Annotated in this window: 46 protein-coding genes; 25 read left to right on the top strand and 21 right to left on the bottom strand. The window is 72.6% G+C overall.

Features of this window, described 5'->3' with window-relative positions:
• The first annotated feature begins 177 nt into the window (after positions 1–177).
• The gene (locus FZ988_RS17820) at positions 178–621 is read left to right on the top strand and encodes a ScoMcrA-related endonuclease (protein WP_246169611.1); all 444 of its coding nucleotides are present in this window, start codon (positions 178–180) and stop codon (positions 619–621) included.
• Between the two features lie 4 nt (positions 622–625).
• Here FZ988_RS17820 and FZ988_RS17815 read toward each other — a convergent pair whose 3' ends face one another.
• Positions 626–2,680 carry a SpoIIE family protein phosphatase gene (locus tag FZ988_RS17815; protein WP_188079170.1) on the bottom strand — a complete coding sequence of 685 codons (2,055 nt, stop codon included), beginning with the start codon at positions 2,678–2,680 and terminating at the stop codon, positions 626–628.
• Positions 2,681–2,828: 148 nt separating this feature from the next.
• Here FZ988_RS17815 and FZ988_RS17810 point away from each other — a divergent pair, with 148 nt between their 5' ends.
• The 4 genes from FZ988_RS17810 to FZ988_RS17795 all read left to right on the top strand — a co-directional run bounded on the left by FZ988_RS17810 (position 2,829) and on the right by FZ988_RS17795 (position 6,366).
• Entirely contained in the window at positions 2,829–4,802 is a 1,974-nt protein-coding gene (locus tag FZ988_RS17810) for a glycosyltransferase family 2 protein (protein WP_425458009.1), read from the top strand.
• Between the two features lie 3 nt (positions 4,803–4,805).
• Positions 4,806–5,141, top strand: coding sequence for an STAS domain-containing protein (locus FZ988_RS17805; RefSeq protein WP_149205390.1), 336 nt, complete (start codon positions 4,806–4,808; stop codon positions 5,139–5,141).
• Positions 5,131–5,556, top strand: coding sequence for an ATP-binding protein (locus FZ988_RS17800; RefSeq protein ID WP_149205389.1), 426 nt, complete (start codon positions 5,131–5,133; stop codon positions 5,554–5,556). Before FZ988_RS17805 ends, FZ988_RS17800 begins: the two co-directional genes overlap by 11 nt.
• 132 nt (positions 5,557–5,688) lie before the next feature.
• A complete protein-coding gene (locus tag FZ988_RS17795) occupies positions 5,689–6,366 on the top strand; it encodes a Crp/Fnr family transcriptional regulator (protein WP_149205388.1) in 678 nt (225 codons plus the stop codon).
• Here the strand turns inward: FZ988_RS17795 and lepB are convergent.
• Positions 6,323–6,778 carry a signal peptidase I gene (gene lepB / locus FZ988_RS17790; protein ID WP_149205387.1) on the bottom strand — a complete coding sequence of 152 codons (456 nt, stop codon included), beginning with the start codon at positions 6,776–6,778 and terminating at the stop codon, positions 6,323–6,325. The two genes, FZ988_RS17795 and lepB, sit on opposite strands and share 44 nt — an antisense overlap.
• Before the next feature lie 7 nt (positions 6,779–6,785).
• A complete protein-coding gene (locus FZ988_RS17785) occupies positions 6,786–7,412 on the bottom strand; it encodes a DUF6448 family protein (RefSeq protein WP_149205386.1) in 627 nt (208 codons plus the stop codon).
• A 203-nt stretch (positions 7,413–7,615) separates the two neighbouring features.
• Between FZ988_RS17785 and FZ988_RS17780 the strand changes: the two genes are divergently transcribed.
• The 11 genes from FZ988_RS17780 to FZ988_RS17730 all read left to right on the top strand — a co-directional run bounded on the left by FZ988_RS17780 (position 7,616) and on the right by FZ988_RS17730 (position 21,545).
• On the top strand, positions 7,616–8,275 hold the full coding sequence (locus tag FZ988_RS17780) for a TetR/AcrR family transcriptional regulator (protein WP_149205385.1): 660 nt from the start codon (positions 7,616–7,618) through the stop codon (positions 8,273–8,275).
• Positions 8,276–8,614: 339 nt separating this feature from the next.
• Complete coding sequence (locus tag FZ988_RS17775; RefSeq protein WP_188079169.1) at positions 8,615–10,105, top strand: APC family permease; 1,491 nt, start codon at positions 8,615–8,617, stop codon at positions 10,103–10,105.
• A gap of 27 nt (positions 10,106–10,132) precedes the next feature.
• Positions 10,133–11,230, top strand: coding sequence for an agmatine deiminase (aguA, locus tag FZ988_RS17770; RefSeq protein WP_149205383.1), 1,098 nt, complete (start codon positions 10,133–10,135; stop codon positions 11,228–11,230).
• A 172-nt stretch (positions 11,231–11,402) separates the two neighbouring features.
• On the top strand, positions 11,403–12,413 hold the full coding sequence (ptcA, locus tag FZ988_RS17765) for a putrescine carbamoyltransferase (RefSeq protein ID WP_149205382.1): 1,011 nt from the start codon (positions 11,403–11,405) through the stop codon (positions 12,411–12,413).
• Positions 12,414–12,419: 6 nt separating this feature from the next.
• Positions 12,420–13,358, top strand: coding sequence for a carbamate kinase (gene arcC / locus FZ988_RS17760; RefSeq protein ID WP_149205381.1), 939 nt, complete (start codon positions 12,420–12,422; stop codon positions 13,356–13,358).
• A 304-nt stretch (positions 13,359–13,662) separates the two neighbouring features.
• Complete coding sequence (locus tag FZ988_RS17755) at positions 13,663–16,917, top strand: NAD(P)-binding protein (RefSeq protein WP_149205380.1); 3,255 nt, start codon at positions 13,663–13,665, stop codon at positions 16,915–16,917.
• 4 nt (positions 16,918–16,921) lie between these two features.
• Positions 16,922–17,971 (top strand): ABC transporter substrate-binding protein, encoded by a 1,050-nt coding sequence (locus FZ988_RS17750; protein WP_149205379.1) that lies wholly within the window; start codon positions 16,922–16,924, stop codon positions 17,969–17,971.
• A gap of 199 nt (positions 17,972–18,170) precedes the next feature.
• Entirely contained in the window at positions 18,171–18,905 is a 735-nt protein-coding gene (locus FZ988_RS17745) for an ABC transporter permease (protein ID WP_246169610.1), read from the top strand.
• Positions 18,902–19,489 carry an ATP-binding cassette domain-containing protein gene (locus FZ988_RS17740; RefSeq protein ID WP_149205377.1) on the top strand — a complete coding sequence of 196 codons (588 nt, stop codon included), beginning with the start codon at positions 18,902–18,904 and terminating at the stop codon, positions 19,487–19,489. Before FZ988_RS17745 ends, FZ988_RS17740 begins: the two co-directional genes overlap by 4 nt.
• A gap of 166 nt (positions 19,490–19,655) precedes the next feature.
• Positions 19,656–20,084, top strand: a complete 429-nt coding sequence (locus tag FZ988_RS17735; protein ID WP_149205376.1) for a MerR family transcriptional regulator — start codon at positions 19,656–19,658, stop codon at positions 20,082–20,084.
• 249 nt (positions 20,085–20,333) lie between these two features.
• Positions 20,334–21,545, top strand: coding sequence for an aldo/keto reductase (locus FZ988_RS17730; RefSeq protein WP_149205375.1), 1,212 nt, complete (start codon positions 20,334–20,336; stop codon positions 21,543–21,545).
• A 273-nt stretch (positions 21,546–21,818) separates the two neighbouring features.
• Here FZ988_RS17730 and FZ988_RS17725 read toward each other — a convergent pair whose 3' ends face one another.
• The 7 genes from FZ988_RS17725 to FZ988_RS17695 form a co-directional block, all read right to left on the bottom strand.
• The gene (locus tag FZ988_RS17725) at positions 21,819–22,547 is read right to left on the bottom strand and encodes a glycerophosphodiester phosphodiesterase (RefSeq protein ID WP_149205374.1); all 729 of its coding nucleotides are present in this window, start codon (positions 22,545–22,547) and stop codon (positions 21,819–21,821) included.
• Positions 22,544–23,914 carry an ABC transporter substrate-binding protein gene (locus FZ988_RS17720; RefSeq protein ID WP_149205373.1) on the bottom strand — a complete coding sequence of 457 codons (1,371 nt, stop codon included), beginning with the start codon at positions 23,912–23,914 and terminating at the stop codon, positions 22,544–22,546. Before FZ988_RS17720 ends, FZ988_RS17725 begins: the two co-directional genes overlap by 4 nt.
• 146 nt (positions 23,915–24,060) lie before the next feature.
• Complete coding sequence (locus FZ988_RS17715; protein WP_149205372.1) at positions 24,061–24,957, bottom strand: carbohydrate ABC transporter permease; 897 nt, start codon at positions 24,955–24,957, stop codon at positions 24,061–24,063.
• Positions 24,954–25,925: a carbohydrate ABC transporter permease gene (locus tag FZ988_RS17710; protein ID WP_149205371.1), complete on the bottom strand. Its 972-nt coding sequence runs from the start codon at positions 25,923–25,925 to the stop codon at positions 24,954–24,956. Before FZ988_RS17710 ends, FZ988_RS17715 begins: the two co-directional genes overlap by 4 nt.
• A 160-nt stretch (positions 25,926–26,085) precedes the next feature.
• Positions 26,086–26,913, bottom strand: coding sequence for a sulfurtransferase (locus tag FZ988_RS17705; RefSeq protein WP_149205370.1), 828 nt, complete (start codon positions 26,911–26,913; stop codon positions 26,086–26,088).
• Between the two features lie 31 nt (positions 26,914–26,944).
• Positions 26,945–28,150, bottom strand: a complete 1,206-nt coding sequence (locus FZ988_RS17700) for an ABC transporter permease (RefSeq protein ID WP_149205369.1) — start codon at positions 28,148–28,150, stop codon at positions 26,945–26,947.
• A complete protein-coding gene (locus FZ988_RS17695) occupies positions 28,147–29,247 on the bottom strand; it encodes an ABC transporter ATP-binding protein (RefSeq protein ID WP_149205368.1) in 1,101 nt (366 codons plus the stop codon). Before FZ988_RS17695 ends, FZ988_RS17700 begins: the two co-directional genes overlap by 4 nt.
• Before the next feature lie 223 nt (positions 29,248–29,470).
• Here FZ988_RS17695 and FZ988_RS17690 point away from each other — a divergent pair, with 223 nt between their 5' ends.
• Entirely contained in the window at positions 29,471–30,349 is an 879-nt protein-coding gene (locus tag FZ988_RS17690; protein WP_188079168.1) for a formate/nitrite transporter family protein, read from the top strand.
• A gap of 4 nt (positions 30,350–30,353) precedes the next feature.
• Here the strand turns inward: FZ988_RS17690 and FZ988_RS17685 are convergent, their stop codons facing one another.
• The 3 genes from FZ988_RS17685 to FZ988_RS17675 all read right to left on the bottom strand — a co-directional run bounded on the left by FZ988_RS17685 (position 30,354) and on the right by FZ988_RS17675 (position 33,375).
• Positions 30,354–31,460, bottom strand: coding sequence for an AAA family ATPase (locus tag FZ988_RS17685; RefSeq protein ID WP_149205366.1), 1,107 nt, complete (start codon positions 31,458–31,460; stop codon positions 30,354–30,356).
• Positions 31,461–31,636: 176 nt separating this feature from the next.
• Positions 31,637–32,371 (bottom strand): ABC transporter permease, encoded by a 735-nt coding sequence (locus tag FZ988_RS17680; RefSeq protein WP_149205365.1) that lies wholly within the window; start codon positions 32,369–32,371, stop codon positions 31,637–31,639.
• Positions 32,368–33,375 (bottom strand): ABC transporter ATP-binding protein, encoded by a 1,008-nt coding sequence (locus FZ988_RS17675; RefSeq protein ID WP_246169609.1) that lies wholly within the window; start codon positions 33,373–33,375, stop codon positions 32,368–32,370. The genes FZ988_RS17680 and FZ988_RS17675 overlap by 4 nt, the downstream gene beginning before the upstream one ends.
• A gap of 130 nt (positions 33,376–33,505) precedes the next feature.
• Here FZ988_RS17675 and FZ988_RS17670 point away from each other — a divergent pair, with 130 nt between their 5' ends.
• Positions 33,506–34,288: a TetR/AcrR family transcriptional regulator gene (locus tag FZ988_RS17670; RefSeq protein ID WP_149205363.1), complete on the top strand. Its 783-nt coding sequence runs from the start codon at positions 33,506–33,508 to the stop codon at positions 34,286–34,288.
• Between the two features lie 13 nt (positions 34,289–34,301).
• On the opposite strand, the gene FZ988_RS17665 is transcribed toward FZ988_RS17670, so the two are convergent.
• From FZ988_RS17665 to FZ988_RS17650, 4 genes are all read right to left on the bottom strand, one after another.
• Positions 34,302–36,068 carry a glycoside hydrolase family 35 protein gene (locus tag FZ988_RS17665; RefSeq protein ID WP_149205362.1) on the bottom strand — a complete coding sequence of 589 codons (1,767 nt, stop codon included), beginning with the start codon at positions 36,066–36,068 and terminating at the stop codon, positions 34,302–34,304.
• Positions 36,069–36,238: 170 nt separating this feature from the next.
• Positions 36,239–37,582, bottom strand: a complete 1,344-nt coding sequence (locus FZ988_RS17660) for an ABC transporter substrate-binding protein (protein ID WP_149205361.1) — start codon at positions 37,580–37,582, stop codon at positions 36,239–36,241.
• Between the two features lie 56 nt (positions 37,583–37,638).
• Entirely contained in the window at positions 37,639–38,589 is a 951-nt protein-coding gene (locus FZ988_RS17655; protein ID WP_149205360.1) for a carbohydrate ABC transporter permease, read from the bottom strand.
• Between the two features lies 1 nt (position 38,590).
• Positions 38,591–39,508, bottom strand: a complete 918-nt coding sequence (locus FZ988_RS17650) for a carbohydrate ABC transporter permease (RefSeq protein ID WP_149205396.1) — start codon at positions 39,506–39,508, stop codon at positions 38,591–38,593.
• 178 nt (positions 39,509–39,686) lie between these two features.
• Here FZ988_RS17650 and FZ988_RS17645 point away from each other — a divergent pair, with 178 nt between their 5' ends.
• Positions 39,687–40,775: a LacI family DNA-binding transcriptional regulator gene (locus tag FZ988_RS17645; RefSeq protein WP_425458008.1), complete on the top strand. Its 1,089-nt coding sequence runs from the start codon at positions 39,687–39,689 to the stop codon at positions 40,773–40,775.
• Between the two features lie 25 nt (positions 40,776–40,800).
• Here the strand turns inward: FZ988_RS17645 and FZ988_RS17640 are convergent, their stop codons facing one another.
• Positions 40,801–41,496, bottom strand: coding sequence for a hypothetical protein (locus FZ988_RS17640; protein WP_223145186.1), 696 nt, complete (start codon positions 41,494–41,496; stop codon positions 40,801–40,803).
• Positions 41,497–41,514: 18 nt separating this feature from the next.
• On the opposite strand from FZ988_RS17640, the gene FZ988_RS17635 reads away from it, so the two are divergent.
• Complete coding sequence (locus FZ988_RS17635) at positions 41,515–41,715, top strand: hypothetical protein (protein WP_149205359.1); 201 nt, start codon at positions 41,515–41,517, stop codon at positions 41,713–41,715.
• 40 nt (positions 41,716–41,755) lie between these two features.
• The gene (locus tag FZ988_RS17630; protein WP_149205358.1) at positions 41,756–42,655 is read left to right on the top strand and encodes a Gfo/Idh/MocA family protein; all 900 of its coding nucleotides are present in this window, start codon (positions 41,756–41,758) and stop codon (positions 42,653–42,655) included.
• A gap of 69 nt (positions 42,656–42,724) precedes the next feature.
• Here FZ988_RS17630 and FZ988_RS17625 read toward each other — a convergent pair whose 3' ends face one another.
• Together FZ988_RS17625 and FZ988_RS17620 are read right to left on the bottom strand one after the other, a co-directional pair.
• A complete protein-coding gene (locus FZ988_RS17625; protein WP_149205357.1) occupies positions 42,725–42,982 on the bottom strand; it encodes a hypothetical protein in 258 nt (85 codons plus the stop codon).
• A gap of 142 nt (positions 42,983–43,124) precedes the next feature.
• On the bottom strand, positions 43,125–44,063 hold the full coding sequence (locus FZ988_RS17620) for an SDR family NAD(P)-dependent oxidoreductase (protein ID WP_149205356.1): 939 nt from the start codon (positions 44,061–44,063) through the stop codon (positions 43,125–43,127).
• 86 nt (positions 44,064–44,149) lie between these two features.
• On the opposite strand from FZ988_RS17620, the gene FZ988_RS17615 reads away from it, so the two are divergent.
• Genes FZ988_RS17615 through FZ988_RS17600 form a run of 4 tightly spaced genes read left to right on the top strand, consistent with a single transcriptional unit; the run spans position 44,150 to position 47,882 of the window.
• On the top strand, positions 44,150–44,710 hold the full coding sequence (locus FZ988_RS17615; protein ID WP_149205355.1) for a TetR/AcrR family transcriptional regulator: 561 nt from the start codon (positions 44,150–44,152) through the stop codon (positions 44,708–44,710).
• A 24-nt stretch (positions 44,711–44,734) separates the two neighbouring features.
• A complete protein-coding gene (locus FZ988_RS17610) occupies positions 44,735–45,274 on the top strand; it encodes a PadR family transcriptional regulator (RefSeq protein WP_149205354.1) in 540 nt (179 codons plus the stop codon).
• Positions 45,271–45,948: an ABC transporter ATP-binding protein gene (locus FZ988_RS17605; protein WP_149205353.1), complete on the top strand. Its 678-nt coding sequence runs from the start codon at positions 45,271–45,273 to the stop codon at positions 45,946–45,948. The genes FZ988_RS17610 and FZ988_RS17605 overlap by 4 nt, the downstream gene beginning before the upstream one ends.
• Complete coding sequence (locus FZ988_RS17600) at positions 45,945–47,882, top strand: ABC transporter permease (protein WP_149205352.1); 1,938 nt, start codon at positions 45,945–45,947, stop codon at positions 47,880–47,882. Before FZ988_RS17605 ends, FZ988_RS17600 begins: the two co-directional genes overlap by 4 nt.
• Before the next feature lie 173 nt (positions 47,883–48,055).
• Here the strand turns inward: FZ988_RS17600 and FZ988_RS17595 are convergent.
• A protein-coding gene (locus FZ988_RS17595; RefSeq protein WP_425458006.1) for an IS3 family transposase occupies positions 48,056–49,284 on the bottom strand; the annotation gives its coding sequence in 2 pieces (ribosomal slippage) (positions 48,056–48,975 and positions 48,975–49,284; 1,230 coding nt in all).
• Positions 49,285–49,376 lie beyond the last annotated feature (92 nt).

Genomic DNA, 49,376 nt, shown 5'->3' with positions numbered 1-49,376 from the left:
GGAGGCCCTCCTCGCGCCAGCACTCAGATCAGCGCGTCACACCCACTCGACCAACGTCCCGGGTCAGTACATCTAGCAGCCCACGATCGCGGCCCTCAAACCCTTTCCGCCCGACCCGCCCGCGTCGCCCCAGGCCCACGCCCCGTACGATCACTGGTCGTGGCGACGTTCTCCTCCGTGACCAGACAGCACATCCTCCAGGCCGTGGCGGAGCACGACACCCGCGGCGCCGACGCGTTCCTCGACGTCTACGGCTTCGAGCCCGTGCCCGAGTACGCGCTGCTCCACGAGGGCCACAGCTACGACGCGCGGGCGGTCCTCGGCGTCGCGCACAGGTTCGCGACCGGCCGCCTCGCGACGCCCGACGACTTCCACGGGGGCATGCAGGACGCCGTCGCGATCCTGCGCCGGCGCGGGTTCGAGGTGTCGGAGCCCGTGTCGGCCGTGCGGGCCCCCGCCGCGGCGAAGACGCGCGCACCACGCGCCGCTCGCGCCCCCCGAGCCGCCGCGGGACCCGCCAGCGCCGCACGCGCCGCGGCCGCACGCGAGGTCGCACCCAAGGTGTGCCCGACGTGCTCGATGGCCCTGCCCGCGACAGGGGTCTGCGACACCTGCAGCTGAACCGTCAGGCACCCGCACCCGTCCGGCGCACCACCACGACGGTGAGGTCGTCGGTCGGGTCCTGGGCGGCGAGGACGAGGTCGAGCACCGCGTCGGCCGCATACGCCGCGGTCGCGCCGCTGCGCACCGCCCCCTCCACGAGGGCGAGGCCCTCGAGCACGCCGCCCACACCGTCGAGGATGCCGTCACTGAAGGTGACCAGGGTGTCGCCGGCATCCAGCCGCGCGAGCCCGTCCACGCGATCTGCTGCGACGTCGAGGCCCAGGGGCGGCCCGTTGGCGCCGAGCCGCTGCGACGTCCCGTCGGCCCGGACGATCAGGCTCAGCCCGTGGCCCGCGTCGGAGTACTCGAGCTCACCGCTCGCGAGCTCGAGTCGCGCCGTGAACACCGTGACGAACGCACCGGCCGCGAGGAGGTCGGCCTCCATCCGTCGCTCCGCGTGGGAGAGGCGCTCGCCCGCGCCGACCTGGTCCGACGGCGAGCGCAGGACCGACCTCGACGTCGCCGCGAGGATCGCCGCGCCGAGACCCTTGCCCATGACGTCGGCGACCGTCAGCACGACGCCGCCCGGCACCCCGAACCAGTCGTAGAAGTCGCCACCGACGGACCCGACGGGGACCACCCGCGCCGCCAGGTCGTACCCCGGGGCCACCGGGTGGACCGTCGGCAGCAGGCTCTCCTGGACGCGCGCGGCGCGGTGCAGCTCCTCACGCTCGGACGTGACATCACGCACCATCGTGACGACCCCTGCGCCCGCGTGGCCGGGCAGGCGCGTCGAGTTGAAGCTCACGATGCGTTCGCGGCCCACACCCGAGGAACGGATGAGCAGGTCCAGGTCGCGCACGCGCCGGCCCGCGAGCGCGAGCCGGTAGGGGCGTTCCTCCTCGGGGAGCGGCGAGCCGTCGAGGCGGTGCATGCCGTACGACGCCGTGGTCCGGACAGCCCCGGTCGGGCTCGCGACGCCGCCGAGGAGCTCGACCGCACGGGGGTTCTGGAGCACCACGCCGCCGTCGGGGGCGATGACCACGACGCCCTCGGCCATGGTGTCGACGATGGTCGCGAGCAGGGTCGCCTGGTCCTCGGCCGTGTCCCGGGCGGTTCGGACGTCCTCCAGCAGCGCCGCACGCTCGTCCCGCGCGACCGCGAGCGCAAGGCCGATGACGGTGACCAGGCCGACGTACACGTGGGCGACGACCACCTGGGTGGTCGGGTCGCCGATCTGCGCGAAGGGCCCCACACCCGCCAGCGTGAACCAGATCGCGGCGAACCCCAGCCCCGTGGCGTGCAGGACGACGAGCGAGGTCCGCAGCTGCGTGCCGACCCAGACGGTGATCGCGATCAGCGGGAACGCGAGCGGCAGGTGGTCCAGGGCGATGAACCACGCCGCGTAGAGCGCGGGTGCGACCACGAGCACGGCGACGTACTGGGCGACCGCGACGAGCGAGACGGCGCCGGTACGCACCGGCCGGTCCGTCCGTGGCGCGGACGGGAGGCGGGCGCCGATCGCCAGGCCGAGCGTGCCGACGACGAGCACGCTCGTGGTGTTGCGGACGACCCAGACGAGGGCGATCGCCCAGTCCCAGGCGCCCGAGCCGACGAGCGCGGCCAGGAGCGCCAAGGGGGCGGCGACGACGGCGCCGGCGACCGCGGCGGACGTGAAGCCCCAGAGCTCGTTGACCGTCTCGACGCCGACACGCCCACGGCCCGCCATGATCCGCGGCGCCCACCGGGCCAGGAACCACGAGAACACCCCGGCCTGGAAGGCGGCCGCGGCACCGAAGATCACCGCCGCGACGGGTCCCCCACCGGTGACGACGTTCGCCAGGACGGTCAGGCCCCCGACCGCGAGGAGGTCCGCCCAGGGCCGGGCGGCGCCACGCGCGACGAACCACAGCGCTGCGACGCCCGCGGCGGGCCACACGAGGCTGACCGAGCCGTCGTCCAGCACCGTGCGGCGCCCGAGGACGGCGGCGACGACGTACAGGGTCGCGAACGCGAGGACGGCGGGCACGACGCGACGCAGGGGCGCCGGGCCGGTCACCTCTCGCCCCGTGTCCACCCGTCGATGCTGGCACCTCCGGGCGGCGCGTGCAGGGCGGCGCCCCGAGCGCGACGGGCCTCCGGTCCCACGGGCACGACCACAGGTCTGCCAGTACCGTCGTCCCATGGGGGCCGACGACGCACGGACCGGGAGCCGGAGGAGCGCCGTGGCGCCGCCACCCGTGCCCTCCCCCGCGGGCACGCTCACCGGTCGCCTGCTCGCCCTGCGGGCCCTCGCGACCCTCACCGTCGCCATCGGCCTCAACTACATCGTGTGGCGGTGGCTCGAGTCGGTGAACTGGGCGGCGTGGTGGATCGCCGTGCCCCTCGTCCTGGCCGAGACGTACAGCTTCATCGACGTGACGCTCTTCAGCGTGACGATGTGGCGGGCACGGGATCGCCCCGCGCCGGGGCCCCCGCCGCAGGACGCGACCGTCGACGTCTTCATCACGACCTACGACGAGCCGGTCGAGCTCGTGGCAGCCACGGCGCGCGCCGCCGCGCAGATCACCTACCCCCACGCGACCTGGGTGCTCGACGACGGCGAACGTCCCGAGATGCGGGCCGCCGCGCAGGCCCTCGGCGTCGGGTACATCGTCCGAGCCGCGCAGTGGGCGGACCGACCGCGGCACGCGAAGGCGGGCAACCTCAACAACGCGCTGTTCGCGACGCACGGCGACTTCGTCCTCGTGCTCGACGCGGACCAGGTCCCCGAGCCGCAGATCCTCACCCGCACCCTGGGCCACTTCCGGGACGAGCGCGTGGCCCTCGTCCAGACCCCCCAGTACTTCACGAACGTCGCCGAGGCGGACCCGCTCGGGAGCCAGGCGCCCCTGTTCTACGGACCCATCCAGCAGGGCAAGGACGGCTGGAACGCCGCGTTCTTCTGCGGGTCCAACGCGATCCTGCGACGGGACGCCCTCATGCAGCTCGGGCTCGTCGGGTACGTGCGCGCGACGGAGCAGGCCGTTCGCTCGGCGTTGCGCGCGTCGGGCACCGTCCTCGGCAAGGCGCGGCGGACGGCCACCGACCCCCGCACGGCGGAGGCGATCACGGCGCTTCAGGCAGCCGTTCGGGACGCGACCCGGGGCATCGACGCCGGCGAGGCCGTCGCGGACGTCACGTACCGGTTCCAGCGGCAGGTGGACACGATCTCCGCGACGCTCGTCGCGGACGACGTCGCACGCATGCGCGCCGACCTCGAGGCGATCGCCGCCCTGCCCCGACCGGCCGACGACGACGCGCACGAGCTCGTCATCGAGGAGTCCGCGCTCGACCGGCTGGCGGCCCGCGACTGGACGCCGCTCGGCGCGATCGAGTCGGTGCGCTCGCTGCTGGGCGCGGTCGACGTGGACCGCTCGGACGAGGCGCAGCCGATCATGCCGATCTCCACGGTCTCGGTCACCGAGGACATGTCGACGGCCATGCGCCTGCACGCCCTCGGGTGGCGCACGGTCTACCACCACGAGCGCCTGGCGCACGGGCTGGCACCCGAGGACCTCGGCACGATGCTGACGCAGCGCCTGCGCTGGGCGCAGGGCACGCTCCAGGTGATGCTGCGGGAGAACCCGCTGGTCATGCGCGGCCTCGCAGCCGGTCAGCGCCTCATGTACCTCGCGACCATGTGGAGCTACCTCTCGGGCTTCGCGGCAGTGGTCTACCTCGCCGCGCCGGTTATCTTCCTGTGCTTCGGCGTCCTCCCGGTGACGGCGTGGAGCGCCGACTTCTTCGCCCGGTTCGTGCCGTTCCAGCTCGCGAGCCAGGCGCTGTTCCTCGTCGCCGCGCACGGGCTGCGCACGTGGCGCGGTCAGCAGTACGCCCTCGCACTCTTCCCCGTGTGGATCCGCGCGACCGTGACGGCCGCCGCCAACGTGTGGTGGGGCCGGCCCCTGACGTTCGCGGTGACGTCCAAGGTGCGCCGGGCCGACCCCCAGGCCTGGCGCCTCGTGCTCCCCCAGCTCGTCGCCGCGGGGACGCTCGTGGCGGCCGCCATCATCGGGCTCGTCCGGTTCTCCCTCGGGTACGCCCCGTGGCTGGGCACGCTCGTCAACCTCGGCTGGGTCGCGTACGACCTCCTCGTGCTCAGCGTGCTCGTCCAGGCGTTGCGGTACCGGGGCCACGCCACCCTCGGAAAGGAGTAGGTCATGGAGGTCCGGACCCGTACGGAGCCCGGCGGCGAGAGCGTCCTGAGCCTGAGCGGACGGCTCACGATGGTCGCGGGCAACGCCCTGCAGACAGCCGTCGACGCCGCGAGCGCGGGGGGTGCGCGGCTCGTCGTCGTCGACCTCCACGACGTCGAGTTCATGGACTCGTCGGGTCTCGGGGCGCTGGTCGGCGGGCTGCGCAGCATGCGGGCCGTGGGTGGCGACCTACGGATCGCCCGACCCGGCGCGCAGGTCCGCACGGTCCTCGAGCTGACGACGATGGACCGCGTGCTGCGGCCCCACGAGACCGTCGAGGACGCGCTCGGTGCCTCCTGACCTGCGCGCCCGTGCGCACGTCGAGCACTGCGTCACACCCGCGTGCCTCGAGCGGCTGCACGCGGCGTTCGCCGACCTGTGGCGGCGCGCGCCCGAGGTGCCCGACGAGGACAGGCTGCTCTTCGAGACCGCCGTGGTCGAGATCGCCGCGAACGTCATCGAGCACACCGAGCGCCGGGAGTCCTTCGACGCCGACGTGCGGCTCCGCGTGTCGCCGGGCCTCCTGGAGGCCGACGTCGTCGACTCCGGCGCCTTCGTGCCGCTGGACCTCGACGGTGACCTGCCGGCCGACGACCTCGCGACAGCCGGCCGTGGGCTGCCCCTGGCCCGCCGCGCGGTCCACGAGCTCCGCCACCACCACGACGGCGAGCACAACCACTGGTACCTCATGCGTCGGTGGTCGACCGTCCCCTGACCCGGCACGGGCGCACACAACGGGTGCTCACGCAGGACGTCAGGCGGTGCCCTCCTCGCGTGCCCGGACGTCGAGCCGCGTGATCCGGCGGCCGCGCATGGCGCGGACGACGAGGCTTCCTAGGCTGACGGCATGGCAGACACCTGCGTCGCGCGCGTCCCGGTCTTCGCGCACCTCTCGGCCGATGACCAGCAGCGGGTCGCCGGTCTGGCGCGCCCCACGCACCTCGCGCCGGGGGACCGCGCGTACGGGGCCGACGACGAGCGGTCGCAGCTCATGGTGCTGCACACCGGGCGCCTCAAGGTGTACCGGCTCTCCCCGGACGGGTCCGAGCGCATCGTCCGGGTGCTCGGACCCGGCGACTTCACCGGTGAGACGTCGGTGTTCACCGGCGGGCGGCCCGACGACTACGCCAGCGCACTCGAGGAGTCCCGGCTGTGCGTGTTCCGGCACGAGGACCTCGAGGCACTGATCCGCGCGCACCCTGACATCGGGCTGCGGATGCTCGCGGCCCTGAGCGGGCGGCTCGCCGACACCGAGCACCGTCTCGACGCGCTGACGTCGCGCGATGTCGAGAGCCGACTGGCCGGCTACCTCCTCGGCCTGCCTGGCGACTGGAGCGGGACCACCCTCACCGTGACCCTGCCGCTCGCGAAGAAGGACATCGCCTCCCTGCTCGACACCTCACCGGAGAGCCTCAGCCGCGCACTGACGCGCCTCGCCGCCCAGGGCGTGATCGCACACGACGGCGGACGGGTGGTCACGATCACGCAGACCGACCGGCTCCAGCGGCTCGCCGACGACGCGTGAGCCGGCCCGCTCGACCCGGCCACAGCCGTCCTGCGACGACCGCCTCCACGTCCGTGACCTGGACGTAGGGGACGGCCCACACACGCGAGTCCGTCGACGCCGCGCGGTTGTCACCCACGACGAAGCAGCTCCCCGCGGGCACGCGCCACGTCTGCGTGTACGCACCCGGGAGACGACGCCGTCCGTCGAGAGGGTCCCCGTCGACGAGCAGGCGACCGGCCTCGAGCTCGACCACGTCTCCCGGCAGGCCGACGACCCGCTTGACGATCCGCACCCCGAGGTGGCGCACCACCACGACGTCACCCCGTCGCACATGGGCACCCGCACGTCCGGCCCGCCGCGTGAGCAGCAGGTCGGACGGGCGGTAGGTCGGCGCCATCGACTCGCCGGCAACCTTGACGACACGGAGCATGACGCGCCTAGCGGGCGTGGCTCAGGTCATGGTCGTGGGCGTGGACCGCATCGGGGTGGGCGACGCCGTGCGCGTGACCGTCCGAGCCGTGGTGGTCGTGCTCCTCCCCCTCCGCGTACGTGAAGAAGTCGACGTACGCCGCGAGGTAGCGACGGCCCGCCACGACGTCGTCCACGTCGAAGTCCTGGAGCGCGAGCGCCGCCCGGAAGCGACGGTCGAGCTCCGCGCGGCGCTCCTGCGGGACGAGGGGCAGGAGGTCGTCGTCCGACCCGCGTGCGATGGCCTCGTCGGCGGCCCGCACGACGGGCTCGACGTGGGCTCCCGCGGGCTGGATCCCGGTGAAGCCCACACCTTCGCCGGCCCGGTGGACGCGGACCAGGGTCTCGAGGAACAGGCGGTCGGCCAGGTGTGCGGCCTCGGCGCCGAGCCCGCGGACCCGCAGGGCGCTCGTGAAGACCTCGCGCACCTCGGCCTCGCCGTCGGCGGGGACCCACGCGAGGGCGTGGTTGATGTTGCCCGTCTCCAGGGCGCGGTGCCCGGCGGCGACGGCCGGACCTTCGGCGGTGTCGCAGTGAGCCTGCACCACCGCGGGACGGAGCGCGGCGATCGCGGTGACGATGCGGTTGATGAGCATGGGGTTCTCTCCCTGGCCTCGGTCGATCTCGGTGGACCCGACGCTAGGGCGGAGGAGGTCGGCAGTCCTTGACGCAGGTCAAGCCCGGGTGCCGGTAGCGTGCGGCGGGGGCGCCGACGGACGTGCGGGCCCCGCGCGTCGACGGCCTGACCCCGGCGCCGCACGAGGAGCGTGACGCCCGGTCGTCGGGCGAGAGGAGCACCATGCCCGGGCCTCAGCAGCCGGCCGCGCGCAAGCCACGCGAACGCGCGATCACGTCGAGCGGTCAGCGCAAGCGGGAGCAGATCCTCGACGCCGCGGTGCGGGTGTTCGGCACCGGCGGCTCCGTCGGGGTCACGCACCGGGCCGTGGCCGAGGCGGCGAAGGTGCCCCTCGGGTCCACGACGTACTACTTCACGGACCGTGACGACCTGCTGCTCCAGACGATGGGCCATGCGCGGGCCGCGGAGACCGAGCGGCTCACGGCGATCGTCGACGCCGTCGAGGGCGAGCTGGACGTCGACCGGTCGGTCGCGCTGCTGACCGAGATGTTCTTCGACAAGACGACGGCCGACCCGCTGTACGACCTCGCGCTCTTCGAGATGTTCATGGAGGCGACGCGGACGGACGCGCTGCGGCCGGTGACCCGCGCGTGGTCGACGATGATCGGCGACCTCGTGGACAAGGTGCTGCCGCCCAGCGACCCGGCGATCCCACGCGACCAGGTGACCCAGATCGTGGCGTGCCTCGTGGACGGCCTCATGCTCGAGGCGGTGTCCAACGGTGAGCTCGACGTCGCGGACCTCGCCGAGCGCCTCCACGTCGTCGTCGCGCGCCTGTGCCCGCCGACGCAAGGCCCCCCCGCCCCCTCGGCCAGCACCTGACCCCCACCCGCCACTCCTCCGGCCCGCCCCTCCGCCCCGCCACCCGCCGAGATCGCACATCCCCAGCGAGTTCCCACATGCGCGAGCGCGGTTTCGGTGCGGATGTGCGACCTCGGCATCAGGAACGGTGAGCAGGAGGGGGGCCCGCCGGCTGGGCCTGGAAGTCACCCGGCCGGCGTCGGGCCGGGGGACGTTGGTCCCTACGCCACCGACACCGAGGTTTGTACGTTCGTACATATCGAAGTTGTACGTTTGTACACACGAACGCAGATCGCGTCCGATGCCCAACGCCTCTTCGAGTGCATCGACATCAGCGGCACACCACGCAAAGGAGCCCCCATGGCCGCGCAGACCGATCGCCCCCCGGCGGAGGTAGGCACCCCCAGCCGACCCGCCTTCCGCATGTTCGACATGGTCCTGTTCTCCGTCGCCGCGATGCTGCTGCTCTCGCAGCTCACCGTGACCGCCGCCGTCGGGCCGACGGCCATCTTCTGGACCGTCCTGATCATCGCCGCGTTCTTCGTCCCCTACGGCCTCGTCACGGCTGAGCTCGGCTCCGCCTACCCCGACGCCGGCGGCATCTACGCCTGGGTCGTCCGGGCCTTCGGCAACCGCTGGGGCAGCCGCGTCTCCTGGTGGTACTGGGTCAACGTGGGCCTGTGGGTCCCGAGCGTCTACCTCATGTTCTCGGGCGCCATCTCCTCGATGTTCTTCGACGGCGAGCTCAACTTCTGGGTCCAGATCGCCATCACGGTGACCCTCATCTGGATCAACTACTGGGTCAACGCCCGCAGCCTCGAGACCGGCACCTGGGTGTCGAACGTCGGCGCCGGCATCACCATCGCCGTCATCGTCGCGCTCGCCGTCGCCGGAGGCATCTACGCCTCCAGCAACGGCTCGGCCACCGAGTGGACCGTGAGCTCCGTGCTGCCGACGGATGCGCTGCCCGCATTCATCGGGGCGCTGCCCATCGTCATCTACAACTTCCTCGGCTTCGAGCTCATGTCCTCCGCCTCGACCCAGATGGAGAACCCGAAGCGTGACGTGCCCCGCACCATCGCGATCGCGGGCGTCCTCATCGGCGGCTTCTACCTCATCGCGACCGTCGGCATGCAGCTCATCGTCCCCGCGGACGAGATCTCGGAGACCACGGGGCTCATCGACGCCCTCCAGCGCGGCCTCGGTGACTCGGCGATCGCCCACGTGGTCGTCAACGCCCTGGGCATCGGCGCACTGTTCTGCTTCTTCGCGTGCCTCGTGCCGTGGACCATCGGCGCCAACCTCGCGGCCGCCGAGTCGGCCCAGCAGGGCGACCTGCCCAAGGTCTTCGCCCGCAAGCACCCGACACGCGGCACGCCCGTCGGTGCGGCGATGCTCTGCTCCGTCGTCGGCACCGTCTTCACGGTCGGCTACGCGGCGCTCTTCTCGCTCACCGACGGCGCGATCGACGACGTGTTCTGGAACCTGTTCGCGTTCTCGTCGGTGATCTTCCTGCTCCCGTACATCGTGATGATGCTCGCGTTCCGCAAGCTGCGTCGCATCGACCCCGAGCGTCCGCGGCCCTACCGGGTGCCCGGTGGCGCGGCGATGACCTGGGTCATCACCTGGGTGCCGACCCTCCTCCTGGGCGCGGCCGCCGTGTTCTTCGTCTGGAACCCGTACGACTACTCGCTCGCCGTGACCGGCTCGATCCTCCTCGGGCTCGGCGTGACCGTCGCGGTGCAGGAGTACTTCTGCGCCAAGTCGCCGCAGTGGACGCGTGAGCGTGCCCTCGAGCGCGGCGAGGACCCGGACACCGCGCGCCAGTTCGCCGACGCACCCCTCAGCTGAACCCCTGACCAGGAAGGTCGTGACCCCATGACACGCACGATCGACTCGACCCCCGCGGCCGACGGCTACCGCATGCCGGCCGAGTGGGCCCACCACGCGGGCTGCTGGCTCGTGTGGCCCGAGCGCCCCGACAACTGGCGCCTCGGCGGCAAGCCCGCGCAGGAAGCGTTCACGACGGTCGCCACCGCGATCGCCGCGACCGAGCCCGTGACCGTCGCCGTCTCGGCGCGGCAGTACGACAACGCGCGCAGCCAGCTCCCCGCGCACGTCCGCGTCGTGGAGATGTCCAACGACGACTCGTGGATGCGCGACATCGGCCCGACGTTCGTGGTCGACGACTCCGGCGACGTGCGCGGCGTCGACTGGGACTTCAACGCCTGGGGCGGCCTCGTCGACGGCCTCTACTTCCCGTGGGCCGCGGACGACGCCGTCGCGCGCAAGGTCCTCGAGGTCGAGGGCGTCGACCGCTACAAGGCGCCGCTGGTGCTCGAGGGCGGCTCGATCGACGTCGACGGCGAGGGCACCGTCCTCGTGACCGAGGAGTGCCTGCTCTCGGCCGGCCGCAACCCCGACCTCACGCGTGAGCAGATCGAGCAGCACCTGCGCGACTACCTCGGCGTCGAGGTCGTGGTCTGGCTCCCGTACGGCGTCTACCTCGACGAGACCAACGGGCACGTCGACAACTTCTGCCGCTTCGTGCGGCCCGGAGTGGTCATGCTGACGTGGACCGACGACGAGACCGACCCCCAGTACGAGCGGTCCGCCGCCGCCCTCGCGGTGCTCCAGGCCACGCGGGACGCCCGGGGCCGCGAGCTCGAGGTCGTGAAGATCACCCAGCCCGGGCCGATCTTCATCACGGCCGAGGAGTCCGCGGGCGTCGACTCCATCGAGGGGACCCTGCCCCGCGAGGCCGGCGACCGGCTCGCCGGCTCGTACGTGAACTCCTACATCGGCAACGACGTCGTCGTCCTGCCGGTCTTCGACGACCCGCACGACGACGCCGCGGTCGCCGCCTACACCGAGCTGTTCGCGCCCCGCAGGGTCGTGACCGTGCCCGGCCGGGAGATCCTCCTCGGCGGCGGCAACGTCCACTGCATCACCCAGCAGCAGCCCTCCGGCCGCTGACCACCCGGCCGCCGGGTCACATCCCCTGAGCCCGGCGGCCGGGTCCCCCCACCACGCACGTCGTGCCACCACCGGTGGCCCGGCCGCCCCGCCCTGCCCGGACGCACCCGGGACCAGCAACCACCCCAGCCCAGAACCACCCGGCGCCGCCGGACCGAACCAGGAGACGACGATGACCGTCCGCCACTTCATCGACACGCAGGACCTCACCAAGGCCGAGGTCCTCGACATCGTGCAGCTCGGGCTCACGCTCAAGCGGTGCGTCGAGGTCGGGTACTTCCCGCCGCTGCTGCACGGCCGCACGCTCGGGATGATCTTCGAGCAGTCCTCGACCCGCACGCGCGTGTCCTTCGAGACCGCGATGGCACAGCTCGGTGGGCACGCGCAGTACCTCGCGCCGGGCCAGATCCAGCTCGGCGGGCACGAGTCCATCGAGGACACGGCACGCGTCCTGTCGCGGCTCGTGGACGTCGTCATGGCGCGCGTCGCCCGGCACCACACGGTCGCGGAGCTCGCCGAGCACGCGACGATCCCCGTGCTCAACGGCATGTCCGACTACAACCACCCGACGCAGGAGATCGGCGACCTCATCACGATGGTCGAGCACCTGCCCGCAGGCAAGCGCCTCGAGGACTGCAAGGTCGTGTTCGTCGGCGACGCCACCCAGGTGTGCGCCTCGCTCATGATGATCACCACCAAGATGGGCATGGACTTCGTGCAGTTCGGCCCCGAGGCGTTCCAGCTCAAGGAGTCGATGCAGGCCATCGGCCGCGACAACTGCGTGGTCTCCGGCGGCAGCGTCTTCGTCACCGACGACCCGCACAAGGCCCTCGAGGGCGCCGACTTCGTCTACACGGACGTCTGGTACGGCGACTACGAGGCCGAGCTCGGGGAGGCCGAGCGCCTCGCGGCGTTCATGCCCAAGTACCAGGTGAACCCCGAGCTCATGGCCCTCGCCTCCCCGGACGCCAAGTTCATGCACTGCCTGCCGGCGACGCGCGGCGAGGAGGTCACCGACGCCGTGCTCGACGGCCCGGCCTCGATCGCGTTCGAGGAGGCCGGCAACCGGCTCACCGCCCAGCGCGCGCTCCTCGTGTACTTCCTGCGGCCCGAGCTCGCGAACCCCGTCAAGGTCGAAGCGGCCAAGGCGGAGCTCGCGTCGGTCCTCGCCGGGATCCTCTGAGCCCCCGTGTCACGCATCGTCATCGCGCTCGGCGGCAACGCGCTGGGCAGCACCGCCGTCGAGCAGCGTGAGCGCATCGACGCCGCGACGCCCTCGCTCGTGGGCCTCATCGCCCAGGGCCACGAGATCATCGTGTCCCACGGCAACGGCCCCCAGGTCGGCATGATCAACCTCGCGTTCGAGGTCGCCGCGCAGCACACGGACCGGGTCAGCCCCATGGAGCTCCCCGAGTGCACGGCCATGAGCCAGGGCTACATCGGCTACCACCTCCAGCAGGGCATCGCGAAGGAGCTGCGGCGCGTCGGCATGCCGTGGCACGTCGCGTCCGTCGTGACGCAGGTCGAGGTCGACCCGGCCGACCCGGCGTTCGCGCGGGCGACCAAGCCGATCGGCGCGTTCTACGACGAGGCGACGGCGCGCGCACGCATGGCCGCCGACCCGGACCTGCGCATGGTCGACGACGCCGGGCGGGGCTGGCGACGGGTGGTCCCCTCGCCGCGGCCCGTCGGCATCGTCGAGCGCGACTCGATCCTCAACCTGCTCGACCACGAGTTCATCGTGGTCGCGTGCGGTGGTGGCGGGGTCCCTGTCGTCCGGTCGCCCGACGGCGGCTACCGCGGCGTGCCTGCCGTGATCGACAAGGACTTCGCGTCCGCGGCGCTCGCCGAGGCCGTCGGGGCGGACTACCTGTTCATCCTCACGGCCGTGGACCGGGTCGCCACCGACTTCGGCACACCCGCGCAGCGCGACCTCGACGACCTCGACCTCGCCACCGCCCAGCGGCTCGTCGACGGCGGGCAGCTCGGCGAGGGGTCGATGCTGCCCAAGGTCCAGGCCGCGATGGGCTTCGCGGCGAGCGCCCCGGGCCGACGCGCGGTCATCTGCTCGCTGGAGAAGGCGCCGCTGGCGATGCGCGGGGAGAGCGGCACGACCATCCACGCCTGACGCCTGTGCCCCACGGGCGCCACCCGGGCCCCGCACGGGCGCTGAGGTCGCACATCCGCAGCCAGATCGCACTCGCGCGAGTGCGATCTCGGTGTGGATGTGCGACCTCGGCAACCAACAGGCCGGGGGCAGGAGGGCGGGGGCGGCGACCAGGAGGGGGCGTCTAGGCCCGAAGTCACCCAGACCGGGCCGAGGCCGGCCATAGCCTGCCAACGGAGCCAGCGTCGGCCCGGACCCTCCTGCGAGGGATGCAGAGGTGTCGTCCAGCCTTCGTTGCGCCCATCAGCGACCAACGGAGGTCCACGTGCGGGTACTCGACGAGAGCGGCCGGTTCTCGATCACGGTCAACAACCGCGAGCTCGAGGTCTACGACGGCCTGACGATCCTGCAGGCCCTCACGGCCGAGGGCATCGAGATCCCGTCCCTGTGCCACGACATCCGGCTCAAGCGGTCCAACGGGAGCTGCGGCCTGTGCGTCGTCGAGGTCGGCGAGGACACGCCCCGCGACGTCAAGGCGTGCCTCACGCCCGTCCAGCCGGGCATGGTCATCACCACGCACACGCCACGCCTCGAGGCCTACCGCAAGGTGCGCCTCGAGCAGCTGCTGTGCGACCACAACGCCGACTGCGTGGCGCCCTGCGTCCAGACGTGCCCCGCCAACGTCGACATCCAGACGTACCTCAAGCACGTCGCGGACGGGAACTTCCAGGCCGCGATCCGCGTGATCAAGGACCGCAACCCGTTCCCCTCCGTGTGCGGGCGCGTCTGCCCCCACCCCTGCGAGGCCGAGTGCCGCCGCAGCCTCGTCGACGAGCCCGTCGCGATCAACTACGTCAAGCGGTTCGCCGCCGACTGGGACCTGGCTCAGGACGAGCCGTGGCTCCCCCGCGTCGCCGAGCCGACCGGCAAGCGCATCGCCGTCGTCGGCTCCGGACCCTCCGGCCTCTCCGCCGCCTACTACAGCGCGATCGGGGGCCACGCGGTCACGGTGTTCGAGAAGCAGGACCATGCGGGCGGCATGATGCGCTACGGCATCCCCGAGTACCGCCTGCCCAAGAGCACCCTCGACCAGGAGATCGGCATCATCACGGCGCTCGGCGTCAAGGTCGTCACGGGCAAGGCGCTCGGCACGCACCTGAGCCTCGAGGACCTGCGGCGGGACTTCGACGCCGTCTACCTCGCGATCGGCTCGTGGCGCTCGACACCCATGCGCATCGACGGCGAGCACCTGGGCGGCGTCGAGCTCGGCATCGACTACCTGCGGCACGTCACCAAGGGCGCCGACAAGCCCCTGGGCGACACCGTCGTCGTCATCGGCGGCGGCAACACCGCCATCGACTGCGTGCGCACCGCCGTCCGCAAGGGCGCGAAGAACGTCAAGCTCGTCTACCGGCGCACGCGCGACGAGATGCCTGCGGACCCGTTCGAGGTCGAGGAGGCCCTCGCCGAGGGCGTCGAGATGATCTTCCTCGCGGCCCCGACACGCATCACCGGAACCAACGGCACCAAGTACGTCCACTGCACGCGCATGGAGCTCGGCGAGCCCGACCGCTCCGGACGCCGCCGCCCGGTCATGGTCGACGGCAGCGACTTCGTCATCGAGGCGACCACCGTCATCGGCGCGATCGGCCAGACGACCGACACCGGCTTCCTCTACAACGACCTCCCGGTGCGCCTCAACGCGTGGGGCGACATCGAGATCGACGGCCACACCATGCAGTCCTCGGAGAACAACATCTTCGCGGGCGGCGACTGCGTGACCGGGCCCGCGACCGTCATCCAGGCCGTTGCCGCCGGGCGCCGTGCGGCGACCGCGATCGACGAGTTCGTCACGCGCGGCTACGTGCGCCCCAGCGAGGAGGACTACACCTGCAGCCGCGGCTCCCTCGAGGACCTGCCGCGGGCCGAGTTCGAGGAGTTCCCGCGGCTCGCCCGCGCAACCATGCCCGCCCTCGCGCCCGCCGCCCGGGTCGGCAGCTTCATCGAGGTCGAGACCGGCCTGACCGAGGCACAGGCACGCGCCGAGGCCGGCCGCTGCCTCGAGTGCGGCTGCTCCAAGCAGAAGCACTGCGCGCTGCGCACCGAGGCCAGCGCGCACAAGATCGCGTTCGCGACGCCCCTGCACGTGCGCCCGCACGCACCGGTCAAGACGCAGGACCACCCGTTCATCGTGCGCGACGACAACAAGTGCATCTCCTGCGGGCGCTGCGTCGCCGCGTGCGCCGAGATCGAGGGCCCCGGCGTGCTCGCCTTCCAGTTCCACGAGGGCCGGCTGACCGTCGGCACGCACAACGACCTGCCGCTCGGCATGACCGACTGCGTCTCGTGCGGGCAGTGCGTGCGCGCCTGCCCGTGCGGCGCGCTCGACTACGTCCGCGAGCGCGGGTCCGTGTTCACCGCGATCAACGACCCGGCCAAGGTCGTCGTCGGCTTCGTGGCCCCCGCCGTGCGCAGCGTCGTCGCCGCCGAGTACGGGATCGCGTTCGACGAGGCGTCCGCGTTCATCGCGGGGATGATGCGCCGCATCGGCTTCGACAAGGTGTTCGACTTCGCGTTCGCCGCCGACCTGACGATCATGGAGGAGACCACCGAGCTCCTCGGCCGCCTCACGGGCGGCGGCGTCACACCCTTGTTCACGTCCTGCTGCCCCGGCTGGGTCAACCTCGTCGAACGGCGCTGGCCCGGGATGATCCCGCACCTGTCGAGCTGCAAGTCCCCGCAGCAGATGATGGGCGCGACCGTGAAGAACCACTTCGCGCAGCAGGCGGGCATCCCCCTCGACGACCTGTACGTCGTCTCGATCGTGCCGTGCCTCGGCAAGAAGTACGAGGCCGCGCGGCCCGAGTTCGCACCCGAGGGCATCCGGGACGTCGACGCGGTCCTCACCACGACCGAGTTCATCGAGATGGCCGAGATGCTGCGGCTGACGCCCGAGGACATCGTCCCCGGGGAGTTCGACGCGCCCTACCGGCGCGTCAGCGGCGCGGGCGTGCTGTTCGGCGCGTCGGGCGGCGTCGCCGAGGCCGCGCTGCGCATGGCCGTCGAGAAGCTCACGGGCGAGGTGCTCGTCGACCAGCTCGACTTCCACGAGGTGCGCGGGTTCGAGGGCTTCAAGGAGGCGACCGTCACCGCGGGCGACGCCACCGTCCGCGTCGCCGTGATCTCCGGCCTGAACAACGCCGAGCCCCTCGTCCGGCGCATCGTCGCCGGCGAGGACGTCGGCTACGACCTCGTCGAGGTCATGGCCTGCCCCGGCGGGTGCATCAACGGCGCCGGCCACCCCGTCCCGGACCACGTGGGGGAGATGGCCGCGCGGCAGAAGGTGCTCGTGCAGATCGACCAGGTGTCCAGGTACCGCAAGTCGCAGGAGAACCCGGACGTGCTGCGTCTGTACGACGACTTCTACGGCGAGCCCAACTCGCACGTCGCGCACGACCTGCTGCACACGACGTACGCGCCGTTCCGCCCGGAGCCGGCGCCTGTACCCGTGGGCGTGCCGGTGGGAGCCCCCGTCACGGGCAGCTCCGGGGCACCGGCAGGCACGACCGGGCGCGGCTGACGCCATGAGGCCACCCGCACGCGCCGCCCTGCTGGCCCTCGCGCTCGCGCTCCTGCCCGCCTGCGCGAGCCTCGAGGCGGGCGACCCCGCCTCACCGGACCCGTCGGGCGCCGCGTCGGCGAGCGCCACCCCCGAGGAGACCGCCGCGCCGCGGACGACCATCCGGGTCGCGTCCCTCAAGGGCCCGACGACCATGGGCCTCGTGGGGCTCATGGCCGACGAGGCGGGCGAGGGACGGCAGGACTACGACGTCACGATGTACGGCACGCCCGACGAGGTGGTCCCGCTCCTGACGCAGGGCCAGGTCGACGTCGCCCTCCTCCCGGCCAACCTCGCGAGCGTGCTGTACAACCGGACGCTCACCGACGACGGCGCCCAGGTCCAGGTCGCCGCGATCAACACCCTCGGCATGCTGCAGGTGCTCGAGCAGGGCGACACGGTCGACAGCATCGAGGACCTCGCCGGTCGCACCGTCTACGCGACGGGCAAGGGCACGACGCCGGAGCACGTCCTCAACCACCTCCTGGTGAGCCACGGCCTCGACCCCGCGACCGACCTCACCGTCGAGTACAAGAGCGAGGCCACCGAGGTCGCCGCGCTCCTCGCCTCCCGCCCCGACGCGATCGGCGTGCTGCCGCAGCCGTACGTCACCGTGCTGCAGACCCAGAACCCGGCGATCCGCACGGCCCTGGACCTGACCGAGGAGTGGGCCGCGGTGACCCCGGGCTCCGAGCTCGTCACCGGCGTCGTCGTGGTCCGCACCGGGTTCGTGGCGGAGCACCCCGAGGCGTTCGAGGACTTCCTGCTCGACTACGAGGCGTCGACGGCGTACACGACCGACGAGCCCGCCGCTGCGGCCGTCCTCATCGCCGACGCAGGCCTCACGCCCTCCGCGGCCGTCGCCGAGGCCGCGATCCCCGCGTGCCACCTGACCTACGTCGCGGGCGAGCGCCTCCAGACCCTGCTCGGCGGGTACCTGCAGGTGCTGTTCGACGCCGACCCCGCGTCCGTCGGCGGATCGCTGCCCGGCGATGACTTCTACTACCGGCCGTAGCCGGACCCCGGCACCCGACGGCCCCGACGGGGCCCGGCGAGGACGCTCGCCCCGCTTCACACGCCTGCCGCGCTCACCCGGGTCACCGGGGACGCCCCGCTCGCCCGGGTCGTCCGGGCCTCCCGGCTCCTCGCACCCACAGCCACGTGCCCGATCGTCCCGCTCCGCTGGCCGGCCGTCCCGTGCCGCCCTGCGGACGGTGCTCGCCGTCGCCTTCTGGATCGGCGTGTGGCACGTCGCGGCCGTCGTCGTCGACCAGGACCTGCTGCTCGCCTCCCCCGGCGACGTCCTGGTGCGGCTCGCCGAGCTCGTGCGCACAGGCGACTTCTGGGCGACCGTCGGTCACTCGTTCGCGCGCATCGGCACGGGGTTCCTCGCCGCCGCCGTCGTCGGCGTCCTCGGCGCGACGCTCGCCGCCGCGTCCCGCGTGGCCGACGCCCTGCTCGCCCCGCTCGTGACAGCCGTCCGCAGCACACCGGTCGTCAGCTTCATCATCCTCGTGCTCGTGTGGGCGGACAGCGGGCAGCTCGCACTCGTCGTGAGCTTCCTCATGGTCGTGCCCGTGGTGCACACCAACGTGCTCGAGGGCATCCGCCAGCGTGACCCCGCGCTCCTCGAGGTCGCGACCGTGTTCGAGGTCCCGACGCTGCGCCGCATCCCGGCGATCGACGTGCCCGCCGTCCTGCCGTACTTCGTGTCCGCGTGCCGCACCGGCGTGGGCCTCGCGTGGAAGAGCGGGGTCGCCGCCGAGGTCATCGGCCTGCCGCAGGGCAGCATCGGCGAGCAGCTCTACCAGGCGAAGATCTTCCTCAGCACGGCCGACGTGTTCGCGTGGACGGTCGTCGTCGTCGCCCTCAGCTACGGCCTCGAGCGGGTCGTCGTCGCGCTGCTCGACCGGGCGAGCCGTCGGCTCGCGGTCGGGAGCCCGGCATGATCCGTGCCCGGGGGCTCCGCAAGACGTTCGGGGAGCAGGTCGTCCTCGACGGCCTGGACCTCGACCTCGCACCCGGCACGGTCACCGCACTCGTCGGACCCAACGGCTCCGGCAAGACGACCGTCGGCCGCATCCTTCTCGGCCTGACCACGCCCGACGCCGGGACGCTGCACGGGCTCGACGGGCGGCGTCGGGCAGCCGTGTTCCAGGAGAACCGGTTGTGCGAGCAGCTCAGCGCCGTCCGCAACGTGCGCCTCGTGCTCGACGGCGGCGACCGCGCCGCCCGCACCACCCGCGCCGTCGCCGAGCTGCGCCGGGTCGGCCTCGACGACCCCTCGCTGCGCAAGCCCGTCCTCGACCTCTCGGGAGGGCAGCGCCGGCGCGTCGCACTCGTCCGGGCGCTCGCGGGCGACGCCGACCTCGTGGTCCTCGACGAGCCGTTCACGGGCCTCGACCCCGAGTCACGCGCGCAGGCGCTGACCTACGCACGCGCGCGATGCGCCGGGCGCACCGTGCTCCTGATCACGCACGACCCGGCGGACGCCGCGTGGTTCGGTGCGGCCGTCGTCCACCTCGGAGCGTGAGGGTCCGGACTGCCCGAGCGAGAGCGTCGGTGTCGGTGGCTTCGGATTCAGCATCCGCTTCGGCATCCGCTTCGGTGTCGGCGTCGGCGTCGGCGTCGGCGTCGGCCGGAGATCCTGCTGCAGAACGCTTGACCTGAAGTGCACTTCAACTCCTAGCGTCTTGGGCATGACGGCGCACACGATCGAGACGGTGGCGGCACTCACGGGCATGACTCCGCCGACCCTGCGCTACTACGAGCGCATCGGGCTGCTCGCACCCGTCGAGCGCGACGCAGCCGGCCGCCGGCGGTACTCCGAGGGCGACCTCGGCATGATCGGCTTCGTCGTCCTGCTGCGCGAGACGGGCATGCCCGTCAGGGAGATGACCCGCTTCATGGAGCTCACCCGCGGGGGCGACGGGACCATCCCCGCCCGGGTCGCACTGCTGCGCGAGCACCGCGACGCCGTCCGTGAGCGACTCGAGCGTGAGGCCCAGCACCTCGAGGCCATCGAGCACAAGGTCGGCGTCTACGAGTCGATGCTCGCCGCTCCGGCCCCCGCCTCGGTCCCCGACCCCGCTCCCGACCTCGCCCGCGAGGCGCGGGTGCCCGTCTGACCCACCCGCCGCCGCGCCCGACCGGGCCGGCCCGCACGCCTGACCTGTCCGTCTGAACCACCCGCCTGGCACCAGGGTCTGGCCCACGTGACTGACCCACGCGACTGAACCACCCGCCTGGCACGAGGGCCTGGCCCACGCGACTGAACCACCCGCCTGGCACGAGAGCCCGGGGCACTCCCCGGACGACCACTCGCGGCGACGCCGACCGGCCCCGCCGACACCCGAACGACGACCCGGGAGAGAACCATGCCCGCAGCCCTGCCCACTCCCCGCCCCGCGGACGCGACCGACCCGTCCGGACCCAACCCCCGCGCGTCGGGCACCACCGAACCCAGCCACCGCGCGTCGGGCACACCGGGGTCCGACGCGCCCGGCACACCGACCGGGCCCTCGGGCGCAGCATCTGCGCACAGGCTCGGCAGCACCGACGTGCACCTGACGCCACTCGCCCTCGGCACGATGATCATGGGTACGACGACGCCCGAGGACGTGGCTGTGCGCATGCTCGACCATTTCACCGGCGAGGTCGGCGACCGCTTCACCGGACCCGACGGCGCTCGAGCCCTGCCGATGCTCGACACCGCGGACTGCTACTGCTGGTGGGACCGGCCCGAGAGCCGTGGCGGCGAGTCGGAGAGCCTGCTCGGCCGGTGGCTCGCCCGTCCCGGCCGCCGCGAGCGCGTGCTCCTCGCGACCAAGGGGACCGCGAACGTGCGCGACAACGACCACATCTGGGGCGGGCGCCGCACCGACCCGGACTGGGACCTCGCCCGCACACGGTTCGTCGGTGCGGGCGCCGGAACGCTCCGGGCCTCCCTCGACGGGAGCCTGCGACGGCTGGGCGTCGACCACGTGGACCTGTACTACGTGCACGTCGACGACCACGCGACGCCGCTCGCCGAGACGCTCGAGACCCTGGCCGGCTTCGTCGCGGCGGGGAAGGTCCGGTACCTGGGTTGGTCGAACGTGCGCACCGGGCGGCTCGAGGAGATCCGGCGCCTGTGCGTGGCCGAGGGCTGGCCGCTCCCGGTCGCCGTCCAGCAGCAGCACTCCTACCTGCGCCGGCGCACGGACGTGGAGAACGACTCGATCGTCGACGCCGCGCAGGCCGCGCACCTCGCCCGGCACGACGACCAGTCGCTGGTGGCGTACTCGCCGATCCTCAAGGGCATCTACGACGATGCGGTCAAGCGCGCCGGCCACCACCTGTGGGCCGCGTACGACGACGCCGACAACGCGGCCCGCCTACGGGAGCTCGAGTCGGTCGCCGCCGAGCTGGGCGCGCGCCCGACGCAGGTCGTCCTCGCCTGGCTCATGGCGGCCCGCCGCCCCCGGGTGCTCCCCCTCATCGGCCCCCGCACCTGGGACCAGTACCTGTCGGCCCTCCCAGCGCTCGACCTCGAGCTCCCCCCGGCAGCGCTGGCCCGCCTCGGCACCCCCGACGCCCTGGCCTCCTGACCACGGCCGCGGGGGCCCGGCCGGGTGGAGGCGCCGCGACGAGCGGCGCCGAGGTCGGTCCATCCTGCCGAGGTCGGTCCCTCCTGCCGAGGTCGGCCCTCCCACGGACCGACCTCGGCGCGAAGGGCCGACCTCGGCACACGGACGAGCCGGCGCGGGGCGGGGCAGACGGCGAGACCCGTCGGGAGCGGGTGCTCCCGACGGGTCTGCGGACGGCCGGCGCCCGTGGGCGCCGTGGTGTGTCGCGGCACGCGTCGGCGCCGTGGTGTCGGGCTAGCGCGCCGCCAGCCAGCCGCCGAGGCGGTCGGGGCGGTTGGTGATGATCGCGTCGACCCCGGCATCGATGGCCGCGGCCCACTCGTCGGGCTTGTCGAGCGTCCAGACCATGACCTGGATGCCGGCGTCGTGCAGCTCGTCGACCAGGGACGGGTTCGCCGCCACGAGGTCGCCGTGCGGGTTGCACGTCATGACGCCGAGCTCGCGGCACCGTGCCACGAGGTCGTCGGGCACCGCGAAGATCAGGAGCCCGCGTCGCAGCCCGGGGGCCACCTCCGCGAGCGCCTCGACCGACTCGGGCCAGAAGCTCTGCCCGACGACGCGGTCCTCGAGGCCGGCCGCCGCGATGGGCTCGGTGACGAGCCGCACGTCGTCGGCCGTCCAGGCGCCCTTGAGCTCGAGCAGCAGCTCGATCCCGGGGTGCTCGGTCAGGAACTCCACGACCTCGGCGAACGTGGGCACGCGCTGGCCGGTGAAGGCCGGCGCGAACCAGGCGCCCGCGTCGAGCGCGCGCACCTCGTCGAGGGTCAGCTCGCCCACGACCCCGCTGCCGTCGGTGGTCGCGTCGACCGAGTCGTCGTGGATCACGACGACCTGGCGGTCCGCGGTGAGCTGGACGTCGATCTCGATGCTGTCCGCGTCACCCCGCCACGCGGCCTCGAACGCGCTGAGCGTGTTCTGGGGTGCGACGGACGAGTTGCCGCGGTGCGCGATGACGGCTGTCACAGGTAGGGCTCCACGTTCTCACGGTAGGCCGTCTCGACCTTCGGCGTCACCGAGCCGAACGCGGTCTCCGGGTCCGTGCCCTTGAGGACGATCTCCTCGATCGCGTCCGTGAGGATCTGGTCGGCCGACGGGACGAAGACGCGGACCCAGTCCTGCGAGCGCGCCTTGTCGGCGAGCTGGTCCACGGCCGTGCGGAACTGCGGGGTCTGCTCGTACACGGCCTTCATCGCGTCGGACTCGACGGCGGACGTGCGCACCGGCATGTAGCCCGTGTTCTGGGAGAAGTACGCGGTGTTGTCGGTGTCCGTGATGAACGCGAGGAACATCGCGGCGGCGAGCTGCTGCTCGGGCGTGCGCGACGACGGGATCGCGAGGCCGGTGCCGCCGGTGGGCGTGCCGGAACCCTCGGGGCCGTCGGGCAGGTACGCGGTGCCGACCTCGAACGTCGCGGACTCGAGGATGCCCGTGAGGCTGCCCGTCGAGCCGACGGTCGACGCGATCACGCCGGCCGCGAAGTCGGCGTTCGAGTCCTTGGAGACCGTGGCGACCTTCTTCTCGTGGAACAGCTCGTGCAGGAAGTCCCCTGCGGCGAGCGCCTCAGGGGTGTCGAGCGTCATCTCCCAGCCGTCGCTGTACTGGCCGCCCTGGCCCCAGAGCATGTTCATGAACCACCACGCGGACCACGACGGGCCGGTCGCGAGCCCGAGCGGCGCACCGTCGGCCGGGACCTGGGGGCGCAGCGCCTCGCTCCACTCCTCGAGCTCCTGCCACGTGGTCGGGCCACGGTCGGGCAGGCCGGCAGCGGCCCACATGTCCTTGTTGTAGTAGAAGAGCGGCGTGGACCGGGCGTACGGCGCAGCCCAGTGCGAGCCCTCGTACTCGTAGTCGCTGTAGAGCGCCGGGTTGAAGTCCTCGGTGTCGACCTCGAGGTACTCGAACACGTCGTCGAGCGGCATGATCTGGTCGTTCAGGTGGTACCGGAACCACCAGACGTCGCTCGAGATGACCAGGTCGGGCAGCTCGTCGGTCTGCGACGCGGCCTGGAACCGCTGCGCGATCTCGTCGTAGCCCGCGCCCGCGGTGACGAGGTTGACCGTGATCTCGGGGTGCTCCTCGTTGAAGCGGCGGATGAGCTCCTTCTCGACCTCCTGCGAGGCCCCGGGGTGGTTGCTCCACCACGTGATCTCGGAGGCGGGCGTGACCTGCGACCAGTCCGTGCCGGCCGCGGCGGTCTCGCTCGCGTCGGCGTCGGGCTCGGCGCCGACGCTCGGGCCGGCGCACGCGGCGAGGGCGAGCGTCGCTGCGGCGGCCAGGGCGGCCGGGACGGCCGTCCGGGTGCGGCGCCTGATCGGGGAACGCTGGGACACGTGGGTCTCCTCGGTGCTGGTTCTTGCGGGGTGGGATGGACGTGCTGGATCGGGGGTAGGGCAGGGCTCCGCTGGGCCGGTGACGGGCTGGGCTCGTCCCGGCCCCGGGGCCCGGGGCTGTGCGGAAGGGGGTGAGGTGCGGGCGGTCAGCCCGTCACGGCGCCCGCGGTGAGTCCGGCGACGAGCCGCCGCTGGAGGACGAGGAAGACGGCGAGGATGGGCACGGTCACGACGACGGTCGCCGCGAGGAGCACGCCCCAGTTGTTCATGCCGTCGATGCTCTGCAGCAGGGTCAGGCCCACGGGCAGCGTCATCTTCGCGGCGTCGTCGACCACCAGGAACGGCCACAGGTAGTCGTTCCACTCGGCGACGACGGACACGAGCGCGACGGCCGCGACCGTCGGGAGCGAGAGCGGCACGACGAACTGCCAGAGCTTGCGCCAGTGACCCGCACCGTCGAGCTCGGCGGCCTCGAGGATCGAGGTCGGCAGGGACAGGAAGTGCTGGCGGAACAGGAAGGTGCCGAACGCGCTCGCGAGCCCGGGCACGAGGATGCCCTGGTAGGTGTTGAGCCACCCGAGACTCGCGACGAGCGTGTAGTTGGGGATGATCGTGATCTGCGACGGGATCATGAGCGTCGCGAGGACGAGCACGAACACGGCGCGGCGGAACGGGACGTCCACGAAGACGAGGGCGTACGCGCACGTGAGGCCGAGGGCCACCTTGAGGCCCGCGCCCACGATCGTCAGGCCGACGCTGTTGGCGATGAGCTGGCCCATCGGGATCGTCCCGGCGGCCTGCGCGTAGTTGGCGAGGTCCAGGTCGTCGGGCAGCCACTGCAGGGGGACGCTGTACAGCTCGCTGCGTTCCTTGAGGCTCGCGACCACCATCCACAGCAGGGGTGCGCCGAGGACGACGGTCGCGGCGATCATCGCGGCGTAGGCCCCGAGGTCGAGGCCCAGGCCGCGGCGTGCCCGACGGCGCGTGGGCGCGCCCGACGTGCGGCGTGCGGTCGGGCGGCCCGGTGCGGTCTGGAGGCTCATGCGTAGTGCACCTTCCGCTCGACGAAGCGCAGCTGGACCGCGGTGACGGCGAGCAGGAGGACGAACAGGATGGTCGCCCCGGCGGACGCGTACCCGGCGCGACCGTTGACGAAGCCCTCCTCGTAGATCTGGTACATGAGCGTCGTCGTGCTGCCCAACGGCCCGCCCTTGGTCATCGCCTGGATGATGTCGAACGACTGGAGCGAGCTCAGCAGCATGGTCACGAGCAGGAAGAACGTCGTGGGCGTGAGCAGCGGCAGCACGATCGACCGCAGGGTCCGCGCCGACGTCGCGCCGTCGAGCGCTGCGGCGTCCCGCACGTCCTGCGGGATCGCCTGGAGGCCGGCCAGGTAGATCAGTGCGACGTAGCCCAGGTTCTTCCAGACGTACACCACGATGATCATGACGAGGGGCCACGGCGGCTCGGTGTACCACTGCGGCGAGGACATGCCGACGGCCTGCAGCAGCGTCGACATGAGCCCGTAGCGGGGGTCGAAGATGAACAGCCACAGGATGCCGACGGCGAACCCGGACAGCACGTACGGCGCGAACGCGACGGTCCGGGCGACGGCGCGGCCCGGGAGCTTCCGGTCGAGCGCGAGCGCCAGGCCCAGGCCGAGCACGAGCGACCCGCCGACGGTCACGACCGTGAACACGCCCGTGGCGAGCAGCACCTGCGCCGTGTCCGGGCTCGTGAACCACTCGCGGTAGTTGCCCAGCCCGATGAACCGGGCCACGGGTGAGCCGAGGTTCCACTGCAGGGTCGAGAGGTACAGGCTCTCGAGCAGGGGCCGGTACACGAAGACGAGGAGGAGCAGCACGTTGGGGCCCGCGAGGAGCGCGAAGGCGAGCCATGAGCGGCGCCGCCGGCTGCGGGTCCGGCGCGACGCGGGGGACGTCGGGGACGCCGCGGGTGGATCGGTCTGCCCGGACCGGGGGGCCGGTGGGGCGAGGACGGTGGTCGACATCGGGGGCTCTCTGCGCGGGGTCACTGCCTGGCGCGAGCCAACCTAGGCGGGACGAAAGGCCTGGTCAGGCGCCTGGAGGCGACGTTGATCGACCGTTCGCCGAGTGTTCACGCCCGCTACCGAGGGTTCCTCGGGCCGCCACCCGCAGGACGCCGCCGCGTCAGCCGCCCGTCGCCACCGGCCGAGCCGGGTCCCGCACCCAGTGCGACCACGAGCCGGGGTAGAGCGCGGCGTCCACGCCGATCTCGTGCGCCGCGAGGACGAGCTGCGCCGCGGTGACGCCCGAGCCGCAGTACGCCGTGAGCCGTCCGTCCGCGTCGGCGAGCGACCCGAGCCGCTCCCTGAGCACGGGCGCCGGGAGGTACCGCCCGTCGGGACCCAGGAGGTCCGTCGTCGGGCACGACGCCGCCCCCGGGATGTGGCCCGCGACCGGGTCCACGGGCTCGACCTCACCGCGGAACCGCTCGGCGGCCCGTGCGTCGACGAGCGGTGCGACGTCACCCGCGAGCACCTGCTCGACGCTCACGGTCGGCATCGACCCGGTGCGTGCGACGACCTCGACCGTCGGCTCCGGGGTGACGTCACCGGTCGTCAGCGTGCCACCGGCCGCGACCCAGGCCGGGAGACCGCCGTCGAGCACGCGCACGCTCTCGAGCCCCGCCCAGCGCAGGCACCACCATGCGCGTGCGGCCGCGGCCCCGGCCCCGCCGTCGTGCACGACGACGTCGCGACCCACGGCGGCGCCCAGCCGGCGCAGCACCGCCGTCATCGCGTCCGCGTCGGGCAACGGGTGGCGCCCGCCGTCCCCCGGCGGACCCGCGAGCTCGGCGTCCAGGTCGCAGAACACCGCACCGGGCAGGTGACCCGCGAGGTACCCGGCGCGGTCGGCGCCCGCGAGGGACCAGCGCACGTCGACGAGCAGGGGCGCGCCGCCGTGGGACAGCAGGGACAGGAGCTCGTCGGCCTGGACGAGGGCGGAGCGTCGCATGGCCCCACTCTCGCACCAGGGCACGGCGACCTCAGCCCTTGAGCGCGTCCGTGAGCTTCATCCGACCGCCCGTGTGCAGCACCCCGCGCTGGTACACGCGTGCCGCGACCCACACCAGGAGCGGGATCGTCGCGAGCGCCAGGCCCATGGACAGCCCCAGCTCCCAGGGCTCGATCGCACCGAAGGCGTCGCGCACCGGGATCATGAACGGGGCGAACAGCGGGATCTGCGACAGGATGCGCACCGCCGTGCCGTCCGGGTCGTTCGGGACGAGGAACATCGTGACGTAGAACGGCACGAACAGCATGAACATGAGCGGCGTCGTGACGGAGCCGATGTCCTCCTGGCGCGAGACGAGCGCCGCGAACCCGCCGAAGAGCAGCGCGTAGATGCCGTAGCCGATGAGGAACCACACGACGAGCAGGATCAGCGCCGCACCCAGGTCGACCTCGAGGTCGTCGACGAGCCCCAGCGCGGCGAGCGCCGCGGCCATCGCACCGCCCAGGACGACGACCTGGAAGAGCCCGTAGATCCCGATGCCGATGATCTTGCCGGCGAGGAGCTGGCTCGGCTTGATCGTGGCGAGCAGGATCTCGACGACGCGCGACGTCTTCTCCTCGACGACGCCCATCGAGATCATCGAGCCGGAGCCGATGAGGGCGAAGAGCAGGAGCGAGATCATGACCATCGCGATGCCGTACGCGGCCCCGTCGAACTCGTCGTCGTCGGGCGGGTCGAGCGCGTCGACCCTGGGGGCTGCGCCGGCCAGGGCCTGCTCGAAGGAGTCCGGGTCGCCACCCAGCGAGCCGATCTCCTCGGTCACGACGTAGGAGCGGACGGCGACGTTCACGACCTCGAGCACGTCGCCCTCGGCGGTGGTCGCGACGGTCATCGTGGGGGCCGCGGGGTCCCCGGACAGGAACGCCTCGAGGGCCGGGTCGGCGTCGGGGTCCTCGAGCGCCGCCTTCGCGTCCTCGGCCGTCATGGTCGTGACGTCGAGGTCGACCTCCTGCTGCTCCGCGGCCGCGGCGAGGTGCGGCTCGAGCCCGGCGACGGACTCCTCGACGGCGACGTGCCGCGTGGGCGGCGCCTCGTCACGGTTGAGGAACCACGCGCCGACGCCCGTCGCGACGGCGATCACCAGCAGCATGATCGACATCGAGATGATGTTGGCCTTGGTCAGCATGCGCGTCTTGAGCTCGCGGCGCGCGACCATCCACACGACGTTCCGGTTCATGACGCCACCTCCGTCCGTCCGTGGGACCGTCTGCCCCAACCACCGCGCCGACCGCGCCCGACGCCCGCTCCCGGCGCGGGCTGCTCCCCGGAGCCCGCCGGCTCGTCCGCGGAGACGACGCCGCGGAAGAGGTCCGCGAGGGACGGGCGGACCGGGGAGAACTCCCGCACGGTGCCCAGCTGGAGCGCGACGGCGAGGACCTGCTGCTCGGCCGCGGCCGCGGGCACCGCACCGGTCGGTGCCGCGTCGCCCGCGGTCACCGCGTCGCCCGTCGGTCGGGCGTCGCCCGCCGGTCCGGCGTCGGCGGCCAGCTCGACGATCACAGCGGTCGGCCGGCCCGGGGCGGGTGCCACCGTCACGCCGTGGACCTCACCGAGCCGCGCGAGCACCACCGCGGCGTCCGCGTCGACGTCGAGCACCCACCGGCGCGCGTCGGTGGACCGCAGCTCGTCGATGGTGCCGAGCGCCTCCATCTGGCCGGCACGAATGATCCCGACGCGGTCGCACAGGCGCTCGACGAGGTCCAGCTGGTGCGAGGAGAAGATGACGGGGACGCCGGCGGCGGCGCGCTCGCGCAGCACCCCGCTCATCACGTCGACCGCGACGGGGTCGAGGCCCGAGAAGGGCTCGTCGAGGACCAGCACGTCGGGCCCGTGGACGAGCGCCGCCGCGAGCTGGACGCGCTGCTGGTTGCCGAGGGAGAGCCGCTCGACCTCGTCGCCGCGCCGGGCGCCCACGCCGAGCCGGTCCGTCCAGACGTCGACCGCTGCGGCGGCGTCGGTGGGCGTCATGCCGTGCAGGCCCGCGAGGAAGCGCAGCTGCTCGCCGACCTTCATCTTGGGGTAGAGCCCGCGCTCCTCCGGCATGTAGCCGACCCGGCGTCGGGCCTCGAGGTCGAGCTCGCGACCGTTCCACCTGACCTGCCCGCCGTCGGCGGCGAGGACGCCGAGCATGATGCGCATGGCCGTCGTCTTGCCCGCGCCGTTCGAGCCGACGAAGCCGAAGATCTCGCCCGCCTGGACGTCGAAGGTCAGGTCACGCAAGGCGCGCAGGTTCCCGTACGCCTTGCTCAGGTGGTCGATCTCGAGCGCGCTCATGCGGCCCCTCTCCTTCGTCACGACGGCGGACCCTCGGGCCCCGGGACGGCACGCACGCACGTCCCTCGACCGGGCTCGTCGCGGCGAGGGCGACGGCGGTCGGGGACACCCTCTCACCAGCGAGGGCTCGGGCGTCGCCGCTGATCATCGTGTCGGGCGACGCGCCGGGAGGCGCGCGCGGAACACCACCCCGACGAGGCCCGAGGCGTGCCACCGTTGGACCGTGGCCGCAGACCCCCAGTCCCTGTTCCCGGGCAAGCACTTCATCAGCACCGCGCTCGAGGCCCTCGAGACCAAGACCGCGATGTCCGGCCACCTCGCCCGGCGGTACCTGCAGCGTGCGGCGATGGCCGGGATCATCATCGGCGTCCTGTACGCGGCGAACTACGCGATCATCGCGGCCTTCGACGCCGTCGACGTCGGGGACTCCACGTTGCGGCCCCTCGGGCGGATCGCGGGTGCGCTGACCTTCGGCTGGGCGCTCGTCTTCATCTACTACTCGAAGTCCGAGCTCCTGACCTCGAACATGATGATCGTCTCGATCGGCGCGTACTACCGGCGCACGAGCGTGGCCAAGGCGCTGCGCATCCTGACCCTCTGCTACGTCGGCAACCTCGTCGGTGGAGCCTTCGTGGCCGTGCTGTTCCGGTTCTCGACGCTCGTCGACGGGCCGGTGCTCGACGAGATGACGGCGTCCGTCGACCACAAGCTCGAGTACCTGACCGCGGGCGCCAGCGGGTGGGGCGACCTCCTCGTCCGGGCCGTGCTGTGCAACTTCCTCATCAACATCGCGATGCTGCTCGTCTACAACGGGCTCATCAAGGACGACCTGACCAAGAGCCTCGTCATGATCGTCTCGGTGTTCCTGTTCGCGTTCCTCGGCCTCGAGCACTCCGTGGCCAACACGGTGCTGTTCAGCATCGTCGGGCTGCGCGAGGGCATCGACCTCGGGCTCGCCGCGGGCAACGTGGGGATCGCCCTGCTCGGCAACTTCCTCGGCGGCGGGCTGCTCATCGGGCTCTACTACGCGTACGTCAACGACGACGCCGCCTACCTCAGGCGGCGTGGCGACGACGCCGCGTCACCGCCTCCCGGCCGCTGACCCGTCACCGCTGCGGCCACGCCCAGGCCGGGCCCTCGAGCGGGAGCCGCCCCGCGATCGTCGTCGCCCCGCCGTCGCGCACGAGCTCGAGCAGGTGCGCGTCCGACCGCAGGCAGCGGACCAGCTCACCGGAGTGCGTGACGACGACGACCTGCGAGCGCTGCGCGGCGTCGAGCACGAGCGCGGCGAGTGCGGGCATGAGGCTCGGGTGGAGGCTCGACTCGGGCTCGTTGAGGACGAGCAGGCCCGGGGGACTCGGCGAGAGCAGCGCGGCCGCGAGGAGCAGGTAGCGCAGGGTCCCGTCGGAGAGCTCGCGTGCGCCGAGGGGCCTGCGCAGCCCACGCTGGTGCAGGCCGAGGCGGCACGCGCCGTCGTCGCCGTCCTCGGTCACCTCGAGGCGTGCGCCGTCGAACGCGTCGGCGACGGTCGCCTCCAGGACGTCGGCCGAGCCGATGCGCTGGATGGTCAGGAGCGCGGCGGCGAGGTCGTCCCCGTCGGGCGCGAGGACGGGCGTGAACGTCGCGATGCCCGGCCGCCGCGCCCCGGCGTCGGCGTCCGTGCGGAAGTGGTCGTAGAAGCGCCACCGCCGCGCCTGCTCGCGGATCGCGTAGAGCTCGGGCGTCTCGGACGGGTCCGCGAGCGCGGACATGAGCGACTCGTGGTCACCGAGCCGCCAGGGTGCCGTGCGCCACGCGCCGTCGGCCGCGCGGGTGCGCACGCGTGGCCCGTGCCGGTCCGCGAGGAGCGTCGCGGGCCGCAGCACGGGCCCGGCCCACACGGCCTCGACCTTGATCTCCGGGTCGAGGTGGAACGGGCCGAGCTGCGGCAGGCCGAGGTCGATCGCGTACGACAGGTCGTCGCTCGCGAAGCCGAGCCGCATCGTGACACCGGGCTCGGTACGTCGGCCGGCGTACAGGGCCGAGCGCATGCCGCCCTCACGGGCGAGCGTCGAGATCGCGCCCTCGCGCGCGAGGTCCGCGAGGAGGCGCAGCGCACGGTAGAAGCTCGTCTTGCCGGAGCCGTTCGCGCCGGTCACGACGGTCAGGCCCTCGAGCTCGGTCACGACGTCCCGCAGGGACCGGTAGCTCTCGATCGCGACGGTTCGGATCACGGGGCCACCGTAGGTCGCCCCTCCGACACCTCGCCCTGCGCGTCCGCGGCCCCGGCTGCCCGCAGCGGCCGAGCCGGAGCACGGCGGCCCAGGCGTCCCCTTCGGCCCAGCGGCCCCCTGCGGCGCCGTGCGCACGGGCACGGCGCCGCAGGGGGCCTCGACACCTCCCGACGGGCTCAGGCCCGCCGGCGCAGGGCCATCAGCGCACCGCCCACGGACACGGCCGTCCACGCCGCGAGCACGACGAGCGAACGGCCGGGCACGCTGAAGGTGTCGTCGACCAGCCCGGCCCGCATGAGCTGGGCCATCGGCTCGATCGGCAGCACCTCGTGCGCCTGCTGGAGCCAGTCCGGCATGCGCTCGGCCGGGTAGCTGATCGGGGAGAACAGGAGCACCACGAAGATCAGCAGCTGCGTCATGATCATGGCGAGTGCGGGGGGCAGGACGCTCGCCATGCCGTAGCCGACGGAGGCCGCGGTGAGCGAGATGACGAGGACCGCGACGAGGATCCAGGGCGCGACCGACAGCTCGAGGTCGAACCGCATGACGCCTGCCACGACGCCGAGCACCATGCCCGGCAGCGCGAGGAGCGTCCACACCGCGAGGTCGCTGAGCAGGAAGACGACGCGCGGGACGGGGAGCGTCCGCATCCAGTCGAGGCTGCCCTCGAGCTTGGACTGGGCGAGCATCTGCGGCGTCATCACGAGGCCCACGCTGATGAGCGTCACGGTGGGCGCGCCCGTCGCGAGGAACACCGCGACCTCGGGCGGCGGGTCGCCGACGAGGAGCCCGTAGCCGACGACGGTGGCGACCGCGATGGCGGTCTGCACGACGACGAGCAGGGGGAGCATGGTCGACTGCCGGCGCAGCTGCCACTGGGCCAGGAGCAGCGCCTGGCGCGCGCCGTTCATGCGGCACCGCCGAGCACTGCGTCGGCCGTCCGGGCGTCCGTCGTCGCGCCGTCGGGGTCGTGCGCACCCCCGCCGCTGTCGCCGACGAGCCGCACGTAGACGTCCTCGAGCGAGGCGGCCGTGAGCGAGTAGCGCTCGACGGTGCCCGTCTCGACGAGGCCCTGGGCCCAGCGGACGACGTCGGCCGCGGCTTCGGCAGGCACGGTCGCCGTCGCCCGGAGCCGCTCGCGCGTGACGTCCCGCACGGTCGCGGGCCACGCGATCTGCGCGCCGGGGACGACGTCGAGCTCGACGGTGAGGGTCCCGCGCAGGCCGGCCGCGAGGCCACCCGGGCTGTCGGCGGCGATGACGCGTCCGCGGTCGAGCACGACGAGGTGGTCGACGACGCTCTCGGCCTCCCGCACGTTGTGGGTCACGAGGAGCACGCCTGCGCCGTCGTCGGCCAGCTCACGGATGGCCCGCCACAGCAGGCGCCTGCGCACGGGGTCGACGTCGTTGGTCGGCTCGTCGAGCACGACCAGCCGGCCGGGGTGGACGGCGGTCATCGCGAACGCGGTGAGCCTGGCCACGCCGCCGGAGATCTTCTGCGCGGGCACGTCGGCCCAGGCGCCGATGTCGAGGGTCTCGACGAGCTCACGCGTGCGGGCCTGCACGGCGCGGCGCTCGCCGCCACGGATGCGTCCCACGAGCTCGATGGCCGACCGCGGGCTCAGGCCCGTGATCGGGACGTTGGCCTGCGCCTGGATGGACGCGAGCCGACGTGCCTCGTCGGGCCGGGCGACGGCGTCGACCCCGGCGAGCGTGATGCTGCCGGCGTCCGGGCGGACGAGGCCGACCACCTGGTTCACGAGCGTCGTCTTGCCCGCGCCGTTGTGGCCCAGGAGCCCGACCACCTGACCGGGCAGCACGTCGAGGTCGATGCCGTCGTTCGCCTGGACGCCGCGCCTCCCCCGGTACCGCTTGCTCAGCCCGCGGATGCTGAGCACCTCCTGCTGCTGCGTCACGTCTGCCTCCTGTGCATTCCTACCGGTCGGTACATTCGGTACCGTAGCAGATACCGTTCGGTATGAATGCAGGTCCGAGACGCAGATCGCGTCAGATACCGATCGGAATCCGGGGAGGTAGAGTAGGGACATGTCACGCGACGACGAACGCCCGCCCTTCGAGGACGTCGGCGCGGCGACCCGCGCCCTCGCCGAGGCGACGGCGACCCTCACCAAGATGCTCGGGCGGCACGTCAGCGCGAGCGTGGGCCCCGAGGTCGGGGACGCGATCGCCACGAGCCTGCGCGAGGCGGCCCGGGGCCTCAGCGACGCGTCGGAGTCGGTCGAGCGGCGCTACGGCCGGGGTGACGACAGACGCCGGGCCAAGGTCGACCGCACGCGCGCCGACCTCCTCGCCGCAGCGGAGCAGCTCGTCGCCGCACGCGGCTTCGAGGGCGCGAGCGTCGGCGACATCGCCGCAGCCGCCGGCTACACCAAGGGCGCGCTCTACGCGCACTTCGGCTCGAAGGGCGACCTGTTCCTCGAGCTCGCGCGCGAGTGCCTCGCCGCCGAGCCCGAGGCGGCCGGCCACCCCGGCGCGACGGGGCCGGACCTCGCCGACGACCTCGCGGGCCGCCTGGAAGCCTCGGGCGACGACGTCCGCGTCCTCCTGCCGTTCGAGATCCTCGCCTACGCCGTGCGCCACCCCGAGGCCCGCGAGCGCCTGCTGCCGACCATCGAGGGCACCGTGGACCGCCTCGCCGCCCAGGTCGCCGCACGCCGCGGCGCCGGCGCACCCACGTCCGCCGACCGTGACGCCGCGCTCGGCATCCTCGGCACGATGAACCTCGCGGCCGTGCTCGCGGCCCTCGGCGACCAGGACGCGGCCGCCTCCGGCTCGCGCGTCATCCGGGACCTGCTCCGCGACGCCTGACGTCGCCCGCGGGTCAGATGTCGGTGACCCCCAGGTCGGGCTCGGCGACGAACGCGACCACCCCGTCCGCGGCGGCGTGCAGCTCGAGCACCACGAGCTCGTTGTCGCCGTCGCGGACGAGCGGGCCGGGGACGTACAGGGTGCGGGTCGGGCCCTCGCTCGAGTAGCGGCCGAGCAGGAACCCGTTGACCCACACGAGACCCCGACCCCAGCCGTCGAGGCGCATGAAGTGGTCCGCCCCCGGGACCGACGTGAACGTCCCCCGGCGGAACGCCGGCCCGACGACGGGCTCGGCGCCGGCCGCGGTGGCCCGGTCGCGCAGCCGGTCGAGCACGGCCGCGGGGAGCGTGTCGAGCGCGAGCGGCGCGACGTCCCACCGGTCGACCTCGCGCACGGCGGTGCGGGCGGGCGCCACGAGGCCCTTGGGCTCGCCGATGCGCGTCCCGTAGTTGACGCGCCCCTGGTCCTCGACGAGCAGCTCGAGGTCGCCCGAGCGTGCGGGCAGGGCGAGGCTCCGCGTGCCCAGGCTCCGGCTCAGCACACCGACGGGCTCCCGGTCGAGGAACGCGACGGCACGGTCGCGCACGTCGGCGAAGGTCAGCACGGCGTCCCCCGCCTCGACGCGCGTCCGGTAGAGCGTGAACCCCGAGAGCTGGCCGACGTCGTCCGCGGTGGGAAGCCGGTCCCACGGGCGGGCGGCGCCCAGCTCGGGCAGCGCGTCCCACAGCGAGAGGTGCGCGGGCAGCGGGACGTCGAGCACGGGAGCGGGCGGGGCGTCGTCGGGCACCTCGTCGGGGACGGGTGCGTGCCGCGCGATCACGCCGCGCAGCGCGTGGTACTTCGCCGTCGGGGCACCGTGCTCCGCCAGGGGTGCGTCGTAGTCGTACGACGTCGTGATGGGCAGGTAGCGGCCCTTGTCGTTGGCCCCGTTGGTGAGCCCGAAGTTGGTCCCGCCGTGGAACATGTAGAGGTTGACGGAGCCGCCGGCTGCGAGCAGGTCGTCGAGGTCCTGGGCGTTGTCCTCGACGGCGGCGACGTGGTGCGGCAGGCCCCAGCTGTCGAACCAGCCGTTCCAGAACTCCATGCACATGAGCGGGCCGGTCGGCTGGCGCCGGCGCAGGATGGCCAGGCGCTCCGTGCTGCGCGAGCCGAACGTCGCGGTGCGGTGCACCTCGGGGAGCCCGCCGCGCTCGAGCATGGCGTCGTCGGCCTGGTCGCAGGTCACGAGCGGGACGTCGATGCCGTGCGCGCGCGTGAGGTCGACGAGGGCCCGCAGGTAGTCCTTGTCGTCGCCGTAGGCGCCGTACTCGTTCTCCACCTGGACGAGGACGACCGGCCCGCCCCGCGTGACCTGCCGCTCGGCGACGATCGGCATGAGCCCGGCGTAGTACTCGCCGACGGCCTCGAGGTAGCGGGGCTCGTTGCACCGGATGCCCACGCCGGGCTCGGTGAAGAGCCAGGCGGGCAGGCCGCCGTTGTCCCACTCGGCGCAGATGTATGGCCCGGGCCGGACGATCGCGTGCATGCCCTCGGCAGCGACGAGGTCGAGGAAGCGGCCCAGGTCCCGACCGCCCGTCGTGTCGAAGACGCCCCGCCGGGGCGCGTGCACGTTCCACGCCACGTACGTCTCGATCGTGTTGAGACCCATGAGGCGCGCCTTGCGGATGCGGTCCGCCCACAGGTCCGGGTGGACCCGGAAGTAGTGCAGCGCGCCGCTGATGACCTGGACGGGTCGGCCGTCGAGGAGGAAGTCACGGTCGCCGATCTCGAACGTGGGCATGCTGCGGCTCGCTCTCATGAGGTGGACCGGAGGGGTGCGGTCGGGGCGGACCGGCGGCCCGGTCGGCACGGTTGGGACGGTTCGGCGCCCGGCGCAGGTGGCCCGGCACCCGGTCCGCGGGGGGCGGGCGGAGGAGCACCCGACCACCCGCGGACCGGCGGGACGGCTCGTCAGTCGGCCATGGTGAAGCCCTGGTCGGCGCCGTAGGTGCTGGACGCCTCCGCCCAGTCCGCGAGGCCCTCGGCGAGCGTCAGGTCGGACACGTAGGCCTGGCCGACGGTGTCGTTGAAGATGCTGTTCGCGTAGACCTGGAAGGGCAGGTACTGCCAGCCCTCGACGACGTCCTGCGCGGACTGCGCGAGCACCTCGTTGACCTTCTGCCCGCCGAAGTACTCGAACTCCTTGCCGACGAACTCCTCGGACTCGAGCTCGGCGACCGTCGCGGGGAACGCCCCGCCGTCGAGCCGAGTCTGGACGCCGTCGCCCGCGTTCGCGTACTCGAGGAACGCGTACGCCAGCTCGGCCTTCTCGCTCGCCGCCGGGATGGTCAGCGAGCTGCCGCCGTTCTCCGCGGTGGCCGACGCGCCGGCCTCCCACTGCGGCATGGGCGCGACGCGCCACTTGCCCGCGCCGGCCTCGACGCCGGACTCGAGGTTCGCGGGCATCCACGCACCGATGGTCAGGGTCGCGATGGTGCCGTCGCCCAGGCCCTGGTACCACTCGTCGCTCCACCCGCTCACGGGGGACACCAGGTCCTCGTCGACGAGCTGCTGCCACAGCTCGGCGAACTTGGTGGAGCCCTCGTCGGTGAAGTCGATCGCGACGTCGGTGCCGTCGACGGCGTAGGGCTTGCCGCCCGCCTGCCAGATCATGCTCGTGGTGAAGCCCGCGTCACCCGTGTCGCTCGTGATGTAGACCTCGGGGTCCGCGGCGTGCAGGGCGCGCGCGGCCTCGACGTACTCGTCCCACGTGGTGGGGACGGCGACACGGAGGCGCTCGAAGACCTCGGTGTTGTAGAAGAGGGCCATCGGCCCCGAGTCCATGGGCAGGCCGTAGATGCCCTCGCCCTGGTGCACGGCCGACCACGGGCCAGGCGTGTACGTGCCCTCGAGGTCGGCCGCACCGAGGTCGCTGAGCTCGGTCAGCGACTCCCCGATGGCGAACTGGGGCAGGGCGAAGTACTCGATCTGCGCGACGTCGGGGACGCCCGAGCCCGCGGCGATCGCGTTCTGGAGCGCGGTGTACGCGTCGTTGCCCGTGCCCACGTTCGCGAGCTCGACGTCGACGTTCGGGTGCTCGGCCTCGAAGTCCTCGACGACCTGCTCGAGCGTCGGCTCCCAGGCCCAGACGAGGAGGTCGCCGCCCTCCTCGAGGACGGACGCCGTGTCGCCGGCAGCCGCGTCGCCGCCCCCGTCGTCGGCCTCGTCGGCACCGGAGCTGCACGCGGCCAGCGCGAGCGTGGCCGCGCCGGCCAGCGCGACGCCACGCATCAGGGTCCTGGGGATGACGGTCATGAGATGTCCTCTCGCTTCTTTGTCGATGGCGGACGGTCGTGCGGGGTCGGTGGGGCTCACTCCTTGACGCTCCCGGCGGCGAGGCCGGACTGCCAGTAGCGCTGGAGCAGCAGGAACGCGGCGACGAGCGGCAGGATCGTCAGCAGGGAGCCGGTGATGACGAGGTTGAAGATCGCCTCGCCGCCCGCGGTCGCCGCCTGCGCGTTCCACGAGTTCAGGCCGAGGGTGAGCGGGTACCAGTCCGGGTCCCGCAGCATGATCAGCGGCAGGAAGTAGTTGTTCCAGGTCGCGACCATCGTGAAGAGCAGCACCGTGACGATCCCGGGGGCGAGCAGCGGGAGACTGATCTGCGCGAAGGTCCGCAGCTCGCTCGCGCCGTCCATGCGCGCGGCCTCGAGGAGCTCGGTGGGGACGGCCTCGCTCGCGAACGTCCACATGAGGTAGAGACCGAACGGTGAGATCAGCGAGGGGATGATGACCGACCAGGGCGTGTTGGTCAGGCCCATCCGGCTGAACATGAGGAATGTGGGCACGGCGAGCGCGGTCCCGGGCACGGCGACGGCGCCGATCACGATCGCGAACACCGCCCTGCGTCCGGGGAACGAGAACTTGGCGAGCCCGTAGCCGCCGATCACCGCGAGCGCCGTGGCACCGCCCGCGCCGGCGACGACGTAGAGCAGGGTGTTGAGCAGCCACCGGACGAACACGCCGTCGTCGTACGTGAGCGTCTCGGCCACGTTGGTGCCGAGCGCGAACGGCCCGCTGAACCAGAGGCCGAACGACCCGAAGAGGCTGCCCTGGGTCTTGGTCGCGTTGATGACCAGCCAGGCGAGCGGGATGAGGCTGTAGACGAGCACGACGCCCGTGGCGACCGTGAGCAGGACGCTGCGGCGGGGCCGGGCGGTGCCACGGCGGGGAGCACCCTCGCGGACGCCGGGTCGCAGGCGCGGGGCGGTGCGGCCGGTGGCGCGTGCGGCGCGTGCGGGGGCGGGGTCGACGACGGTCATGTCACGCCTCCTTGCGCATGCCGCGCAGCTGGACGACGTAGGCGACGACCATCGTCAGGAGGCCCATGATCAGGGCGACCGTGGCGGAGTAGTTGTACTGCTGGCCGGAGAAGGACAGCGAGTACGCGTACATGTTGGGCGTGAAGTGCGTCGTGATGGCGTTGGGCGCGAGGTTCTGGAGGATCGCGGGCTCGTTGAAGAGCTGGAAGCTCCCGATGATCGAGAAGATGGTCGCGACGACCATCGCGCCGCGGATCGCGGGGAGCTTGATCGCGGTGATCACGCGCCAGGGCCCGGCCCCGTCGATCTCGGCGGCCTCGTAGAGCGTCGTCGGGATGACCCGGAGGGCCGAGTAGAAGATCAGCATGTTGTAGCCCACGAACTCCCAGGTCACGATGTTGCCGATCGACGCGAGCACGAGGTCGGGTGCGAGCGGGTCGGGCAGCGCGACGCCGAGCGCGTCCTCGATGTTGCCGACGAGCCCGAAGCGCGTGCCGTACATGAAGCCCCACATGAGGGTCGCGACGACGGCGGGCACGGCATAGGGCAGGAAGATCGAGATGCGGAAGAAGGACGCGCCGTAGAGGCGGCCGCCGTCGATCGCGAGGGCCACGAGGAGCGCGATGCCGAGCATGATCGGCACCTGGACGGCCAGGAAGAGCGCGACCCTGCCGAAGGCCGCCCACAGCTGGGCGTCGCCGAGCGCGCGCTGGTAGTTCTCGATCCCCACGAACGCGTTGCCGCCGACGAGCTGCTGGCGGAAGAGGCTCAGGTAGAGCGAGTACGCGATCGGCGCCAGGAACACGAGCCCGAAGACCGCCATGAACGGGCCGACGAACCCCCAGCCGCGCCACGACCGGCGTGCGCGCCTGGTCGTCGCCGGCAGGCCCGTGGCGATCACCGCCTGCGCCATGCGCATCACTCCCTCGTGAGCCATCGCGGATGTTTACGTAAACATCCGCCGCGACCGGCAGCCTGACATGCGCCTTTCGCCCGTGTCAACGGCTCCAGGTCACAGAATGGTGACGTGAACATTCGCCCGGTCCCTGCCGCGCCGCGTCCCGTCGACCGGCCCCGGGCGCTCGTATGATCGCGCCATGCTGAGCCGAGACGGCGTGCCGGCGGACGGTGCCGACGAGCCGTCGAGCACGCCCGTCGTCCCGCCGCCCCGGGCGCGCCAGGGACCCTCCATGGCCGACGTCGCGGCCCTCGCAGGCGTGTCCTCGCAGACCGTCTCACGCGTCTCGACGGGCGCCGGCACCGTCCGCCCGGAGACCCGGCGGCGCGTCCTGGCCGCGATGACCGAGCTCGGGTACTCCCCGAACAACGCGGCCAGGGCCCTGCGCTACGGCAGCTTCGAGACGATCGGCCTCATCGCGCACCGCCTCGCCCGCACCGGCGAGTCACGCACGGTCGAGGCCGTCGTCGACGCCGCACGCCTGCACGGGTACACGGTGAGCCTCGTCGACGTGCAGAGCCCGTCCTCCACCGACGTCAGCGAGGCCGTCGCACGTCTGAGCCACCAGGCCATCGACGGCCTCATCATCATCCGCGCAGAGACCGCGACACCTGCGACCCTCGCGCTGCCCGCGCGCCTGCCTGTCGTCGTCTCCGACTCCCGGTTCGTGGGCCACCACCCCGCCGTCGGGACCGACCAGACCGCGGGGAGCCGCGCCGCCGTCGAGCACCTCCTCGCACTCGGCCACCGCACCGTGCACCACATCGCCGGCCCCGCCGACTCCGCACCCGCCCAGCTCCGCGTCGAGGCGTGGCGCCGCGCCCTCGAGGACGGCGGCCGGCCCGCACCGCCACCGGTCCGCGGCGACTGGTCCGCCCGCTCCGGCTACGAGCAGGGTCGCGGACTCGCGCTCGACCGGACGGTCACGGCCGTCTTCTGCGCCAACGACGAGATGGCGGCGGGTCTCTACCGTGCGCTGCACGAGGCAGGGCTGCGCGTGCCCGACGACGTCTCGGTGGTCGGGTTCGACGACATCCCGCTCGCCGAGTACCTGTGGCCCCCGCTGACCACGGTGGCGCAGGACTTCCACCTCATCGGGCGCCTGCTCGTGGAGCTCCTGCTCCAGCAGGTCCATGAGCGGACCGAGCTCGCGGACCACCGGACGCTCATCCCCGTGGACCTCGTGGTGCGCTCCAGCACGGCCCCGCCGAGCGCCGCGCGGGGCTGAGCACGCCGGGGCGGGAGATGACCCGTTAGGACCGCGGGGCTGCGGCGCCCGACGACGCCCGCACGCCCGCCACCAGCGGCGGGACGTCGACGGCGATCTCCTTGCCCAGGGTCGCCCCGCCCAGCAGCTCAAGGGAGTCACCGCTCCAGAACTTGCCCGGGTCGAACCAGCTCGGCCGGCGCCCGGGCGCGAGGATCCCCATCGCCTCGTACGTGATGGCCACGATCTCCGCGCAGTACGCCCGCTCGAGCTCGGCCTCGGCGTCGGCCGCCGAGCCCCGCCGCAGGAACGACGGCACGCGGCCCGCGACCCACCGGGTCACGAGCTGCGTCGTGGACGGGAACGGCGTCCCGTCGAGACGCGCGATGGTGCGCAGCACCGCGTCCTCGGCCTCGGCATCCACAGGGTGGTCGAGCTGGCGGAACCAGGCCTTCTGCCCGTACCGGTGCGCCCACGCACCGACCGCGTCGCGCAGGTCGTGGAGCTGGGCACCGCGCTGGTGCGTCCCGGACCACATGTCCGGCAGCGACCGCCCGAGCTCGGCGTGCCACATGAGCGGCGGCAGGTCGTCGAGGACCACTGCCATGCCGACGTGGTTGACGGGGCTGTTGGTGCCCATCTGGATCGCCCGGTCGACGGCGGTGCGCCCCCGGAACAGCCAGAGGTCGCCCGTGCGGGTGGCGTCGAGCGCCTGGTCCAGTCCGATCACGGTCGCGGCCACGCTCTGTAGCCTAGGGACGTGCGGTGGTGGAAGGTGCTCGGTGTGGCCGGGATAGCGGGCGTGGCAGCCACGGGCGTGCTCATCGCCAAGGACGAGCGCCGACGTCGGGCGTACGAGCCGCACGAGATCCGCGAGCGGCTGCACGCGCGGCACGCGGAGGCGGTCGAGACGGCCGCCGAGCTGGAGGCCGGGCCGGACCTCGACGACGCACCCCGGTAGGGACGCGCACGCACCGACCGACGCACGAGCGAGGAGCACCATGCGGGTTGCCGTGATCGGTCTCGGTTCGATCGCCACCAAGGCGTACCTGCCGGTGCTCATGTCGACGCCGGGAGTGACACCGGTGCTCGTCTCCCGCAGCCGCGAGACCGTCGAGCGCATCGGCCGCGCGTACCGCGTGCCCGAGCAGCACACGTCGCTCGACGACGCGATCACTTCGGGCCTCGACGCCGCCACGGTGCACAGCCCGACCCGGACGCACCCCGAGATCGTCGAGACGCTCGTCCGCGCTGGCGTGCCGGTGCTCGTGGACAAGCCGTTGGCCGACGACGCCGCGACGGCCGCAACGCTCGCGTCGACCGCCGCCGCGCAGGGCGTGAGCCTCATGGTCGGCTTCAACCGCCGGTTCGCCCCCGCCTACCGGGAGCTCGCCGGGTGGCCCGACCGCGACGTCGTGACGCTCCAGAAGCACCGCGACGAGCCGCTGGGCCCCGCCCGGGCCATGGTGTTCGACGACTACGTCCACGTGCTCGACACGCTGCGGTTCCTGGTGCCCTCGCCGCTCACGGACGTCGTGGTGCACACCCGCGTCGACGCGTCCGGCTGCCGCCGCCTGGCCGTGCAGTTCACCGGCGAGGGCCGCATCGCGACAGGGGTCATGAGCTGGACCGCGGGCATGGCGCACGAGCACCTCGACGTCGTCGGCGACGGCAGGAGGCGGCAGGTCACCGACCTCGCGGACGTCGTCGACCTCGACGGCACGGAACGCCTCACGCGACGCGACGGCTGGCAGCCCGCCACGACCCTGCGCGGCTTCGACGCGATGTGCGCGCACTTCCTCGGCGCGGTCCGCGAGGGGCGGGTCCTCGACGCGCACGACGCCGTGGTGACGCACGAGCTGTGCGAGCGCGTGGTCGCTGCGGCCGAGGGGCGCGTCTGACCGCCTGCGTTCGTGCGATCTGGCGGCGCTCACAACGGCGCGCATGCGGGGTGCGACCACGAGGTCAGGTCAATGCCCGCGGGGAGCGACGCCCCGAGGCGCGAACGCGTTCGAGGCAATGACGAGGACCGTGAAGACCATGAGCGGCATGATCGACCCGCCGTCCCGCACGACGTGCACCAGGAACACAGCCACACCAGCCAGGCCTGCGGAGGCCCCGACGACCCGCCACGGCCAGGAGGCCTTGCGCCTGGCGACCTGGACGATGAACGCGACCCCGGCACCAGTGACCACGGCGGCAGTCATCATCACGGCGCCGGCGCTCAACGGCAGCACCCCACGGCTTTGGCGCCGGCGTGGAGCGCGGTCTCGGCTCGGTTGAGATGCACCGTCGCATTCCACCATGCACGCGTGGTCCTCGGGTCGGCGACGACGGGGTAGGTGACGTCCGCATTCGGGGCGACGATCTTCAGGCTGACCCGACGTCGATCGTCAGGCCGGTGAGCTCCTCGACCTGGCGCCACACGCGCTCCGCAGTCTCGCGGCCAGGAGCAGCGGTCCTGGCAGGCGGCGGTACGGGGACGGGGGCGCCCCGCAGCCGCCCGCTGGGGGCGAAGTACTCCCCGCCACGGACCTCCCGGTCGGTGAGCGCTCGGACGGCGGACCAGGCGGCGGTGTCCTTGCCCTGCGCCCACGGGGTGTACGGGTTGCGCTGATAGGGCGTGGTGGCGTCGCGGATGCCGGGGCGCTCAGGTGTCTTCGCGTCGACGCCCACTCCGGGTCGCGTCACGACGGACGCGACGGGCAGGCCTGCCGCGCGGAGCCTGCGGTCGAGCTCGAACGCGAAGATCTCGGTCACGGTCTTGGCCTTCGTGTAGGCCGCGACCCCGAGCCTGGGGACCCGCTGTAGGTCGTCGACCCCCAGGTGCAGCCGCTCGACGAACCCTGTCGACGTGTGGACGACTCGACTCAGGCCGCGATGCTCGACGGCGGTGGCGACGAGGGCGGGGAGCAGCCGTGCGATCAGCCTCGCGTTCGCGGCGACGTGGGTTCCGAGGAGGAGCGGCAACCCGTCCTCGGTCACGGCGCGTCGGCCCGTGCTCATCGCGCCTCCGTTGAGCAGGACGGCGTCCAGGCGCGGCAACGACGCAAGCTCCGCGGCTGCGGCATCGACCGATGCCAGCGAGCCGAGCTCGAGCACGACGAGCCGCACCGATGCGTGCGGCACCCTGCTGCGGACGGAGTCAGCGGCCCGTCGGAGCTTGCTCTCCGAACGGGAGGCGAGCACGACGTCTGCGCCGGCAGCGGCGAGCTGCTCCGCTGCGAAGTAGCCGATCCCGGCGGTGGCGCCGGTCACGACGACGGTGCGTCCGGTCTGGTCTGGCAGTCGTGCGGGGTCCCAGGGCATGCTGTCCTCTTCTCTCAAGCGGATGACCTATCCGCTTGAACGCTAGCACAACTGGATAGGTCATCCGCTTGAGGTACGGTGGGGGCATGGCAGCCCTTCGATCCGACGCAGCACGCAGCAGGGCGCGCATCATCGACATCGCCCGGACGCACGACCGCGCAACCCTGCGACTCAACGAGGTCGCCCGCGAGGCCGGGGTCGGCGTCGGGACCGTCTACAGGCACTTCCCGACGGTCCACGCACTCGTCGAGGCCCTCTCCGTCGACACCCTCGACGCGATGCTCGCGACCTCTCGGCGCGCCGCAGCAGTCCCCGACCCGGGTGAGGGCCTGGCCCTCTACCTGCGCTCCGCGCTCACGCTCCAGCTCGAGGACGGCGGCCTCCAGGCCGTCCTGCTCTCCCCCGAGGACGAGGCCGAGGCCGTCCGAACCGTCAAGCGCGAGATCTTCGAGACCTTCGCGTCCCTGCTCGAGGCCGCCCGCGCCGCTGGTGCCATCCGCGCCGACCTGACGGTCGGCCATCTGGCGCACCTGGTCTGCGGGATCGAGCACGCGGTACGGCTCGGTTCGCCCGACGACCTGCCCCTGCTCCTCCAGGTGATGCTCGACGGACTGAAGCCTCAGCCGCTCGCCACCTACACCGGGTGAATACACTGAGTGTATAGTCGCGCCATGACGGTACCGATGGCGATCTTGGCGTTCCTCGAGGACCGGCCCGCTCACGGATTCGCGCTCAAGCAGCGCTACGACGGCTTGCTCGGGCATGAGCGCGAGCTGAAGTCTGGCCAGGTCTACTCCACGCTCGCCCGCCTGGAACGGGACGGACTGACCCGGGGCGTCGAGATCGAGCGCGGCGAGGGACCGGACCGTCGGGTCTACGCCATCACCGACTCCGGGGTCGCGGAGCTGGAGCACTGGCTGCGCACTCCGCACGCTGCCAACGCCCGGCCCACCGAGCTGTTCACCAAGGTGGTCCTGGCACTCGTGTCCGGGCGCGAAGCCGGCCCCCTCCTGGAAGAGCAGCGGGCGGTGTACCTGAAGCGGATGCGCCAGCTCACCGCCGCCCGGCACGACGGTGACGTGGTCGACCGGCTGGCGGGTGACTACGAGATCGCCCACCTCGAGGCAGACCTGCGGTGGATCGAGCTGGCCGCGGCGCGGATGTCCGACGTGGCGTCGCGCATCCACGGGCGCGCCGAGGGCATGCCGTGAGCGCCGTCTTGTCCGGGCACGGACTGGGACTGGCGTTCGGTCCGACGACCGTTCTGCACGACGTCGACATCGCTCTGGACCCTGGTGAGATCGTCGCGGTCCTGGGCGCGTCCGGATCAGGCAAGTCGACCCTCCTGCACGTGCTCGCAGGGCTGCTGCGGCCGGACGCCGGTTCGGTCGAGCTGGACGGGCGTCGCATCGACCACCTCGCCGACCGCGAGAGGTCTGAGCTGCGCCTGCGGCGGTTCGGATTCGTGTTCCAGCTCGGCGACCTCGTGCCCGAGCTCACCGTGGTGGAGAACGTCGAGCTGCCGCTGCGCCTCACCGGGGTCGCTCGTCGGCTCGCGCGATCCCAGGCCATGGAGATCCTGGCCGACCTGGCCGTCGCGGACGTCGCCGCTCGGCGGGTGAACGAGGTCTCCGGCGGTCAGGCGCAGCGCGCCGCCGTGGCTCGTGCTCTGGTGCACCGTCCTGCCGTCGTGCTCGCAGACGAGCCCACCGGGTCGCTGGACACCGTGACCGGCGAGCTGGTCCTCGAGGCTTTCGTTCGCGCAGCTCGGGCCGTGGGGACCGCAGTCCTGCTGGTGACGCACGAGGCTCGCGTCGCGTCGTGGGCCAGCCGGGAGGTCCAGCTCCGCGACGGGTGCGTCGTGGCGCCTGCGACGACGTCATGACCGCCCTCGTGACGCTGGCGTGGCGCCTGGCACTCACCGGTGGGGCGCGTCGCATCGTGGTCGTCCTCGTCGGGAACGGCGTCGCGACGGCGCTCCTGCTCGCCACCGCAGCGGTCCCGTCCGCGATCTACCCGGCGGGCACCGTCGTGGACCCAGCCGAGCGGGCGAGCGTGACGGCGGCCCTGACCTTCAGCCTGCTACCCGCGGTCGTCCTGCTCCTCACCGCGAGCCGCACCTCCGCCGCGGTGCGCGACCGCCGCTTGGCGTCCTTCCGACTGCTCGGCGTCTCTCTCCGGCGGACGGCGATCCTCGCCTGCCTGGAGAATGGGATGCTCGGCCTCGCCGGATCCGTCGCCGGTCTGGCTCTCTTCCTGGCCACGGCACCACTGGTCGAAGCCCTCGTCGCCGCGGGCCCGGGCTGGTTCCGTGCGCCGTTCACCACGGGTGCGATGCCGGCTCTCGCGGTCGTCCTCACCGTGACCCTGCTCACCGCGGGGATCGCCACGGTGTCCCTCCGCCGTCTGACGCGCGACCCGATCGCCCAGCGCTCCGAGGCGACACGACGCGACCCGAGCCTGTGGCGGCTCACGCTGCTGCTCACCGCCGTCGCCCCCATGGCGCTTCTCGCCGCGATCGGGCGGACGGCCAGCTGGTTGCAGAGCACCGGCGGTCTCGTCCTCCTCGTTGCCGGCGCCATGGCGGGCGCCATCGCCATCGCACAGGTGACCCCCTTGGTCTCCGCGTGGCTGGCCCGGCTGCTGATCCGTGGCGGCTCGACCCCTGCGGTCCTCGCGGGCCGCGCCATCCAGACGGAACCGGGCGGAACCGCGAGGCTCGTGTCGGGCCTCGGGGTGGCGGTCTACCTTGCGCTCGCGGCTCTCGCCGTGCTCAGCGCCTACGAGTCCACACCGCAGTACCAGTTCGCGCTGCAGACCATCCGGGAAGGACCCCAGCCGATCAGCGTCGGGCATCAACGCGACGGGCAAGGCTCACGGGTCGCGCCGTTGACGCGCGAGGAGATGGCTGCCCTTAGCACGGTGCCCGGGGTCCGCGCCGTGGTGCCGGGCTATGAGACGAGCGTCGACGACGTCTGCGCACCGGAGGAGGCGTGCTTCGCCGACGTCTTCGTCGGCACCTGTGCACAGCTCGCGGAGGTCATGGTGGCGCGGGGGTGCAGCGACGACACAGCTGCAGTGATCGCGATCGAGAGGTTCGCCGGCACCCAGTGGGGTTGGGACGCGGGCCAGGGCGAGCTGGACACCGCCACGAGCCTGGACATCCGCTTCAGTGAGGACGGCCCGCCCTCTGCCGTCACACTGGGCGCGCCGATCATGCAGGACTCCGCCGCCACCCAAGCCCTGTGGGTCTACCAGTCGTCCTACAACGTCTTCGTCCCGCAGCACATCGCTGACGCGGCGGACGCTCATCCGCTGTCAGCGACAGTCATTGCCGACGGCGGGCTGGCGGTCCAGCAGGCTGTGGCACGAGCGGCTCCGCCGGGCGTGGTCGTCGAGCCGTATCCCCTGTGGGACTACGACTCCGTCATGCGTGTCCGGGCGCTCATCACCACCCTGTGCGCCGTCGTCATCGGACTCGGCATGCTCAGCCTCGCGATGACGACCGTTGACCGCGCCGTCGACCGACGCAGATCCGTCGCGCGCCAGATCGCCATCGGCATCCCCCCTCGAGTCCTCCGCGGTGCGCAGCTGCTCGAGACGCTCGTGCCGCTGGGGATCGCCGTCACGTTGGCGACCGGGCTCGGCGCACTCATGGTCCGCGCGTGGGCCGCGCTGGCCGAATGGCCGCCGCTCGCCGACGGTGTGCAGCTCGGCCTCGTGGCGTCGGCTTCCCTGATCGGCGCTGTACTCGTCTCGCTCAGCACGCTCCCTCTCATCCGGACACGCATCACCCCGGACCTGCTCCGCCGGGAGTAGCGCACGGAGGACGATCGTCTTTGCCACTCCTTGGGTGCCCCAAGACTGAAGGGACTTCTCGGCATTGAAGGGGGTGGTGGAGGTACCAAGCGCCACCACGGATGGGAACCGGGTCTGCTGACGGGCGTCGTCACGTGGGGCTTGACCCCTAAGGGTGGACACGCGGGGTGGTTTCACGCGGCGGTCGCCAGCCTAGCGGCGCCGTGGTGGGCGTTCTCGTAGGTGACGGGGCTGAGGTAGCCGCACCAGGAGTGGCGGCGTCTGGTGTTGTAGCGGGTGATCCAGGCGAACACCGACCGGCGGGCGGTGGCTGGGTCGGGCCACCCGTGGGCGCCGGCGAGGGTCTCGCGTTTGAGGGTCGCGTTGAACGACTCGGCCATCGCGTTGTCCGCCGAGGAGCCCACCGCGCCCATCGACCGGATCACGCCGAGCCGCTCACACAGGGTGGCGTAGTCCTTGGAGGTGTAGACCGACCCGTGGTCGGCGTGGAAGATCGCTCCGGACAGGGACCCGCGCTCGGCGGCGGCCGCGCGCAGGGCATCGGCGACCAGGTCGGTGCGCATGTGGTCGGCGATCGACCAGCCGACCAGGCGCCGGGAGTAGCAGTCGATCACGGTCGCGAGGTAGAGGAACCTCTTGTCCCCGCAGGGCAGGTAGGTGATGTCCCCGACGTACTTGGTGTTCGGCGCGTCGGCCGTGAAGTCCCGCTCGAGCAGGTCCGGGACCTTCTGGCCGTCCGGGCCGGGCACCGTGGTCCGCACCCGTCGGCGCAGCCGGATCCCGGCGATGTGATGCTCGCGCATCACCCGAGCGACCCTCTTGTGGTTGACCCGCTCAGCGGCCGGGACGCCGTCGTTGAGCTCGACGGTGATCCGCGGGGCCCCACACGCGGCGTCGGCGGCGTGGACCGCTGCGATCCGCGCGGCCAGGGCCTGGTCATCGGCCCGACGAGCAGCACGTGTGGGCGCGGCGCCCAGCCACTTGTAGAAGGAGGAGCGTGCGATCTGCACGACCTGGCACAGCCGCTTCACCTCGAAGGTGGACTGGTGCTCGGCGACGAACTGGAAGCGGCTCACCAGTTCGTCTCCCCGGCGAAATACTTCGCCGCCGCGCGCAAGATCTCCCGCTCGGTGCTCAGCTTGCGCTTCTCATCTTCGAGCTCACGGACCTTCGAGCGGAGCCGCACCAGCTCCTGCTCAGGGCTCTCACCCGGCGGCGGGGCGCTCGAGCGCGGCCGTGACTGTCCGCGAATCGGCACGCCGGCGGCCTTGATCCACCCCGACAGGGTCGTGTCCATGATCCCCAGATCAGCCGCGATCCCCGCGACCGTCGCCGTCGGTGTCGTGCGGTACAGCTCGACCGCATCGCGGCGAAACTCCGCCGAGTACGTCTTCCTTGCCATGAGCAGATCTTCTCGCTGAACCGCCCCGGCGTGTCCGGAGACTCACTGGTGTGAGACCTCCGCTGTTGGCGTGAGGCTGTGGGCAGCGTAGT

Origin of the sequence: Actinotalea subterranea (genome assembly GCF_008364845.1) — a bacterium.
GTDB lineage: Bacteria > Actinomycetota > Actinomycetes > Actinomycetales > Cellulomonadaceae > Actinotalea > Actinotalea subterranea.
The sequence above is the reverse complement of the archived record's forward strand: the minus strand, read 5'-3'. Positions and strand labels throughout refer to the sequence as shown.

Bases quoted from the DNA above. Each gene is read 5' to 3' on its own strand.
- FZ988_RS17660 (WP_149205361.1), bottom strand. From the start codon at position 37,582: ATGACCGTCATCCCCAGGACCCTGATGCGTGGCGTCGCGCTGGCCGGC.
- FZ988_RS17665 (WP_149205362.1), bottom strand. From the start codon at position 36,068: ATGCCCACGTTCGAGATCGGCGACCGTGACTTCCTCCTCGACGGCCGA.
- FZ988_RS17805 (WP_149205390.1), top strand. From the start codon at position 4,806: ATGGAGGTCCGGACCCGTACGGAGCCCGGCGGCGAGAGCGTCCTGAGC.
- FZ988_RS17655 (WP_149205360.1), bottom strand. From the start codon at position 38,589: ATGACCGTCGTCGACCCCGCCCCCGCACGCGCCGCACGCGCCACCGGC.
- FZ988_RS17620 (WP_149205356.1), bottom strand. From the start codon at position 44,063: ATGCCCTGGGACCCCGCACGACTGCCAGACCAGACCGGACGCACCGTC.
- FZ988_RS17650 (WP_149205396.1), bottom strand. From the start codon at position 39,508: ATGCGCATGGCGCAGGCGGTGATCGCCACGGGCCTGCCGGCGACGACC.
- FZ988_RS17715 (WP_149205372.1), bottom strand. From the start codon at position 24,957: ATGAGCCTCCAGACCGCACCGGGCCGCCCGACCGCACGCCGCACGTCG.
- FZ988_RS17730 (WP_149205375.1), top strand. From the start codon at position 20,334: ATGCCCGCAGCCCTGCCCACTCCCCGCCCCGCGGACGCGACCGACCCG.
- FZ988_RS17780 (WP_149205385.1), top strand. From the start codon at position 7,616: ATGCCCGGGCCTCAGCAGCCGGCCGCGCGCAAGCCACGCGAACGCGCG.
- FZ988_RS17680 (WP_149205365.1), bottom strand. From the start codon at position 32,371: ATGAACGGCGCGCGCCAGGCGCTGCTCCTGGCCCAGTGGCAGCTGCGC.
- FZ988_RS17645 (WP_425458008.1), top strand. From the start codon at position 39,687: ATGCTGAGCCGAGACGGCGTGCCGGCGGACGGTGCCGACGAGCCGTCG.
- FZ988_RS17630 (WP_149205358.1), top strand. From the start codon at position 41,756: ATGCGGGTTGCCGTGATCGGTCTCGGTTCGATCGCCACCAAGGCGTAC.
- aguA (WP_149205383.1), top strand. From the start codon at position 10,133: ATGACACGCACGATCGACTCGACCCCCGCGGCCGACGGCTACCGCATG.
- ptcA (WP_149205382.1), top strand. From the start codon at position 11,403: ATGACCGTCCGCCACTTCATCGACACGCAGGACCTCACCAAGGCCGAG.
- lepB (WP_149205387.1), bottom strand. From the start codon at position 6,778: ATGCTCCGTGTCGTCAAGGTTGCCGGCGAGTCGATGGCGCCGACCTAC.
- FZ988_RS17775 (WP_188079169.1), top strand. From the start codon at position 8,615: ATGGCCGCGCAGACCGATCGCCCCCCGGCGGAGGTAGGCACCCCCAGC.
- FZ988_RS17735 (WP_149205376.1), top strand. From the start codon at position 19,656: ATGACGGCGCACACGATCGAGACGGTGGCGGCACTCACGGGCATGACT.
- FZ988_RS17600 (WP_149205352.1), top strand. From the start codon at position 45,945: ATGACCGCCCTCGTGACGCTGGCGTGGCGCCTGGCACTCACCGGTGGG.
- FZ988_RS17695 (WP_149205368.1), bottom strand. From the start codon at position 29,247: ATGAGCGCGCTCGAGATCGACCACCTGAGCAAGGCGTACGGGAACCTG.
- FZ988_RS17705 (WP_149205370.1), bottom strand. From the start codon at position 26,913: ATGCGACGCTCCGCCCTCGTCCAGGCCGACGAGCTCCTGTCCCTGCTG.
- FZ988_RS17615 (WP_149205355.1), top strand. From the start codon at position 44,150: ATGGCAGCCCTTCGATCCGACGCAGCACGCAGCAGGGCGCGCATCATC.
- FZ988_RS17700 (WP_149205369.1), bottom strand. From the start codon at position 28,150: ATGAACCGGAACGTCGTGTGGATGGTCGCGCGCCGCGAGCTCAAGACG.
- FZ988_RS17670 (WP_149205363.1), top strand. From the start codon at position 33,506: ATGTCACGCGACGACGAACGCCCGCCCTTCGAGGACGTCGGCGCGGCG.
- FZ988_RS17795 (WP_149205388.1), top strand. From the start codon at position 5,689: ATGGCAGACACCTGCGTCGCGCGCGTCCCGGTCTTCGCGCACCTCTCG.
- FZ988_RS17750 (WP_149205379.1), top strand. From the start codon at position 16,922: ATGAGGCCACCCGCACGCGCCGCCCTGCTGGCCCTCGCGCTCGCGCTC.
- FZ988_RS17610 (WP_149205354.1), top strand. From the start codon at position 44,735: ATGACGGTACCGATGGCGATCTTGGCGTTCCTCGAGGACCGGCCCGCT.
- FZ988_RS17740 (WP_149205377.1), top strand. From the start codon at position 18,902: ATGATCCGTGCCCGGGGGCTCCGCAAGACGTTCGGGGAGCAGGTCGTC.
- FZ988_RS17785 (WP_149205386.1), bottom strand. From the start codon at position 7,412: ATGCTCATCAACCGCATCGTCACCGCGATCGCCGCGCTCCGTCCCGCG.
- FZ988_RS17710 (WP_149205371.1), bottom strand. From the start codon at position 25,925: ATGTCGACCACCGTCCTCGCCCCACCGGCCCCCCGGTCCGGGCAGACC.